Source organism: Streptomyces sp. NPDC051020 (assembly GCF_040683105.1).
Classification (GTDB): domain Bacteria; phylum Actinomycetota; class Actinomycetes; order Streptomycetales; family Streptomycetaceae; genus Streptomyces.
Map to the genome: position 1 here is coordinate 1 of NZ_JBFBCG010000038.1, position 57061 is coordinate 57061.

The 57061-nt window shown below is 69.5% G+C and carries 46 protein-coding genes, 1 tRNA gene and 2 pseudogenes (1 of these 49 cut by a window edge); 20 read left to right on the forward strand and 29 right to left on the reverse strand.

Features of this window, described 5'->3' with window-relative positions:
• Positions 1-255: 255 nt before the first annotated feature.
• Complete coding sequence (locus AB0N06_RS21260; protein WP_366136237.1) at positions 256-540, forward strand: hypothetical protein; 285 nt, start codon at positions 256-258, stop codon at positions 538-540.
• A gap of 542 nt (positions 541-1082) precedes the next feature.
• On the opposite strand, the gene AB0N06_RS21265 is transcribed toward AB0N06_RS21260, so the two are convergent.
• Positions 1083-1595: a hypothetical protein gene (locus tag AB0N06_RS21265; RefSeq protein ID WP_366136238.1), complete on the reverse strand. Its 513-nt coding sequence runs from the start codon at positions 1593-1595 to the stop codon at positions 1083-1085.
• 29 nt (positions 1596-1624) lie between these two features.
• Positions 1625-2791 (reverse strand): ImmA/IrrE family metallo-endopeptidase, encoded by a 1167-nt coding sequence (locus tag AB0N06_RS21270; protein ID WP_366136239.1) that lies wholly within the window; start codon positions 2789-2791, stop codon positions 1625-1627.
• A gap of 348 nt (positions 2792-3139) precedes the next feature.
• Here AB0N06_RS21270 and AB0N06_RS21275 point away from each other — a divergent pair, with 348 nt between their 5' ends.
• Complete coding sequence (locus AB0N06_RS21275; protein ID WP_366136241.1) at positions 3140-4600, forward strand: amino acid permease; 1461 nt, start codon at positions 3140-3142, stop codon at positions 4598-4600.
• Positions 4601-4636: 36 nt separating this feature from the next.
• Here the strand turns inward: AB0N06_RS21275 and AB0N06_RS21280 are convergent, their stop codons facing one another.
• Together AB0N06_RS21280 and AB0N06_RS21285 are read right to left on the reverse strand one after the other, a co-directional pair.
• Positions 4637-5836, reverse strand: coding sequence for a hypothetical protein (locus AB0N06_RS21280; protein WP_366136242.1), 1200 nt, complete (start codon positions 5834-5836; stop codon positions 4637-4639).
• 48 nt (positions 5837-5884) lie between these two features.
• Positions 5885-7558 carry a hypothetical protein gene (locus AB0N06_RS21285; protein WP_366136243.1) on the reverse strand — a complete coding sequence of 558 codons (1674 nt, stop codon included), beginning with the start codon at positions 7556-7558 and terminating at the stop codon, positions 5885-5887.
• A 560-nt stretch (positions 7559-8118) separates the two neighbouring features.
• On the opposite strand from AB0N06_RS21285, the gene AB0N06_RS21290 reads away from it, so the two are divergent.
• From AB0N06_RS21290 to AB0N06_RS21305, 4 genes and pseudogenes are all read left to right on the forward strand, one after another.
• Positions 8119-9060, forward strand: coding sequence for an ABC transporter ATP-binding protein (locus AB0N06_RS21290; RefSeq protein ID WP_366136244.1), 942 nt, complete (start codon positions 8119-8121; stop codon positions 9058-9060).
• A complete protein-coding gene (locus tag AB0N06_RS21295; RefSeq protein ID WP_366136245.1) occupies positions 9057-10415 on the forward strand; it encodes an ABC transporter permease in 1359 nt (452 codons plus the stop codon). The genes AB0N06_RS21290 and AB0N06_RS21295 overlap by 4 nt, the downstream gene beginning before the upstream one ends.
• A gap of 4 nt (positions 10416-10419) precedes the next feature.
• Positions 10420-13167: a bifunctional YncE family protein/alkaline phosphatase family protein gene (locus AB0N06_RS21300; protein ID WP_366136246.1), complete on the forward strand. Its 2748-nt coding sequence runs from the start codon at positions 10420-10422 to the stop codon at positions 13165-13167.
• 86 nt (positions 13168-13253) lie between these two features.
• Positions 13254-13427: pseudogene (locus AB0N06_RS21305) on the forward strand (IS701 family transposase); the annotation flags it as partial.
• A 143-nt stretch (positions 13428-13570) separates the two neighbouring features.
• Here AB0N06_RS21305 and AB0N06_RS21310 read toward each other — a convergent pair.
• Together AB0N06_RS21310 and AB0N06_RS21315 are read right to left on the reverse strand one after the other, a co-directional pair.
• Positions 13571-14110: a hypothetical protein gene (locus tag AB0N06_RS21310; RefSeq protein ID WP_366136247.1), complete on the reverse strand. Its 540-nt coding sequence runs from the start codon at positions 14108-14110 to the stop codon at positions 13571-13573.
• Positions 14111-14295: 185 nt separating this feature from the next.
• Positions 14296-14856, reverse strand: coding sequence for a MauE/DoxX family redox-associated membrane protein (locus tag AB0N06_RS21315; RefSeq protein ID WP_366136248.1), 561 nt, complete (start codon positions 14854-14856; stop codon positions 14296-14298).
• Between the two features lie 219 nt (positions 14857-15075).
• Between AB0N06_RS21315 and AB0N06_RS21320 the strand changes: the two genes are divergently transcribed.
• From AB0N06_RS21320 to AB0N06_RS21335, 4 genes are read left to right on the forward strand one after another with little or no spacing between them, the layout of a single operon-like run.
• The gene (locus tag AB0N06_RS21320; RefSeq protein ID WP_366136249.1) at positions 15076-15243 is read left to right on the forward strand and encodes a hypothetical protein; all 168 of its coding nucleotides are present in this window, start codon (positions 15076-15078) and stop codon (positions 15241-15243) included.
• 43 nt (positions 15244-15286) lie between these two features.
• Entirely contained in the window at positions 15287-15457 is a 171-nt protein-coding gene (locus tag AB0N06_RS21325) for a hypothetical protein (RefSeq protein ID WP_366136250.1), read from the forward strand.
• Positions 15457-17343, forward strand: a complete 1887-nt coding sequence (locus tag AB0N06_RS21330) for an ABC transporter ATP-binding protein (RefSeq protein WP_366136252.1) — start codon at positions 15457-15459, stop codon at positions 17341-17343. Before AB0N06_RS21325 ends, AB0N06_RS21330 begins: the two co-directional genes overlap by 1 nt.
• Positions 17344-17368: 25 nt before the next feature.
• Positions 17369-17854, forward strand: coding sequence for a S26 family signal peptidase (locus tag AB0N06_RS21335; RefSeq protein ID WP_366136253.1), 486 nt, complete (start codon positions 17369-17371; stop codon positions 17852-17854).
• Between the two features lie 228 nt (positions 17855-18082).
• Here AB0N06_RS21335 and AB0N06_RS21340 read toward each other — a convergent pair whose 3' ends face one another.
• The 3 genes from AB0N06_RS21340 to AB0N06_RS21350 form a co-directional block, all read right to left on the reverse strand.
• Positions 18083-18688 (reverse strand): methyltransferase domain-containing protein, encoded by a 606-nt coding sequence (locus tag AB0N06_RS21340; RefSeq protein WP_366136254.1) that lies wholly within the window; start codon positions 18686-18688, stop codon positions 18083-18085.
• Between the two features lie 133 nt (positions 18689-18821).
• Positions 18822-19586, reverse strand: a complete 765-nt coding sequence (locus AB0N06_RS21345; RefSeq protein ID WP_366136255.1) for an SDR family NAD(P)-dependent oxidoreductase — start codon at positions 19584-19586, stop codon at positions 18822-18824.
• 30 nt (positions 19587-19616) lie between these two features.
• Entirely contained in the window at positions 19617-20336 is a 720-nt protein-coding gene (locus AB0N06_RS21350) for a DUF4386 domain-containing protein (protein ID WP_366136256.1), read from the reverse strand.
• Between the two features lie 77 nt (positions 20337-20413).
• Between AB0N06_RS21350 and AB0N06_RS21355 the strand changes: the two genes are divergently transcribed.
• Positions 20414-20923 carry a MarR family transcriptional regulator gene (locus tag AB0N06_RS21355; protein ID WP_366136257.1) on the forward strand — a complete coding sequence of 170 codons (510 nt, stop codon included), beginning with the start codon at positions 20414-20416 and terminating at the stop codon, positions 20921-20923.
• Positions 20924-21160: 237 nt separating this feature from the next.
• On the opposite strand, the gene AB0N06_RS21360 is transcribed toward AB0N06_RS21355, so the two are convergent.
• From AB0N06_RS21360 to AB0N06_RS21370, 3 genes and pseudogenes are all read right to left on the reverse strand, one after another.
• A complete protein-coding gene (locus AB0N06_RS21360; protein WP_366136258.1) occupies positions 21161-22684 on the reverse strand; it encodes a S8 family serine peptidase in 1524 nt (507 codons plus the stop codon).
• 271 nt (positions 22685-22955) lie between these two features.
• Positions 22956-23113, reverse strand: a pseudogene (locus AB0N06_RS21365) (peptidase S8); the annotation flags it as partial.
• A 77-nt stretch (positions 23114-23190) separates the two neighbouring features.
• Complete coding sequence (locus AB0N06_RS21370; RefSeq protein WP_366136259.1) at positions 23191-24285, reverse strand: P1 family peptidase; 1095 nt, start codon at positions 24283-24285, stop codon at positions 23191-23193.
• Between the two features lie 382 nt (positions 24286-24667).
• Between AB0N06_RS21370 and AB0N06_RS21375 the strand changes: the two genes are divergently transcribed.
• Positions 24668-25189, forward strand: coding sequence for a hypothetical protein (locus tag AB0N06_RS21375; RefSeq protein WP_366136260.1), 522 nt, complete (start codon positions 24668-24670; stop codon positions 25187-25189).
• Positions 25190-25297: 108 nt separating this feature from the next.
• On the opposite strand, the gene AB0N06_RS21380 is transcribed toward AB0N06_RS21375, so the two are convergent.
• Positions 25298-28039 carry a beta-eliminating lyase-related protein gene (locus AB0N06_RS21380; RefSeq protein WP_366136261.1) on the reverse strand — a complete coding sequence of 914 codons (2742 nt, stop codon included), beginning with the start codon at positions 28037-28039 and terminating at the stop codon, positions 25298-25300.
• Positions 28040-28221: 182 nt separating this feature from the next.
• Positions 28222-29454, reverse strand: a complete 1233-nt coding sequence (hutI, locus tag AB0N06_RS21385; RefSeq protein ID WP_366136262.1) for an imidazolonepropionase — start codon at positions 29452-29454, stop codon at positions 28222-28224.
• Between the two features lie 301 nt (positions 29455-29755).
• Here hutI and AB0N06_RS21390 point away from each other — a divergent pair, with 301 nt between their 5' ends.
• The gene (locus AB0N06_RS21390; protein ID WP_366136263.1) at positions 29756-30556 is read left to right on the forward strand and encodes an IclR family transcriptional regulator; all 801 of its coding nucleotides are present in this window, start codon (positions 29756-29758) and stop codon (positions 30554-30556) included.
• 181 nt (positions 30557-30737) lie between these two features.
• Here the strand turns inward: AB0N06_RS21390 and hutH are convergent, their stop codons facing one another.
• Together hutH and AB0N06_RS21400 are read right to left on the reverse strand one after the other, a co-directional pair.
• Positions 30738-32291, reverse strand: coding sequence for a histidine ammonia-lyase (gene hutH, locus AB0N06_RS21395; RefSeq protein WP_366136264.1), 1554 nt, complete (start codon positions 32289-32291; stop codon positions 30738-30740).
• A gap of 149 nt (positions 32292-32440) precedes the next feature.
• Positions 32441-33865 carry an amino acid permease gene (locus AB0N06_RS21400; RefSeq protein WP_366136265.1) on the reverse strand — a complete coding sequence of 475 codons (1425 nt, stop codon included), beginning with the start codon at positions 33863-33865 and terminating at the stop codon, positions 32441-32443.
• Positions 33866-34015: 150 nt separating this feature from the next.
• Between AB0N06_RS21400 and AB0N06_RS21405 the strand changes: the two genes are divergently transcribed.
• Positions 34016-34882 (forward strand): IclR family transcriptional regulator, encoded by an 867-nt coding sequence (locus AB0N06_RS21405; protein WP_366136266.1) that lies wholly within the window; start codon positions 34016-34018, stop codon positions 34880-34882.
• A gap of 19 nt (positions 34883-34901) precedes the next feature.
• Here AB0N06_RS21405 and hutC read toward each other — a convergent pair whose 3' ends face one another.
• The gene (hutC, locus tag AB0N06_RS21410; RefSeq protein ID WP_366136267.1) at positions 34902-35678 is read right to left on the reverse strand and encodes a histidine utilization repressor; all 777 of its coding nucleotides are present in this window, start codon (positions 35676-35678) and stop codon (positions 34902-34904) included.
• Positions 35679-35867: 189 nt separating this feature from the next.
• Between hutC and hutU the strand changes: the two genes are divergently transcribed.
• Positions 35868-37544 (forward strand): urocanate hydratase, encoded by a 1677-nt coding sequence (gene hutU, locus AB0N06_RS21415; RefSeq protein ID WP_366136268.1) that lies wholly within the window; start codon positions 35868-35870, stop codon positions 37542-37544.
• Complete coding sequence (gene hutG / locus AB0N06_RS21420) at positions 37541-38548, forward strand: formimidoylglutamase (RefSeq protein WP_366136269.1); 1008 nt, start codon at positions 37541-37543, stop codon at positions 38546-38548. The genes hutU and hutG overlap by 4 nt, the downstream gene beginning before the upstream one ends.
• Before the next feature lie 446 nt (positions 38549-38994).
• Here the strand turns inward: hutG and AB0N06_RS21425 are convergent, their stop codons facing one another.
• A complete protein-coding gene (locus AB0N06_RS21425) occupies positions 38995-39660 on the reverse strand; it encodes a nitroreductase (protein ID WP_366136270.1) in 666 nt (221 codons plus the stop codon).
• 301 nt (positions 39661-39961) lie between these two features.
• Between AB0N06_RS21425 and AB0N06_RS21430 the strand changes: the two genes are divergently transcribed.
• Positions 39962-40159: a hypothetical protein gene (locus AB0N06_RS21430; RefSeq protein ID WP_366136271.1), complete on the forward strand. Its 198-nt coding sequence runs from the start codon at positions 39962-39964 to the stop codon at positions 40157-40159.
• Positions 40160-40360: 201 nt separating this feature from the next.
• Here AB0N06_RS21430 and AB0N06_RS21435 read toward each other — a convergent pair whose 3' ends face one another.
• Positions 40361-42730: a SpoIIE family protein phosphatase gene (locus AB0N06_RS21435; protein ID WP_366136300.1), complete on the reverse strand. Its 2370-nt coding sequence runs from the start codon at positions 42728-42730 to the stop codon at positions 40361-40363.
• A gap of 89 nt (positions 42731-42819) precedes the next feature.
• Here AB0N06_RS21435 and AB0N06_RS21440 point away from each other — a divergent pair, with 89 nt between their 5' ends.
• The 3 genes from AB0N06_RS21440 (at position 42820) to AB0N06_RS21450 (ending at position 46176) form a co-directional block, all read left to right on the forward strand.
• A complete protein-coding gene (locus AB0N06_RS21440; protein WP_366136272.1) occupies positions 42820-43347 on the forward strand; it encodes an aldehyde dehydrogenase family protein in 528 nt (175 codons plus the stop codon).
• Positions 43344-44615, forward strand: a complete 1272-nt coding sequence (locus tag AB0N06_RS21445) for a D-arabinono-1,4-lactone oxidase (RefSeq protein WP_366136273.1) — start codon at positions 43344-43346, stop codon at positions 44613-44615. The genes AB0N06_RS21440 and AB0N06_RS21445 overlap by 4 nt, the downstream gene beginning before the upstream one ends.
• 157 nt (positions 44616-44772) lie before the next feature.
• Entirely contained in the window at positions 44773-46176 is a 1404-nt protein-coding gene (locus AB0N06_RS21450) for a cytosine permease (protein WP_366136274.1), read from the forward strand.
• 435 nt (positions 46177-46611) lie between these two features.
• Here AB0N06_RS21450 and AB0N06_RS21455 read toward each other — a convergent pair.
• The 10 genes from AB0N06_RS21455 to AB0N06_RS21500 form a co-directional block, all read right to left on the reverse strand.
• Positions 46612-46699, reverse strand: a tRNA-Leu gene (locus tag AB0N06_RS21455).
• 391 nt (positions 46700-47090) lie between these two features.
• Positions 47091-48242 carry a sugar phosphate isomerase/epimerase family protein gene (locus AB0N06_RS21460; RefSeq protein WP_366136275.1) on the reverse strand — a complete coding sequence of 384 codons (1152 nt, stop codon included), beginning with the start codon at positions 48240-48242 and terminating at the stop codon, positions 47091-47093.
• A gap of 49 nt (positions 48243-48291) precedes the next feature.
• Positions 48292-49701, reverse strand: a complete 1410-nt coding sequence (locus AB0N06_RS21465; RefSeq protein WP_366136276.1) for a nucleotide pyrophosphatase/phosphodiesterase family protein — start codon at positions 49699-49701, stop codon at positions 48292-48294.
• A complete protein-coding gene (eboE, locus tag AB0N06_RS21470; protein WP_366136277.1) occupies positions 49698-50873 on the reverse strand; it encodes a metabolite traffic protein EboE in 1176 nt (391 codons plus the stop codon). The genes AB0N06_RS21465 and eboE overlap by 4 nt, the downstream gene beginning before the upstream one ends.
• 4 nt (positions 50874-50877) lie before the next feature.
• On the reverse strand, positions 50878-51726 hold the full coding sequence (locus AB0N06_RS21475; RefSeq protein ID WP_366136278.1) for a TatD family hydrolase: 849 nt from the start codon (positions 51724-51726) through the stop codon (positions 50878-50880).
• Entirely contained in the window at positions 51726-52400 is a 675-nt protein-coding gene (locus AB0N06_RS21480; RefSeq protein ID WP_366136279.1) for an EboA domain-containing protein, read from the reverse strand. Before AB0N06_RS21480 ends, AB0N06_RS21475 begins: the two co-directional genes overlap by 1 nt.
• Positions 52391-53272: a sugar phosphate isomerase/epimerase family protein gene (locus AB0N06_RS21485; RefSeq protein ID WP_366136280.1), complete on the reverse strand. Its 882-nt coding sequence runs from the start codon at positions 53270-53272 to the stop codon at positions 52391-52393. The genes AB0N06_RS21480 and AB0N06_RS21485 overlap by 10 nt, the downstream gene beginning before the upstream one ends.
• A complete protein-coding gene (locus AB0N06_RS21490) occupies positions 53269-54447 on the reverse strand; it encodes an SCO3242 family prenyltransferase (RefSeq protein ID WP_366136281.1) in 1179 nt (392 codons plus the stop codon). The genes AB0N06_RS21485 and AB0N06_RS21490 overlap by 4 nt, the downstream gene beginning before the upstream one ends.
• Positions 54444-55562: an inositol-3-phosphate synthase gene (locus AB0N06_RS21495; RefSeq protein ID WP_366136282.1), complete on the reverse strand. Its 1119-nt coding sequence runs from the start codon at positions 55560-55562 to the stop codon at positions 54444-54446. The genes AB0N06_RS21490 and AB0N06_RS21495 overlap by 4 nt, the downstream gene beginning before the upstream one ends.
• 141 nt (positions 55563-55703) lie before the next feature.
• Positions 55704-57061: the end of a ThuA domain-containing protein gene (locus tag AB0N06_RS21500; protein WP_366136283.1), read on the reverse strand. It continues 2356 nt past the right edge of the window; the window shows 1358 of its 3714 coding nt (coding positions 2357-3714); its start codon lies beyond the right edge, outside the window; the stop codon is at positions 55704-55706.

A 57061-nucleotide genomic window follows, 5' to 3' on the forward strand; every position in this document is an offset into this window, starting at 1 on the left:
CGCGTCCTGGGCGACCGCACCCCCGCCGAGGCCATGAGACGCTGGTCAAAGGAACTCGCCTACCGCTGATTCGCAACGATCAGTGGAAACCGCCCAGGAATCGCGGACGATGTCGTCGATACGATCCGCGAGCAGGCCAACGCGCCCTGGGGGCTGAGTCCCATCTCGCCGGAGAACCTGCCGGGGCGTCTCGGTGGGAGTCCTGATGAAACGTCCTTCGGTCCCATCGCGATCCAGGTACGTCGAGGGGCCGAAGTGCTCGGCTACGATCCAAACAACCTGACCGAACACCACCGGTCGGTTGTGGAGGAGTCCCTCCAGGATCCAGGACAGAACATCTTCATCGCATCCGAGTACCTCGCTCAGCTCAAAGCGGAGAGCGAGTTCGCCAACGTACCGCCGGAGGAGATGACGCCCGCCCAATATCAGGAGCTCGCGGCGCGGTACAACGGCGGACCGTACTGGGCCGGAGATGACGCCCAGGCATACGGCCGGGGTTTCAACAATGACCTCGACAACGCAAGGGACGCACTGCGCTAATGCTCGACCGCTCCGGAACTACGCGTACGGTTGAGGACCAAGGCTGCCTTCGATGGGTCATGGCCGTACCCCTGGTGATCCTTTATGCCGTCGCGGCAGGCTGCTGTTACTACGCGCTGACCATCCGCCCGTCAGGCATCTGGGACAAGGACGCGTACGGCGCGATCACCTTGTCGTGTTTCTTCACCATCGCTGTCAGTGCTGTCGCGCTGCTCATCACAGTCGTCCCTCCTTCGGTGCGCCACGCCATGGGACGCGGGTGGCTCGTTCCACCACTGGTCCTTGCTGCGGTAGCCGCTGCCCGTTGGGCGTTGGGCAGCTGACGTCAGCTGTGAAAGTGGCTCTCGGTGGCGGTGTTCGCCAACTCGACGAACTCTGCCACTGAGGCGGGCCGGGGCAGCGGCGCGCAGCGGATCTCGGCTGCCGGCAGGGCGGCTTCGGCCACCTTGTCGTGGCCCGGAGCGAAAGAGCAGCCGGCGCCCACCGTGGTTCGGCAGCCGCATCAGCAGATGCCCGTCGAGGTGAGGTCGCGCCTGGAAGCCTCACGGCAGCAGGCCTTCAGGTTTTTGCGGAACGCCTCGTACATGACGACCAGCCGCCCCCATCGCAAGCAGCAAGCGGTGCCCCTCACTGGCGGGGGTCAGGCCGCCGCCGACGGCCTCCCGCATGAGGTCGGCCGTGTTCTTGACGCAGATGCCTTTGCGGCGGGCGTAGTGGCCCGCTTCGCCGTCGTCCGTGATCCATACGGAGTCCGCTAACTCTCTGCGGTGCTCGATGATGACCAGTGTCTCCGCCTCGCCCAGGTGTTGCAGCGGCCGGGACGGTGAGCCGCCGAACACCACACGGCGCATGCGGTCCACGAGTGCGGTTTCGGCCGGGTCGTCGATCTCGATGGGATCGCCGAGCCATCCGTCCTCGGTCACCTGGCGCAGCCGCGGCCAGTACCGGGTCGATTGCTGGGCCTCCGCCGCAACCGCCTGCGTCCAGCGGCCGCGACCGTCCAGGATCTTTTCCAGCAGGCTCAGACGGTCGACCGCCGCGAAGTTGCACAGCACAGTGTTGTCGGGGAACCAACAGTGGCGTGTCATGGCTGGAAGACCAGGTCCCCTTCGTCCACGTCGGCTGTGGACGGTGCGCCGTCCTCCGGCTCGGGTTCGAGCGTCGCGCGGATCTCGTCGACGTCCAGGCCGGAGTAGGCGGCCAGCGGGCGCAGGGTCGTCTCTCCGGCGAGGTAGGCCTCGTACAGCGACCGGATGGGCCGGAAAGGCAGCCGTGCGGCTTCCGCCCAGGCAGTGCGGGATGCGAAAGCGTCGCTCTGTCCGGTCAGCAAGTGGCAGGCCTCCGTGGCGAGTTCACGCAGTCTGCTTCTCGTCTCGGCATCGATGAACCCCAGCTGGGAAAGCCGGGCGGCGAGTGCGCTCGGCGACACCTTGAAGCGCGCGACGAGCGATCTGAGCTCTTCGTCCGTGAGGTCACGCCCTTTCGCAGCAGCGCTCAGCTCGTCCCTGGGCATCAGCAGGTTGGCGGCGAACACATTGGCGCGGATCTCTGTCAGGTCCTTCTGTCGCCCCGGCGCGAGGTGAGTCTCCGTGAGGAGGTCCTGGGCGTCCCGGGCCAGGATGTGCCCGAGTTCATGGGCGAGCGTGAAGCGCTGGCGCGTCGGCACCTTCGTCCGGCCGATCATGATGAGCCGGAATCCGTCCGCCTGCCAGGCCGCACCGTCGACACCGTTGGGCAAGCCGATCTTCGCCACGTCCACGCCGAAGGCACGCTCCATGACATGGACCAGCTCGGGCGTCTCCAGATCGCTGACCGTCGGTGCCCCGGCGGCGGCCAGGGCGTCCTCGGCCAGAGCCACACCCTGGTCGACATGTCGCTCCACCTCGCTCCGGACGGATGGCAGTTCCGGCAGCTCCGGTGACCGGCCAAGAAATTCCAGTACCTCGTGGGCCGTCGTGAACCTCTCGACGAGATCCCTGAGCGTGTCGTGTCCCCGGCCATCGGCTTCCGGGGCACTTGCGCAGGCCGCGAAGGCAGGACGGAGCGGCTCGCGGCCGGTCAGGAGCCAGTCCACGGTAGTGCTGCCGAACTCGGCGATCCGGGCGAGGTCAAGAGACGTGAAACGTCGGACGCCACTGAGAGACTTCGACAGTTTGTCGGGGGTCAGTCCAATGGTCTCGGCAAACGCTGCCTGGCGGACCGAGGCCGCGTCCATGACTTGTCGTACACGTTCGCTCACAGTCTCGCCCATAAGGCCAGCGTACGAGGGGGTTGCGAAAATCGCAACGTTCACCGCTTGTGCCTCGTCTTCGGCGCCGCCGATATCGCAGTGTCCGGACCGGATGTGCACACACCATCGCCTCCGCGAAGCCCTTGACCATCGCCCGCGGCGCGTAGGGACGCGCGGAGGCGTGCACACACCCCTTGCTTACCGGCCCGTAACCTCCGATGTACCTCAGATTTGTTCCTGAGTGATGTAGGGCACTGCCAAAATCACAGGATTCCCCGATGATGGCCGTTGAGCCGTGCCACGGTGACGACCCTCTGGCCCCCACGGCCGGGACCGCCCACCTTCCCCCCACAAAGGCAAATCTCCTCCATGAGTGACCGCTCCACTGCGGCAGAATCGCTCGCCGCCGCCCCATCGGCGACGAACTCCCCCCACCGGGACGCCGGCGATGCCGGTTACAGCAAGGACCTCAAGTCCCGTCACATCAACATGATCGCCATCGGCGGCGCGATCGGCACCGGTCTGTTCCTGGGCGCGGGCGGGCGACTGGCCGCTGCCGGTCCCTCGCTCGCCATCGCCTATGCGATCTGCGGTCTCTTCGCCTTCTTCGTCGTCCGCGCGCTCGGCGAGCTGGTCCTCTACCGGCCGTCCTCCGGCGCCTTCGTCTCGTACGCCCGTGAGTTCATGGGTGAGAAGGGCGCCTTCGCGGCCGGCTGGCTGTACTTCCTGAACTGGTCGACGACCGCCGTCGCCGACATCACCGCGGCCGCCACCTACGCCCACTTCTGGGCGATGTTCAGCGACATCCCGCAGTGGATCCTCGCGCTGATCGCCCTCGCCGTCGTGCTCACCGCGAACCTGATCTCGGTGAAGTACTTCGGTGAGATGGAGTTCTGGTTCGCGATCATCAAGGTTTCCGCCCTGGTCGCGTTCATGCTCATCGGGATCTACCTGGTGGTCACCCAGCACCCGGTGGACGGTCACACGCCCGGCTTCTCCACCATCTCCGACAGCGGCGGCATCTTCCCCACCGGCACTCTCCCAATGCTGATGGTGATCCAGGGTGTCGTGTTCGCGTACGCCTCCGTCGAGCTGTGCGGCGTGGCCGCCGGTGAGACGGAGAACCCCGAGAAGATCATGCCCAAGGCGATCAACTCGATCATGTGGCGCGTCGGCCTCTTCTACGTGGGCTCGGTCGTGCTGCTCGCCCTCCTGCTGCCGTACACCTCGTACTCGGGGGACGAGAGCCCGTTCGTCACCGTCATGGAAAAGCTCGGCATCCCGGGCGCCGCCGGTGTGATGAACCTGGTCGTGCTGACCGCGGCGCTCTCCAGCCTGAACTCCGGGCTGTACTCCACCGGCCGCATCCTGCGCTCCATGGCGCTGGCAGGCTCCGCTCCCAGGTTCACCGGCCGGATGAACAAGGGGCAGGTGCCCTACGGCGGCATCCTGCTGACCGCCGGATTCGGTGTTCTGGGCGTCGTGCTCAATTACGTCATGCCGGGCCAGGCGTTCGAGATCGTTCTCAACTTCGCGTCGATCGGCATCCTCGGTACCTGGGGCATGATCATGCTCTGTTCGCTGCTGTTCTGGCACCGATCACAGGACGGCAGGGTCACCCGCCCCGCGTACCGGCTGCCCTGGGCCCCGTACACGCAGATCGTCACGCTGGTCTTCCTCGCCGGTGTCGTCTTCCTGATGTGGTGGGGCGGCGGAGTGGGCCGTACGACCGTGCTGTGTCTGCCGCTGATCGCGGCGGCGCTGGTCGGCGGATGGTTCGTGGTCCGTGGACGGGTGAACAGCCTCGCGCGGGCACGCCAGGACGCCTGACGTTTCCAGGCACCGGCGACGGCCCGCGCGGAATCATCAGCGCGCGGGTCGTTCGCGTGGATGGGGAATGCCGATCTCGTCGAAGCGACGCATGAGCGCCGGCTTGCCCCCATGGGCCTCGCGCAGGCGTCCGGCCCGCTCCTCGAAAGCGGTGATGTCACCGGTGCGGGCGTGGGCGGCGCGCAGGTCGTCCAGGAGCACGGAGGCGCGGTCGTAGGCTGAGGAGTTCTTCCGCGCGATGAGGTCCTCGACCGTGCCCCAGGTCTGCTCCGCGTTGCGGGCGAGGTGGTCCAGTCGGTCGGCGCGGGCCGCCTCGGCGGCCTCGACGCGACGGCGCTCGTCCGCTTCCCGCGCTGCGCGTTCCCGCTCAAGGCGTCCGGTGCGCTGCGCATGAGCGGCGTCCAGCAGCTGCGCGGCACTGCGCCGCACGTCCGGCGCGGTGTCCTGGTCGCCCATGGCGGCTTCCCGGTAACGGGCCAGCAGTTGTGCTCCGGGACGCGGCTCGCTGCCCATGGCTGCGTTCAGCAGCAGGGTGTCCTTCTCTGCGGCGGGGAGCTCGGCAATGAACGAGGCGAGCCGCTTCCGGTCCACTCGGGGCTCGGTGTCGGCTGCGCTCGCCTGCGCGGCTACGTTCAGCAGCTCCGGGTCGACGCGCAGGAACTCGGCCAGTGCCTGCTGCGCGCCGGTGAGCGTGCCCAGTCCGGCGGGGACTGGCGGCTCCACCTCACGCGCGTACTCCTCCTCGTCATCGTCCGCGAGCGCCCATAGGCCAAGACCGGCCAGCCACGCCAGGTACAGCGGTCGCAGATCGCCCGCGGCGAGCTCGGCCCGGAGCCCGATGAACACGGACAGCGTCCAGGACGCCATGGCCTCCCAGTCCTCCTCACCTCCGTCATCCGGCTCCGGGCAGAAGTCCAGCAGGGTGTGCCCCTTGCAGGTGCGGACGCTCAGCGACTCGTCCAGCGCGTAGACCGACGCCGTCTTCGCCGGGAGCACGGCGGCGGGCAGACGCAGCAGGAGGCGGCGGCTGCCCCAGTTGGCGAAGTACAGGTGGGCGTCGTAGAGCTCCTCGACGAGTTTCGTCGCGTCTCCACGGAAGTTGCCCCAGTGGTACTCGTTGACGAACCGGGTCGCCGTCATGTCCGCCCGGGTCGACAGGGCCCGCACCTGTGCCACCTCGGCCTTGCTCAGCGGGCGGTCCACGGCGAGGAACTCGTAGTACTGGTACTCACTCACGCTCCGGATGCTACCGAACTCTGTCGGTGTGCCGGAATGGCCTCGGCTTCACAGTCCGTGCTGGTCGAGGAGCCGCATCAGGTTCCGCTTGCGCTTCTGACCGGCGCGCAGGGCGGCGAGGTAGGCGGCGAAATCGTCCGGAGTGCCCAGGCGGCGGTGGCAGTCGCGCATGCTCAGGAGCAGGCTGGTCAGGCGCTGGTAGACCGCGTTGCCGGTCTCTTTCTCAAGGGGTTCGGCCAGGCGCTGGTAGACGCGCAGCGCGTCGGCGGGGCGGGTGGTGCGTGCCTGGTCGGCGAGGGCGAGCCACTGCCGGTCGTGAGCGCCGGAAGCCGTGGCGGCCTGCCAGGCGGCATCGGTGTCCTTGTCGTCGAGCAGAGCGTCGATCAGGACCGGGCCGCCGTACCGGACCCGCTCACGCTGTGCGGCGTCGGCACGCAGCAGCACCAGCGCCTGCCCGCGCTCGGCCTCCCAGCAGTCGGCTGCCTGTGCCGCCGTGCGCAACTGCTGGTACGCGGCAAGGGAGCGATGGGCGGTGAAGTGGGCGCGGCGCACGGCGACCGCGTCGAAGAACCGGTCCGAGCGTGTGTAGCGGTCGCAGAGGTAGTCGACCAGGCCGATGGCGGGGGTGGTGGTGTCGGAGACTTCGCCGATGCCGCGTTCCGCCCAGCGCAGCGCGTCGCCGGGGCGGCCGGCAGCGTCCAGTTCGCGGGCGATGACCAGGTGGGTACTGCCGTCGCGTGCAAGATCGGCCGCGTGCACGGCGATCACCGAGTCCACATCGCCGGCCGCCTTGGCCAACCGTTCCATCAGGTACTTCTCCGCCCAGCCTGTGCGGTTGCTACGCCAGGCTTCGAGCGCCAACTTCCTTATGCCGGCCAGTCCCCGATCGCCGAGGACGTCCTCGTAGTCGAGCGGGTCGATGCCGGTCAGGTCGTCCGAGCCGCTGAGCACATGGCCGACCAGCCACCGCGCGGTCTCCTCCGGATCGGGGCGGGCCGCGTGGCACGCGTCGAGATGGACTGCGGCAAGAGCGGCCCCGACCTCAGTGAGGAGTCCGTCGGAGTCGTCGATCGCGTCCTGCACCTCGCTCAGCATCTGCATCGCCTCCCGTGAAAGGGAGATCGCGTCCGCGGGCCGCCCGGTGGCGGTCAGAGCGGCGATGGCGGAGACCGCCTGCGAGGCCTGTTTGCCGTAGGCGCGGGCATCGGCGTACTCGACGTATCCGTACCGCGCGAAGCTGCCGATGTCGAGGAGTTCGCGAATCCGGGTGCGGACTTCGGCGAGGTCTCCGCGGGCACTCGCCGCACGCAACTCCAAGCGGCGGCGCACCTGGCGGTCCTCAGCGATCTGCTCCCGTACGAGTGCGAGCAACTCGTCCCTGGAGAGCGCGGCCAGCCACGCGTCCAGGTCCTGAACGCGGCTGCGGGCACGGGTTCGCTCCCCCGGCAGGCTCTCCGAACGGGCGAGCGCGGTCAGGCCGAGCGCGACCAGGTGCTTGCAGAAGTTGCCCTCCATTCCGTACGGGCAGTCGCACTCCCCGGTGAGCCCTTCAGGCTCGTCGAGTGACAACTCCACCTCGTAGGCGTCCGTCCCGTGGACCGTGGCGGTGATCCAGCCGTCGCCGACCTCCAGAGCGGTCACCGCGTCCAGATAGTCCTCGCCCCGCTCGAAAGACCGCCGCCCGGCCAGTACCCGCAGATCCGCCTCGGTGAACCCACCCATGATTTCCCGCCTCGGCCTTCCCATGTCGTTCCCGGAACCCACACCCGTCATCCTGCCTGCTCGGGTACACCTCTTCCGAGACTCGTCCCTGTCATCGGGTGACGACCTGAACGTACGGGCATCCGCGCCCAGCAGGCCGGGCGGGCAGCAAGCAAGGGCTCCCGCAGTGCTGAGAAGCATCGTCGTTCTGGGTCGGCTGGTACGTCCGACGAGCGTTCCCTGGCCGGCCTGCAGCCCGCGCAGTAGGCCGAGGCCGCGAACGCAGGCCCCGCGCGCCGGCACGGCATCGCCGCAGCCCTTCGCTCGCTGCGTCAGCGGCCGTACCACCTGCACGAGTTGCTCAGTTCTACGCCCACCCTGGTCACGAAAAAGAGGGTTGTGACCGCCCAGTCACCACCCTCTGGGGCAAAAGGAGCCGGTCGACATATCGACGGCGCTCGGCGGGGCATCGGAGCGGCGGGGGCCAGGTTGCCTCCCGTTCCATAAACGTTCAACCGACTGTCCCTGCCTGCCATATGTGCCGTCCCTAGGGTCCTTGAAGGTTTCGAAAGGAGGGGCTCATGGACACACTCTTCGCGATCCGGGCTCGCGGGATCACCAAGTTTTTCGGCGACGTCGTCGCACTCGACAACATCGATCTGGATGTGACGCAGGGTCAGATCCATGGCTTGGTCGGACCGAACGGTGCCGGCAAGACGACCTTGCTCGGCCTCCTGCTGGGCCTGGCCGTCGCCGACAGCGGCCGCCTCGAGATCCTGGGTACGCCGGTCGGGCGGGCGCTCGCCGCTCCCGACGGTGTCGCCGGCTTCGTGGATGGTCCCGGTCTCTACCCCTCGCTCACCGCCCGGCAGAACCTCGCCGCGTTGGCCGCTCTCCGCGGCCGCGACGCGCGGACAACGGGGATCGACGACGTGCTCGACCAGGTCGGACTCACCGATGTCGCCGACGACCGGGCCCGCGGCTTCTCCCTCGGCATGCGTCAACGGCTCGGGATCGCCGCCGCCCTGCTCACCAAGCCCCGGCTGCTCGTGCTCGACGAACCTTCCAACGGCCTCGACCCCGCCGGCAAAAGAGACGTACACGGTGTCCTCACCCGGCTCGCTTCGGACGGAACCAGCGTCGTGCTCTCGAGCCACCGCATGGACGACCTCGAGGCACTGTGCTCCGAGGTCACCATCGTCGCCACCGGACGGGTCGTCTTCTCAGGCCCGCTGAGCAAGCTGGCCGCCGAGAACCGTGAACTCGACTACCGTCTGCTGACCTCCGACCCGCAGGCCGCCCGCCGACTGGCTGTTGACACGGCCGGAATCCGCGTCGTCGACGACGCCGGGGCACGGTACGGCGCCGAAGTGCTCGTCGTGCGCGCGCTGGTGCCCGCCCTCGACGAACTGGTGGTGAGGCTCGTGCACGCGGGCGTCGCGGTGCGCGAGCTCGCACCTGTGGTGTCGCCGCTCGAGGCCGCGTTCCTCGCCCTGACCGAGCAGCAGGAGGCCGGCCGATGACCGAGACCATAGCCGACGACATCGTTGCCGGTACCCGCCGCGTCCCGGTTTCGCGCGCCTACCGCTTCGAGCTGGTCAAGTTGGTCTCGCAATGGCGGATCCGCTTGCTGGTCCTCGCCTGCTGGATCGCGCCGGCGCTCTTCGTCGCCGCGGTGAGCCAGCAGAGCACGCTCCCCTCCGATACCCTCTTCGGTCGCTGGATGCACGCCACGGGGTGGGCCGGATCGCTGGTGGTGCTCGGTTTCGCGGGCACCTGGGCGCTGCCGCTGCTGGCCTCGGTGGTCGCCGGCGATGTGTTCGCCTGCGAGGACCGGCTCGGCACCTGGCGCCACCTGCTCGTGGCGGTCCGCTCGCCTCGCCGGATCTTCGCAGCGAAGGCGCTGGCCAGCCTCACCGTCATCCTGCTGCTCGTGGCCGGGCTGGCCTGTTCCAGCGCGGCCGGCGGGGTCGTGGCGGTCGGTAATCAGCCGCTGGTCGGCCTCGACGGCCACCTGCTGACGCCGGCGGACGCCGGCGGTAGGGTCCTGCTCGCCTGGGTCTGCGTGCTCGCCCCGACCCTGGCCCTCGCCGCGATCGGACTCCTCGGGTCGGTCGCACTGGGGCGGTCCCCGATGGGGCTGCTGCTGCCCGCGCTCGTCGCGCTCGCGATGCAGCTCGCCCAGATGCTGCCGCTGCCCGTCGCCGTGCGCCTCGCCCTGCCCGGCTACGCATTCACCGCCTGGAACGGCCTGTTCACCAGCCCGGCACAGCTCGGCCCGCTCCTGATCGGCATCGTGGTCAGCCTGGTGTGGGCCGCGACAGCGACAGTGCTGGCTTACCTGCTGTTCCTGCGGCGCGACTTCACCAACCTGAGCTACGACGGCTCCGGGCGCCGCGCGATCACCACCGGACTCCTGCCGCTGGCCGGACTGACCGCCCTCACCGTCGCGGTGGTCGCCGTGGCGACCCCGTCGATGGGGTCCGGGATCGAGCAGGACAAGGTGCAGCGGTCGGTCGCCACGGCATTCGCCCACCTCTACCGCATACAGACCCAGCAGCTCAACCGCCCCGCCGTCACCGAGGCGCACCTGCGGGTCACGGCGGCGTGCAACAAGAGCGGCGGCCAGGTCGCCCCCCAGGGGGCGGGCAATGACTGGCGTTGCGTCATCACCTGGCATCTCCCCGGCGTCGAAGCCGCAGGGACGGCCATCTACCAGCTTGACGTCGCCTCAGACGGGCGGTTCGTGGCCGATGGCGACGGACCGAAGGAAGTGAACGGCTACTTCCTGGTGCGGACCCCGACCGGGGACGCACCGAACCCTCTTTGGCAGTTCGACGGCAACGTCGAACTGCTCGACACCACCCTGAAGGGATAACTCCATGCAGGTAACACGGCAGCGTCGGACGAACGAGAACAAGCAGATCAGCCTTTTCGGTAAACGCGTCGGCCGCCGGACCACTCTGGTAACGACGGGCATCGCTGTCGCCCTCGCCGTCACGGGCACCGCTGTTGCCCAGACGCACCAGTTCGGCACCCAGCAGGTCGGCCAGGTCACCGCTGACGGTCAGGTCGTCTCCGCCGACCAGTACATCGCCCCGTACGGCAGCCGCACCGTCATCAACGATGGCAAGATCATGTCGTCCTCGGCCAGCCCGGACGGCACCCACCTCGCGGCCTCGGTCACCGACGGTGGAATGGCGCTGGTCGTCATGGACCTCAAGACCGGGCAGGTGAAGCAGCGCGTCGGCAACAACGCGTCGGCGAACCTGCGCATCAGCGGCAACGACGTGGGCCAGGAAGGCCCCACGTACTCGCCCGACGGTTCGCAGCTGTGGCTGGGCCAGACCGACGGCTACACCAAGTTCACCGTGAACCCGGACGGCACCCTCTCCAACCCGACGTTCATCCGGATCCCGGCCGACGGCTCCAAGCGCGCGCTGGTGGGTGCGGCGGCGTTCTCGGCGGATGGCTCCACCGTGTACTCCGCGGTCAACGGCCAGAACCGGGTGGTCGCCATCGACGCGGCGACCGGGGCCATCAAGCAGAGCTGGACCGTGGGCAACGCCCCCCGTGGCATCGCCATGGTCGGCAACAAGCTCTACGTCAGCAACGAGGGCGGGCGTCCGGCCAAGACCGGCGACACCACGATCAACTCCTACGGCACCCAGGTGCCGGCCGACCCGGACACCGGTGCCACCACCACCGGCACGGTCAGCGTCATCAACCTGGCGGACCCGTCCGCCGCCGTCGGGAGCATCGACGTCGGTCTGCACCCGACCGCGGTGTACGCCAAGAACGGGGCGGTGTTCGTCACCAACACCGCCGACAACGACGTGTCGGTCATCAACACCGCCAACGACAAGGTCGTGCAGACCATCGCCACCCGGCCGTGGCCCAAGGCGTCGGTGGGCTACGAGCCCAACGCGGTGACGCTCACCGACGACGGTCGCCTGCTGGTGACGCTCGGCCGCGCCAACGCGGTCGCCGTCTACCGGTACACCTCGCCGCAGGAGCCGGCCAGCTACGTCGGCCTGCTTCCGACGGACTACTTCCCCGCGGAGATCACCACCATCGGCAAGAACGTGGTCGTCTCCAACACCCGCGGTATCGACGCCCGCCGCCCCACCAACAAGGCCGGGCACGGCACCCACGACACGACGTCGAGCCTGACGCAGTTCACTCTGCCGGACGACGGCGTCATCAAGTCCGAGACCGGCAAGGTCTTCACCCAGAACGGCTGGCACGGCAGCTCGGTCACCGAGGGCAGGGGCGACGCGAAGCCGGTACCGGTCCCGGTGAAGCTCGGCGACCCCTCGACGATCAAGCACGTCTTCCTGCTCGTCAAGGAGAACCGGACCTACGACCAGGTCTTCGGTGACATGCCGCAGGGCAACGGAGACCCGGCGCTGACGCAGTTCGGCGAGAACGTGACGCCCAACCAGCACGCGCTGGCTCGGCAGTTCGGGCTGTACGACAACACGTACGACATCGGCACGAACTCCGCCGAGGGTCACAACTGGCTGATGCAGGCCGACAACCCGGAGTACACCGAGTCCTCGGCCGGTGAGTACAAGCGCAGCTACGACACCCAGGACGACGCTCTCGGCCACCAGAAGTCCGGCTTCATCTGGAGCGGTGCGCAGGCGGCCGGGAAGACCGTGCGGGACTTCGGCCAGTTCCAGTCGTTCGAGAGCAAGCCGGCCGGCGCGAGCTGGCAGAACCTGTACTGCGATGCCAAGAACATGGACGCGACCGGGCAGAAGACCGCCTACCCCATACAAACGGGCTCGGCGATCCCGTCGCTCAACAAGGTGTCGGTGCCCGGCTTCCCGAAGTTCGACATGGACGTCCCGGACGTCTACAAGAGCGAGATCTGGAAGCAGGACTTCGAGAAGAACGGTCCGGCGAACCTGAACATGTTCTGGTTCTCCAACGACCACACCGGTGGTCCGACGAACTCGGCCGCCGCGGTCGCGGACAACGACCTCGCGGTCGGCAAGATGGTTGACGAGATCTCGCACAGCAAGTACTGGAAGGACTCGGCGATCTTCGTCGTCGAGGACGACTCCCAGAACGGCCTCGACCACGTCGACGGCCACCGTGCCCCGATCCAGATCATCAGCCCCTGGGCCCAGCACGGCAAGGTCGACAGCCGCTACTACTCGCAGATCACGATGATCCGGACCATCGAGCAGATCCTCGGGATCCACCCGATGAACCAGAAGGACAGCGCGGCCAGCCCGATGCGTGGGGCGTTCACCCAGAACCCGGACTTCACGCCGTTCACCGCGCTGCCCAACCGGGTCTCGCTGACCGATGGTCTGAAGACCCCGCCTGCCTGCGGTCTGGACACCCCGGCGCCGCAGAACCCCAGTGCTGCGGCCGCGCCGTCGGCGAAGGTGCCGGCGGGCAAGCAGGAGCTCGCGGCGCAGTGGGAGACCTGGAAGTCGAAGCAGCGGCTGACCGGGCCGGGCGCCACGCCCGACTTCGCGAACCCGGCTCAGATGAACCACTTCACCTGGTACGAGACGCACGGGTGGAGCAAGCCGTACCCCGGCGAGAAGAAGATCTTCACGCCGGAGGACGTGCCGGGCGCGTACATCCCGTCGCCGGAGTCCGACGGCTGACGTAGGTTGATCGCGCCAAGGGGCCCGTGGCCGGCGGCACCGCCGGCCACGGGCCCCTTCTGCGCCCTGTGTGGCCCATACAGTCCTGGCGGGAAGGCTCCCGGCCGGGCACCAGCCGAAGCGGCCTCGCGCACATGTACTCGCGCTGCGTCGCCCTGCGGATCCGTCCTGCCGGACGCGAGATCCGCCAGTCCACCTGCGGCGCGGAACTGCCCGGATGCCGGCTGCCGGCCGAACGGCCCGCCGCCGAACCCGCTCCACGAAGCCGCCGGCATCACCCTCACCTACGCACACGCAACAAGGCCCCCGACCGTTTCAGGTCCCCCTCTGCCGACACCCGGGCGCGGTGCGTGCGGGCGGTCCGGGCCGCGCCGACGCGACACCACCACGGGGCGGTGCTGTGTCAGACCGTGGCCTTCGAAGGCGCCGGCAGGCGGGCCGGGTCGAAGGCGGTGGCGGCGAGCGTGCCGTCGGCGGTGATCAGGCCGAAGACCGGGTACCCGGTGATGTCGAAGGCCTCGCCGAGCGGTCCGTCGCCCGGCTCGACCACGACGTGTGCGACCTCGGACAGGGCCGCCACCTGCTCAAGGGCCTCCTCCTCGGTGCCGTGCACGACGGCGAGGACGCTGCGACCGGTCTCGCGGGTGGTGGTGCGGGCCTGCTCCACGAAGAGCGGCAGCCGCTCCTTGCAGGCCCGGCAGTCGGGTGAGAAGAAGCCGAGCATGGTCTCGCCGAGGCTCTCGCGGGTGATCCGCTCGCCGGCGGTGGTGACGGCGGAGAAGCCGGGGACAGCGGAGCCGGCCGGGATGATCAGGCCTTCCGCCACCTTGTCGCCCTTCTCCTCGGCCTGGGCGCGGAGTTTACGTATGACGCCGAAGGTGAGCAGCAGGTTCAGCAGACAGAGCACGGCGATAAGGGCGACGGCGGTGACCAGAAAGGGCATGGGTGACTCCGAGGTCTCGTGTCATCGTAGGGCGGGGTGTCCGCCGATCGGGATCGCGGGATGCGGGATACGGCGACCGGGACGGGTGCGGCGCGCGCGGTGCAGCGGCTGCGGATTGCGCGTCGCGGTGGCCGCCGTGGTGGTCCATAGACATGAACCACATGCGCAGTCAGGGCAGTTGTCGCCTACGGGACGGATCTACGGACCCGTCCCGAGGTACGTGGGGCACCGTCGTCGAACAGCGTGCCCAGCTCGTCCGTGAAGATCACGAGGAGGGCACCGACCAGCGCGCCGAACGCCGCGATCAGCACGCCCGCCGCCTGGGTCGGCGCCGGCGTCCCCGCGAGCCCGGCGGCCAGGCCGAACGCGGCGAGGGCGAGCAGCACGGTGTTCCGGACCACGTGACGGCGGCCGATCGGCGCGGTCGAAGCACCGAAGCAGGCACAGGACGCCTTGGTCCCGCTGCGGAGCGTACGGACGATTCCCGTGGTGAACGCAGCGAGCAGCAGCAGTGTCAGGACGAAGCCGGGCGCGCCACCTGGCCCCAGGGCGAGGAGCACCACCGCGACACACTCCCCGGCGACCACGGCCACGGCCACGAGGCGGCTCAGGCGGGCCGAAACACCCATGGAGCGGGCGGAGTCCTCGAAGCCGCGGAAGGCCGCGGCGCCGCGTAGCTTTCCGGTTGCGGATGCCGCGAACACCATGCCGACGAGGAGTCGGACGGCAAGCAGGGCATATGCCACGAGCAGCCCTCACCTCTCTGGGACGACTGGACCAGAGGCAATGTAATCCCAACTCGGCATGAGCAACAGTGGCCGCTTCACGCTCAAGCCTCTGCGGGGAATCAGGAAGCAATCAGTCAACTTTCGCACCCTTGCGCTCAATTGCCATCGCCACTTAAGTTCTGCCCCGGCCGGACCTCACCCATGGTCCGGTGTTCACCCCTACGACGGAGGTCCACGATGACCCGTGTGATCGGCACGATGGGCGACAAGCTGCTGGGCATGCTGCTGAAGGAGGACCGGGCCGGTGCCTGTGTCCCGGAGCATGGCACCTTCTGCAAGTGCGTGAACCACGTCCGGTACGTCTACAGCTGCAACGGCCCCTGCGTGAAGAGCGGCAGCTGCTGACCCACGCCCCATCCCCATCCCGTCGCGTAACCAGGAGGCAGGCATGAGGCGAATGATCGGCACGATGGGCGACCGGCTGCTGCGGCTTGTGCTCAACGAGCAGCGCGCGGGGGCCTGCGTCCCCGAGGTGGGACAACTCTGCTACTGCAAGGGTGGATACCAGTACCGATTCACCTGTAACGGCGTGTGCACCAAACGCACCAACACGTGCTGATGACGCACTCCGACCCACCCGCCGGTTCCCCGGAGGCTGCTTCGCCTCCGGGGAACCGGCTGCGAGCCCGCGCCGCGTGGGCGGCGGTCGCCCTCCAATTTCGCGCCACGCCCGCCGGCGCCTCCCTGCTCTTCGGCGTGACCGTGGCAATCGGGGTGACACCGGCCGCGACCGCCTGGCTCGCCAAGCTGCTCTTCGACGAACTCGGCCGCGGTTCGCAGGCCGACGCGCGGCACGCCGTCAGCCTCGGCATCGCCACGGCCGCGCTGGGCGCACTCTCCGCCGTCCTTCTGCAACTGGCCGGATACCTCGATGAGTTGGTGCGCAGAAGGCTCGTCGTCGAAGTCGAACGGACCCTGTTTGCCAAGGTCGACGAGTTCCACGGACTGAGGCGGTTCGAGGATCCCGCGTTCCACGATCGGCTGCGGCTCGCCCAGCAGGCCTCGGAGGACGCACCGCACAACATCACCATGTTCACACAGGAGGCCGTACGTTCGGTGGCCGCGGTCAGCGGCTTCGCCGGGGCCCTGCTCGCCGTCTGGCCTCCGATGGTGGGCCTGCTGTTCCTGGTCGGCGCCGCCGCACTGCTGGCCCGGCTCTCGCTGGCCCGCCGCCAGGTGGTGGTCTGGGAGCTGACCTCGGCCCGGCTGCGCCGGCACCTCTTCTACCGCTCGCTGCTGACCGACCCCCGCGCCGCCAAGGAGATCCGGCTGTTCGGTCTCGGCGGCTTCCTGCACGGCCGGCTGGTCCGCGCGCTGAGCGACGCCACCGAGGCCGAGCTCGCGGTGGCCCGGCGTGGAGCCCTGGTGCAGTCGGGCTTCGCCGCGCTCAACGCCCTGGTCGCCGGGCTCGGTACAGTCGTCGTGGTCGCGGGCGCGGCCCGCGGCAGATTCACGGTGGGGGACGTGACTCTGTTCATCGCCGCCGCCGCGGGAGTGCAGGGGGCGTTCACCGGGATCGTGCTGCAGGCCGGAACGGCCGCGGAGGGCGTCCGGCTCTTCGGCCACTATCTCGATCTGCTCGACACCCCCGACGACCTGACCCGGGGCGAGGCCCCCGCGCCGGCGCTCGCCGGGCGAATCGAACTGCGGGATGTCTGGTTCCGCTATGACGCCTCCGGCCCCTGGGTGCTGCGCGGGGTGAACCTGACCGTCCCGGCGGGCACCGCGATGGGTCTGGTGGGCCGCAACGGCGCCGGCAAGAGCACCCTCATCAAGCTGCTCTGCCGGTTCTACGACCCCGAACGCGGCGCGATCCTCTGGGACGGCACCGACATCCGGACCATGGACGTGGCCGAGCTGCGCCGCCGGATCGGCGTCACGTTCCAGGACTACATGACGTACGACCTCTCGGCGGCCGAGAACATCGGCATCGGCGATCTGCCGCACCGCGAGGACCTGGAGCGGATCCGCGACAGCGCGGCGCTCGCCGGCATCGACACGACCCTGCGGAGCCTCCCCGGCGGGTACGAGACCCAGCTCAGCCGGGTCCACCTCGACGAGGAGGGCGGCACCTCCGGGGTCACCCTCTCCGGTGGCCAGTGGCAACGGGTCGCGCTGGCCCGCTCGCTGATGCGCGGCGACGCCGATCTGCTGATCCTGGACGAGCCCAGCTCCGGCCTTGACCCGGAGGCCGAGCACGAGGTGCACCGCACGCTCAGCCACCACCGCCGGGGACGGACTGCGCTGCTGGTCTCCCACCGGCTCGGCGCCCTGCGCGAGGCGGACTGCATCGCCGTGCTGGTGGACGGGAGGATCGCCGAACTCGGCTCCCACGGCGAGCTGATGGCCCTCGACGACGGGCACTACGCCCGGTTGTTCGGCCTGCAGGCCGCGGGATATGCCGTGAGCGGCGACCGGGCCAGGACCACGGAGGCAGCCACATGAGCCGCCCGAAACGGAAGGCGGTCACATGACGGGTGTCGGGCGGACGACGGCGGCGATGGCAGCGGGCGCCGGCATGCTGCTCCTTTCCGTACGTGTCCTGCGTTCACACATCGCGCTCATCAGGGTCACCGGGTCGAGCATGGCCCCGGCCTTCACGGACGGCGACCGGCTGCTGGTCCGCCGCACCACGCGCGTGCGGCGCGGCGACGCGGTGGTCTTCCGCAACCCCCTCCCCTTCGGCGACGGCGACGAACCCCTGGCCTGGCTGGTCAAGCGGGTCTCCGCCCTGCCCGGCGATCCCGTGCCGCCGGACGTGCGCGACATCGTCGGGGCTCCGGACGGCGGACTGGTGCCGTCAGGTTCACTGGTCGTCCGGGGCGACGCCGCCCGCACACAGGATTCCCGCCACTTCGGCTACGTCTCCGAGTCGTCCCTGCTCGGCGTGGTGCTCACCCGCCCAACTGTCCTCGGTCAGAGGCCTGTTCGAACGCTCCCGAACCCGGCCGACTGACTCCGTCCGGTCCCGGGCGGGACTCCACCCGGAGGGCAGCCGGCATCGGAGGTGCTCGGAGAGCCTGCATCCGACACGACCGTCAGCGCGCCGCCGTGTCCCGAACCCCGGACGGACCTCGGTGTCACCGATGCCCCGATGCCCGCGGACATGGAACTGCTCGCGGACTGCTCGGAGAAGCTGCCGACTGCCTGGCGGGCGCGGTTGCTCACGATGTCCCGCACATCCTCACCGGCAGTGGACGCTGACGGCATAGCCGCCGCCGTCGTAAGGGTCAGCGTCCCAGGTGGCGAAGCGGTCAACGAGGGTGAGGCCGGCATCGGCGCAGCAGTCGTCGTACTCGGCCAGCGTGATGCTGGGTGGCACGGGCAGGTGGGCTTCGTCCAGGCCGAAGCCGGCGACCATCAGACCGCCCGGACGCAGGGCTGCGGACAGGCGCTTGACCACCGTGACCTCGGTGCCGGCAGCGAGCAGCGGGAAAATGTTGCCTGCAGCGACCACGAGATCGAAGTCCGCTGCGATGCCGAGCAGGTCCGGCTCGAACGCGGCCAAATCGAGCTGGAACCACGGCAGCCCCGGCGCCTGCTTCTGCGCCACTGCCAGCATCGACGCATCAAGATCCACCCCAACACAGTCGTACCCGAGTTCCGCGAGCCGGATCATGACCCGTCCGGTACCGCACCCGGCGTCCAGCACTCGCGCTCCGACAGGCACGAGAGCTGCGCAGAACCGCGCCTCACCGTGCACATCCCTCCCGCTACGGGCCAGGGCCGCGAACCGTGCAGCGTAGTCCTCTCCGGACGTCTCCCCGGTCAACTCTTTCCAACGGCTCATGAGACCAACCATAGGTCGACCGTGTGCCACTCGAAGAAGCAACTGAACGCGCGGCGCTGAAGGCCATCGCAGAATAGGGCTCGAACTGATCCCGCAGCCGCTCGGGGTACGGGCCGCGCCCCGGCGGTCCTCTTCAGCCGGTGACGCGGCCGCCGGCGACGTCGATGGTGAGTCCGGTGAGCCAGGACGCGGCCTCGGAAGCGAGGAACAAGGCGGTGTGGGCGACGTCGTCCGGGGTTCCCATGCGGCCCAGCGGGTGCATGGCGGCGACTTTGGCCTGCACGGCGGCGGGCATGCGGGCCTCTGTCGTCTCGGTAAGGATGGCCGAGGGCGCAATGCAGTTGACGCGGATCCCGCGCGGTGCGACCTCGGTGGCCAGGTGGCGAGTGAGCATCACCACCCCGGCGTTGGCGACACCGTAGGCGAGATTGGCCTGGCTGGGTTGGCGGCCGGCGGCCGAGGACATGGTGATGATCGAGCCGCTGCCGCGTTCGAGCATGCCCGGCAGGGATGCCTGGATGGTGAGGAACACCGACGTGAGGTCGGAGTCGATGACCTCGCGCCAGCGTTGTTCGGTCAGTTCCACGGACGGGACGGGGAAACCCTGTCCTCCGGCGAAGGCGGCGAGGACGTCGACCGGGCCGAGCCGGGACTCGGCTTGTCGGCGCGCGTCGTCCACTGCGGCGGGGTCGGTGACGTCGGCGACCGCGCTGATCGCCGTGCCGCCCTCGCCGGTGATGTCGGCGACGACGGCGGCCAGGGCTTGTGGGTCCCGCCCAACGGCGCAGACCTTGGCGCCCTGGGCTGCGAAGGCTCGTGCGGTTCGGGCGCCGATGCCGCGCGATCCGCCTGTGATGAAGACGATCTTGCCGTTCAGGTCGGGGAAGTTACCGGACATCCGTAGTGGCTCCTTGGTCGGTGAGAGTGGTCAGGACGAGGCGAGGCCGGGCTCTTGCCCGTGTGGCGTGCGGCGGCGGGTGCGCGGCAGCAGCGCTGCGACGAACACCAGCCATACGGTGCCGCCGAAGCGGACGACCGGCAGGAGGTAGGCGAACCCGGAGGCCAGCAGGGTCAGCGTGGAGAGCATCCCGGCGGCGGCGAGCAGCAGTCCGGTCCAGGTCACCGCCCGCGGCAGCAGGCCGGCCAACAGGCCCGTCACCGATACCCCGGCGGTGAACAGGGCGTACATCACCGCGTAGGCGGGGCCGCCGGACAGGAACGACAGGTCCGCGAGCGCGCGGGCGAGGGGGGCGGGGGCGTCTACCGGCAGACGGCCGCCGCTCCAGGCGAACATCGCGCTTGCGGTCAGCGCGCAGCTAGCCAGTACTCCCCCGACCAGGGTGATCGCCGAGCCGGGGGCGGTGATGCCCAGGGCCCGCAGCCGCCGGTAGAGCACCGCGGCGCACAGCGCCAGCGGCACTGCGGAGGCCAGCAGCAGGAAGGAACCCAGCTTGATCGCGGTGCCGTGGCTGCGGGCGTAGTGCAGGACCGCAAGGCCGGAGGCGTCGGGGTGAGGAGTGGAGCGGTTCACGACCACGTAGGCGACGGTCAGCGCGGCGAACGCCAGGACGGGGGCCAGCAGCGGCGGCCCGGACTGTGGGCGGCGCGCGCTCGCCACGGGACGTTGAGGGGCGGGGGCAACGGTCATGACTTCTCCCGGATCAGCGATTTACGCAAGATAATGATTACAATCCAGAACGATTGTCAAGCATGTACGATGCCGTCATGAACAGCAGTCACGAGGACGGGAGCCCCGCGCTCCGCGGCGGCGCCGCTTTCCTGCTGGCACAGCTGGGAGCCCACGCGGCTCAACTGTTCGCCGAGCGGATCGCCGCCCTCGACCTGACTCCCGCACAGGCAGGGCTCCTACGCCTACTCGCCCAGACCCCCGGCCGAAGCCAGCGCGAACTCGCCGACGACCTCGGCATGCCGCCGAGCCGCTTCGTGTCCTTCGCCGACGACCTGGAGGAGCGAGGCCTGATCGAGCGCCGCAGGAACTCCAACGACCGGCGCCTGTACGCACTCCACCTGAGCGAACGCGGGCTCGAGATGCTCGCCCGGCTACGCGAGGCGGGGGCAGCGCACGAGCAACACCTGTGCCAGGCGCTGTCCCCCGACGAGCACCAGCAGCTGACCGGACTACTCAGGCGCCTGGCCGAACAGCAGGGACTCACCCCAGGCGTGCACCCCGGCTACCGGTCGCTGCGAACCGAACGCCCCGCCCGCAACCGGTGAGCGGCAGCCACCGGCGTCCCCGAGGGTGCAGGCGCCTTCATCTCCAGCACTTGTTCACTGCTGCGGCGATGAACCTCGCTCGGCTCGACGCTTGGACCAGCGGAACACCGCGAATCGGCACCCGCAGCTCCCGCTTCGAAACGCTGAGGCCCGCCGCCTGACGGCGACGGGCCTACGAAAGGGGCCGGCATTGACCAACCAGAGTCGACGGCCCGCCCCCTTGCGCGCGGAAGCCGTTTACTTCGTCACAGCGTTCAACGCGTTCACGATCCCCACACCGTAGAACCCGTTGTGGTTCTTCGACCCCTTGCACACGGCGTCGATCTTGCCGTCGGAGTCGATGTCGTACGGGTCCGTGCACGGCGTGGCATCGGCCTGGGCGTACAGCAGGGCCTTCACCTGGCCGGCGGTGGCGTGCGGGTGCGTCGACTTGATGAGGGCGGCCACCCCCGCGACGTGCGGGGACGCCATCGACGTGCCCATTGCGTAGCCCCACTCGCCGCCGGGCATCGTGCCGAGGATCCCACCATTGGCCCCCGGCGAGGCCGGGGGCTGGTAGAGGACGGAGTCGCCACCGGGCGCGGCGACGTCGATGACGCCGTGACCGTAGTTGGAGAACGACGACTTGATGACCTTCGCACCGGTCGCGGAAACGGTCACCACACCGGGCAGCTGGGGCGGTAGGTCCAAACACTTGTGCGGGTCGATCACCCGGTCGCCCGGTGTGCCGTCGTTCGGGGAGGCGGGGTCGGTGATGGAGTCCGCGTCCAGGTCGCGGCGCTCGTTGCCCGCGGCCGCGACGTTGACCGTGCCCTTGCGCTCCGCGTACCGCGAGGCCCGGGTGGCGGCGTCGACGAGCGCCCTCTGGTCCGGGTCGTCGAGGCAGCTGAAGTTCCAGGGGTCGGTGTAGTAGCTGTTGTTGGTGACGTCCACGTGGTGCTCGGCCGCCCAGACGAAGCCGCAGACCACGGCCTCGGTGTAGACGTAGCCCTCCGGGTTGGACACCTTGATGCCGGCGACCTGCACGCCGGGCGCGACGCCGGTCATGCCGAAGCCGTTCTTGGCGGCCGCGATCTCACCCGCGACATGCGTGCCGTGGGCGCTCCCCTCCGACGCGCCCGGCCGCCAGGCCCCGTTCGCGGTGTCCGGCTTGCCCGACGCGCAGTTGACGGACGCCTCGCGGTTGAAGTTCGGGGCGAGGTCGGGGTGGGTGTCGTCGACGCCGGTGTCGATGACGGCGACTGTGACCTCGCGGCTGCCGAGCGTCTTCTCGTGCGCCTTGTCCGCCTTGATGGCGGGCAGGTCCCATTGAAACGGCTCCAGCGGGTCCTGGCCGTCTGCCGCCTGGGCGCTCGCGACCTCCCTGGCGCTGAGCACCTTCGGCGTGCCGACCTCGGTCATCGACTGCGGGGCAAGGGGCGCGGTGCGGGTGGCGCCGGCCGACTGCACGCCCGGAACCTTGCGGATGGTCGGGGCGAAGTCGGGGTTCACGGAGTGGACGACGATCACGCCGATCTGGTCGTACGCGATGACGATCGTGCCGCCCGCGTCGGCGATGGCCTTCTTCACCGTCGTGGTCGGGCCGTGTCCGGTGGCGATGTTGACGACGTAGCTGAGGGAAGTCGCGTCGGCCGTCGCGGCCTTCGGGGCCGCCTCGGCCGCCGACGCCGTGACGTTGGGCAGTAAAGCGAAGGCGGTCGCCGTGACCATCCCCAGCGGAAGGGCGACAAGACGACGGGAGCGCGTGCGGGGCGCTGTCATAGAGGTCTCCAGTTGGTTGGCGGTACGGGTGGTAGGACGCTTGCCAGGGCTCAACGAGTTGATCGGCGGATTTAGACCGACCGGCAATTGGGGGGTGGGTGAAAGAGCGGGGCTGGGGTGCGTGCATCGCAAGGCGGAGGATCGAGCCATGGCGAATGGGGCCTCCCCTGCTCGAGCGAAGCCGAGAGCTTGGGGAACATGGTGAGGGACGACAACGCCGCGAAGTGTGTGCCCCAGCCCCGTGACGCCGCCCCCCAATTGCCGGTCGGTCTTACTTGACCGTCCGCAGGGCGTTGACGATGCCGAAGCCGTAGAGCCCGTTCACGCGCTTGCCGCCCGTGCGGGTCGCGTCCACGACCCGTCGCCGTTGGAGTCGTAGGGGTCTTTCGGGCAGCCCGGGTTGTCCGCCTGGGCCTTCAGGAGCGCCTGGGGACTCTGACGGCGAGCGGGGCGACGCAGGCGGGTCTGTGCGCCTCGTAGCAGAAAATCTGCCCCGTGCCGGGGAGTCAGCGCGCGGGGCCCTCGCCGTCCGGCACCAGTGGTGTCGCAGGACCCGAAAGGACTTCGAGCAGCCGGTCCGCCGACAGGGCCGGCAGGGTGCGGCCGCCGAAGCCTGTGGTCGTCGTCGCGGCGAGCAGGGAGTTGAGCACCGCCTCCTCGACCGCGTCGAGGACTGCTTCGAACAGCGGCCCCAGCTCGACGTCCTCCACAGGGGCACCGGCCTGGGGCCGAGTACCGAAGGCGACGGCGTAGTCGCCGCTGCCGTGGCTGTAGGCAGCGCCCGTGCGGGCCAGGGCGAACACCGCGCGCCGCGCGACGCGAGTGAGTTGCCGGGCGTCGAGCGGGGCGTCCGTGGCGACCACGATCATGCAGGAGCCCGCCTCCCCGACCGGCGCCGGGTCAGGGGCCAGGCCAAGGGACTGCGGGGTGACACTGCGGCCGAGCACCCGCAGCGTGCCGCCGAAGTTCGCCTGTACCAGGACACCGACCGTGTACCGCCGGCCTCCCAGGTCCGGTGTGCGCGAGGCGGTTCCGATGCCGGCCTTGAATCCCAGGGCGCCTGTGCCGGTTCCCGCGCCGACACAGCCCTCGGCCACCGGTCCGCCGGACGCTCCCTCGAGTGCGGCCCGGACGTGCACCTCGTGAATCGGCCGTGCGCGGATGTCGGACAGGAAGCCGTCGTTGCACTCACCCACGACCGGGTTGAGGCTCTGCACCTTGCCGCATCCGGGCCGTTCGAGCATCCATCCGACCAGTGCGTCGGCGACCCGAAACGCCGATAGTGTCGAGGTCAACAGCACCGGTGTCTCCAGCGTGCCGAGTTCGGTGAGCTGGGTCGTGCCGATGAGCTTGCCGTAGCCGTTGCCGGTGAACATCCCGGCGGGCAGCGGTGTGTGGGGGCCGACGGCGCCGGGCACGACGGCGGTCACTCCGCTGTGCACATCGGGGTGCCGGCGGACGGTGGCGTGCCCGACACGGACGCCCGGTACATCGGTGATCGCGTCGAAGGGCCCGGTAGCGAACTCTCCGATGACGATACCGAGGTCACGAGCCCGGGACCGGGCGCCCTGTGCTGACTGGATGTAAGCCATGGGTTCCATACGGCCGAACGCTACGCACCGCGTCAAGGGCCGCCTCCTTGGCACGGCCTTCGCCGCTGCGGACACCGGCCGCCAGGTGACCGTGGGCTTCTTGTTCACCGTCCAAGACCCCGTGCGTCTGTCTCCACGTCACGGCCACGACCCCGATCCTCCCCCGCCAGCCAGCGTCTCCCACGGCTGGTGGTGCGTCCGGACACGGTGCCGCGCTGGCACCGCGATCTGATCGCACGCCGGCACGCTGCGCGCTCCCGGCCCAGGCGCCTGGGCGGCCGCGCACTGTGCGCGTGCGACCAGAGGCGGAGAGGAGCTCCCGCTGGGGCGGGATCCATCTCCGACCGGGGGCCGACGCGGCGAGGCCCGCACTGCGGCCAGGATTGCCGCCATGCCGATGTTCTCCGCCCTTCAGACCCTGCCCGATGTCCCGCGCTGGGCGCGCAACGCAGCGCGCCTGGCGGTCCTGACGCCGCTTCCGTCCAGCCTATGGCGGCTCCCGATGGCCTGGGGCTGGATGATGGGCTTCGGGCCGGAGGCCAAAAGGACTCTCCATGTGCCCGGCTGGGGGTCGCTCTACATCGTGGGCCTGACGGTGTTCTCGGAGATCTTCGCCTTCCTGACGCTCGGCCTGGTGCAGTCCTGGGGCGAGGTCTGGCCGCGCTGGGTGCCGGGCCTGCGCGGCCGCCCGGTGTCGGTCCCGGCCGCAGTGATCCCAGCGCTGGTCGGGGCCGGACTGGTCATGGTGTACTCCGTGGGCCTGATCCACAACATGTTCGTCAATCCGGACCCCGACGCTCCCCACGGCATCTCCGTCGTGGTCCTGAACCTCTGCTACGCGCCCATCATCCTCTGGGGACCGCTGCTCCTGGCAGTCACCGTGCATTACTGGCGCCGCCGACGCCGGACGTGACCCACCGGTCGCGGCCAGGAAGGCGTCGGCGGCGACCTCCCGGGTCAGACCGCCGCCGTTCTCCAGTGCGTCACCGACCGGTCGTGCGCCCGGACACCCGTCCGCCCGTCATGCCGTGAGCTCCTTCAACGCGGACTCGGTGAAGACCCGGTAACCGGTGTCAGGCCGGTATCCGTGTATTTCGCGAGTGTCGAGAGCCCCCATGTAGCGCAGCACCGCCTCGTTGACCACCTGGCCCGGAACGAGCACGGGGAAGCCCGGCGGGTACGGCGTGACGAAGGTGGCCGAGACGACCTCCCGCCCTCCCTCCATGGCCTCGGCGACTTCCTCCGCCATCATGTACTGGCACTTACTGTCGTCATACGCCAGGAAGAACGCCTTGCGCAGGTCCCCCTCCGGCGTGTGAACGCCCGGACGGAATGCGGCATGGAACGCGCTGAAGTCCGGCAGGGCGGCGGAGCCGTCGCTGAGAGCGGCGCTTCGCCGATGGTGCAGGGCACGTTCGCGGGGGCTCATCTCCTCGATGTTCTCCTCCAGTTCCTCGACGATCTTGACGAGCACCTCGATGAGGTAGGCGACCGCGCTGCGCGTGGTTCCGATGGTGGTCATGAACAGCAGCGTGTTGCGCGTGGTCTTGTTGACCTGGACGCCGTAGCGGTCCATGAGGTGTTCGTGCTTGAAGGTGTCGCCGTCGATGCCTGTGCGGCCGATGTGCAGGGTCGCCCGGGTCGGATCGAGAACGAACTCGTCGTCCTCCCAGGCGGCCGCCATTCTCGCCAGCCCGGTCCGCAAGGGCTGGTCCACACCGGAGGAACGAAACCGGGCGGGTATGAGCTCGGGAGTGGTGAGGAAGTGCAGGTAACGGCTCAGCACCGGGTGCTGGTCGATCGCGTCCCTCAGTACACCCGCCTGCTCGAGCTGCTTCTGCACCAGTTCGAAGCCCTCCAGTTCGGCCTGCCGGCGGCCGAGGTCGAGCGAGGCGAGGATCTGGTAGTTCGGCGACGTCGACGTATGCGTCATATAGGCCTCGTGGAACGTCTCGGCCGCCTTGTGTCTGAAATCCTGGTCGAAGACGTGGATCATGGAGCCCTGACGCAGTGACGTCAGCGTCTTGTGCGTCGACTGGGTGGCGTACACCCGGATGCGGACGGTGTCCGGATCCGGCATCAGACGGTGGCTGAGCAGGGTCTCGTCGTCCGGGTCGTCCCCGAGTTGCTGCCGGTGTGCGGCGTACTGTTCGGCGTAGTCCGCGTCGCGGTAGCGGTCGGTCAGCTCGCGTGCCGCGGCCATTGCGGTGCGGCGGCGGTAGACCGGATGGAAGCGCGCGAAGGCGAACCACGCCTCGTCCCAGAGGAACGCCAGATCCGGCTTGAGCGCCAGGCACTCCTCCATCACCCGGGCGGGGTTGTAGACGATCCCGTCGAAGGTGCAGTTGGTGAGCAGGAGGAGCCGGACGCGGTCCAGCAGGCCCTCCCGCCGCAGCATCAGCAGCTTTCGCTTGATCTCCTCCACCGGCACGGCCCCGTACATGCCGTACTGATCCATCGGATATGCGTCGAGGTAGACCACATGGGCACCGGCGAGCATCAGCCCGTAGTGGTGCGACTTGTGACAGTTGCGGTCCACCAGCACGATGTCGCCCGGCCGGACCAGGGCCTGCACCACGACCTTGTTGGCGGTGGACGTGCCGTTGGTGACGAAGTACGTCTGCCGGGCACCGAACGCCCGGGCCGCGAGGTCCTGCGCCTCCCGCAGCGGCCCCGTGGGCTCCAGCAGCGAGTCCAGGCCGCCGGAGGTGGCGGATGTCTCGGCGAGGAAGATGTTGAGCCCATAGAAGCGGGCCATCTCCGGGATCCAGTGAGAGGCAACCACCGAGGTGCCGCGGGAGATGGGAAGAGCGTGGAAGACTCCCGTCGGGCGCCGGCTGTGCACTCGAAGAGCGGTGAAGAACGGTGCCGTGTAGCGTTCGCCGATACCGTGCAGGATCGACAGGTGAAGCTCCAGAAGCCCTTCCCGCGCGTGGAAGACCCGCGCGAAGCCTCGGCCGAGCGTTCCCGCGGTCCTCTCCACCGCCCCTTCCGTCATCAAGTAGAGGTCCAGCTCCGGCCGTAGTTCCAGCAACCGGGCGCCGAGCCCCTGGGCCCGCTGCTCGAACCGGTCCTCCTCCGGAAGGGCTTCGGCGACGGTCCCTTCGAAGAAACGCCGCACCACCTGCAGGTCGTGCCGGGAACGGTTGGCGAAGCGGTGGCGGATGACGACGGCCTGCAGACTGGAGTTCACCAGCGCCGCGATCACCGCGTCCTCGAAACTGGGGGCCACGACGAGGTCGTAGACGAATTCGTCCTCGTCGCGGCGGAGGCGGCGCAGTGCCTCCCGCAAAGCCTGCTCTTCTGTCTCGTCGAGATCTCCGACGACGAGCACTTCGAAGTACGGCTTGGCCGCGGAGTCGTACACCGGAGGCAGCTCCTCGGCGGCCGCGTCCTCGGGGTGCGCCGGTGTCGGCGAGACGTTCCGGTAGGTGTCCGTGCCGAGTGCCAGGTTCAGCTCGTCCGCGCGCTCCGCCAGCCGGCGCCGGTCACCGGTGCCGTGAAGCCGGCGCAGCTCGCCGAGGCCCGCCTTGCCGGGAAAGGCCCAGCAGTTCTCGATCGGTGTCAGCAGCCGGAACAGTTCCTCCAGCTGGTCGGTCGACCGCTCCGGGCAGGTGTCGGCGCTCGGGCCAAGGCTCAATCGACGCGTCAGGTCCGCCAGCGCGCTCCAGGCGTCGGCGCGCAGCTGCCGGACGCTGTTGTACACGCCTGCGGTCAGCGGATCGGTTGACCGGGTTGCCGCCTTGGCGGCGGTGTCACCCATCTGCATTCCCTTCCTACGGTGTTGGGTGGTAGCGGCCGTTCGCGGGTCCGTCTCCCCCGTCGGACTGCCGACGGGTTGAGCTCGATCGGTTCCGCGGCCCGCTCGGCGTCGCTGGGACGGACGTTTGGGACGGACGGTGATGGACGCGGAACCTGAGTCCCGCGCGTCCTTCGGGTCCCTGCTCACGCAGATCCGAGAAGGCGCCTGCCTGCCCGCCAGACGGCGGCGACGAGAGGAACGCCGGGGCGATAGGCGAGGTGGACGTGGGACGGGGCGTCGAGCAGGGCAAGGTCGGCGCGGGCGCCGGGAGCCAACCGGCCGACGTCCGCCCGGCGCAGGGCCCGCGCCCCGCCGGCCGTGGCCGACCAGAGAGCCTCGTCGGGGGTCATGCCCATCTCGCGGACGGCGAGGGCGATGCAGAAGGGCATGGAACTCGTGAAGGACGAGCCCGGATTGCAGTCGGTGGACAGGGCGACGGTGGCGCCCGCGTCGAGCAGGCGGCGCGCGTCGGGCCACGGCGCGCGCGTGGAGAACTCCGCCCCGGGCAGCAGTGTGGCCACCGTGTTCCCCTGTGCCAGGGCGTCCACGTCGGCGTCCGTGAGGTGGGTGCAGTGGTCGGCCGAGGCCGCGCCGAGCTCGACGGCGAGCTGTACGCCCGGGCCGTGGGTCAGCTGGTTGGCGTGGACCCGCGGCAGCAGGCCGCGGGCGGCGCCTGCGGTGAGGACGGCGCGGGCCTGGTCGCCGTCGAAGGCGCCCTTCTCGCAGAAGACGTCGACCCAGCGAGCGTGGGGCGCGCAGGCATCGAGCATCGGGCCGGTGACGAGGTCGACGTAGGCCGCCGGGTCGTCGGCGAACTCCGGGGCGACCACGTGCGCGCCGAGGAAGGTCACCTCGTCGGTGTGGGACGCGGCGATGGCCACCGACCGGGCCTCGTCCTCGACGGTCAGACCGTAGCCGGACTTGATCTCGATGGTGGTCGTGCCTTGGCGCAACGCCTCGTGGACGTAGCGGTCGACGTTGTCGTGAAGGACGTCGTCGGAGGCGGCGCGGGTGGCGGCGACGGTGGTGCGGATGCCGCCCGCCGAGTAGCTGCGGCCCGACATGCGGGCGCTGAACTCCTCGGTGCGGTCGCCGGTGAAGACCAGGTGGGAGTGGGAGTCGACGAAGCCCGGGATCACGGCCCGGCCTCCTGCGTCGATCCGGTTGTCGGTGGTGGGTGCTTGGCTGGAAGCGCCCGCCCAGACAATGCGGTCGCCGTCGATGACGACGGCCGCGTCCTGGATCAGCCCGAGGAGGCCTTCACCGAGGGAGGGGTCGTTGGTCACCAGAGTGCCGATGTTCGTGATGACGGTTGTCCCGGTGGACAGGACGGCGGCGCCGTCTTTTGGTCCGGTGCTGTCATGGGGCGTTGTCATACGTGGCTCTCCGTGTGTGATGCGGTGCCCCTCGGCAACCACGTCGGCCGGTGCCTGCGGTGCGTCGGGGGGATGGTCGGCTCGTCACGGGTGGATCGGCGCCCGCCACGGCGAGCGCCGTGGAGCACGCCCCGTGGTGGTGCCGGCGGGACGTCGGCCGGTCCAGCAGTTTCTGCCATGGGTTCCATGAAGCACCAGGTCAAGGCCCCTTCACTACACCCACGGGCCGCAATCCGTCTCGTATCCCAGACGCCGCGGGCGAACCGGAATCAAGGTTTCCGGACGGACGTACGCTCGCCATATGTCCACGGTCCCTGCCGCAGCACAGGTGCTCGCCGTCCTCCGCTACCTCGCAGCCCAGGCCGGTCCGGTGCCGGCCGCGGCCATCAGCCGCGATGTAGGACTGCCCCGGTCGACGACCTATCACCTGCTCGACACCCTGGCACGCGAAGGCTTCGTCGTGCACCTGCCCGAAGAGCGTCGCTACGGGCTGGGGGTCAGTGCCTTCGAGCTCGGCTCCGGATACAGCCGCCAGGCACCGTTCCAGCGCCTGGCGCGAGTCCCACTGGCACAGCTCGTCGACCGTACCGGGCACAACGCACACCTGGCTGTGCTGCACGGCCGCGAGGTCATCTACGTCATCGAGGAGCGAGCCCCGGGACGCACGCCGCTGGTCACCGAGGTCGGCGTCCGGCTGCCGGCTCACCTCACCGCCAGCGGCCGGGCCGTGCTGGCGCGCCTGGGGCAGGCTCAGGTACGAGCCCTGTTCCCCGATCCCTCGGCGTTCGTCCTGCGCAATGGGCTCGGTCCCACCTCGCTGTCCGCTCTCCGTAACCTCCTCGTGGAAGTACGGCGCCGCGGATACGCGACGGAAGAAGGAGAGGTGACGACGGGCTTCTCCTCCGTCGCCGCGCCCGTTCTCGATCACAGCGCCCACCCGATCGCGGGCGTGGCGGTCACCTTCCCGGCCGAGGAGGTGGATCCGGAGCAGCAGCAGCGGATCGCCGCGGAAGTGGCCCGCACCGCACGGGAACTGAGCCGCCGTATCGGCGGAGTGGCCGACGCACCAGTCCGCCCGGGGGACCAGGCTCCGTCGTCGTGAGGCCTGGCTCGCGGGGCCGCGCTGGGTGGCGTAGAGCCTCGCGGGTCGGGCGGCGGAGCCACCCCGGTCGGGCCGCAGAGGCTCATCGGTGGAGAACGGCCGCGGCCCCGGCGCACCGCGAGCGGTGTGCCGGGGCCGTTGCCGGTTTCCCCCGTTCAGGCGGCCTCCGGGAGGCCGGCCCTTACTGCAGCGGGCCGGCCTTGGACTCGGCGGCGGCCAGGGCGCGGCCGGAGGCCACGTACTGGACGGCCTCCTCGATCTCGGGGGCGAGCCAGCGGTCCGTGCCGGGGCCCTCGACGACCTCGCGCAGCCCGTCACGCACCGCGGCGGTGGCCGGAGCCGGCGTCAGCGGGGCGCGCAGGTCCAGGGCGCGGGCGGCGGTGTAGAGCTCCACGGCGAGGACGCGGGTGAGCCCGTCAATGGCGCGGCGCAGCTTGCGGGCGGCGGACCAGCCCATCGAGACGTGGTCCTCCTGCATGGCGCTGGAGGGGATCGAGTCGACGGAGGCCGGGGCGGCCAGGCGCTTGAGCTCCGAGACGATCGCGGCCTGGGTGTACTGGGCGATCATGTGGCCGGAGTCGACGCCCGGGTCGTCGGCGAGGAACGCGTTCAGGCCGTGGTTGCGGGCCACGTCGAGGAAGCGGTCCGTGCGGCGCTCGGCGACCGAGGCGATGTCGGCGACCGAGATGGCCAGGAAGTCCAGGACGCAGGCGACGGGCGCACCGTGGAAGTTGCCGTTGGACTCCACCCGTCCGTCGAGCGTGACCACCGGGTTGTCGACCGCGCTGGCCAGCTCTCGGGAGGCGACCAGCTCGGCGTGGGTGAGGGTGTCGCGGGCAGCGCCGTGGACCTGCGGCGAGCAGCGCAGCGAGTACGCGTCCTGGACGCGGGTGCACTCGGGGCCGCGGTGGCTGGCGACGATGCCCGAACCGGCGAGCAGCGCGGTCAGGTTGGCGGCGCTGCTGGCCTGGCCCGGGTGCGGGCGCAGCGCCTGGAGGTCGGCGGCGAAGACAGCGTCGGTGCCCAGCTGGCCCTCGACGCTCATGGCCGCGGAGATGTCGGCGGTGCGCAGCAGCAGCCGCAGGTCGTGGCAGGCCAGGACGAGCATGCCGAGCATGCCGTCGGTGCCGTTGATGAGGGCCAGGCCCTCCTTCTCCTGCAGGACGACCGGGGTGATACCGGCGGCGGCGAGCGCCTCGGCGGCCGGCTTGAGCTCACCCTGGGCGTCGCGGACCTTGCCCTCGCCCATGATCGCGAGCGCGCAGTGGGCGAGGGGGGCCAGGTCGCCGGAGCAGCCGAGGGAGCCGTACTCGTGCACGACGGGGGTGATCCCGGCGTTGAGGAGGTCGGCGTAGGCCTGGGCGGTCTCGACGCGGACGCCGGTGCGGCCGGTGGCGAGGGTGGACAGGCGCAGCAGCATCAGCGCGCGGATGACCTCGCGCTCGACCTCGGGGCCGGAGCCCGCGGCGTGCGAACGCACCAGGCTGCGCTGGAGCTGGGCACGCAGCTCGGTGGGGATGTGGCGTGTGGCCAGGGCGCCGAAGCCGGTGGAGACACCGTAGTGCGGCACCACGTCGTCGGCCAGACCCTCGATCACTTCGCGACTGCGAGCGATCTCCTTGAGGGCCTCCTCCGCGAGGACCACGGGCGCACCGTGGCGGGCGACGGAAACAACGTCATCGGCGGAAAGGGGGCCGACATTCACAACAACAGTCATAAGACGATGAAGCCCCATGTCAGAGCAGGTTCGCGAGGCGCTGACGGCACTCATTGTCTGGGATCCCAGACATTCGGCTCCGAGCCGTACGAAAACACCGATGGGGTCCGTCCGGCCGGACGGACCCCATCGGTGTTCGAGGGTGGTGTGCGGTTACCCCTCTGCAACTACCTCTGAGCGGCTGGGACGGGTTCCTCCGCCGCCTGCTCGGAGGCCTCGGCAAGGTCCGTACGGGCACCGCGCGGACGGGCCCACAGGAAGTACACGCCCGACAGGAGGGCCAGCCAGACGGCGCCGACGATCAGCGCGACACGGGTGCTGTCGGAGAAGGCGAGGAGCCCGAGCACGCCGATCATGAAGGCGATCGCGATGATCTGGCCGTAGGGCCAGAACGGAGCCGGGTACTTGAGTGCGGCCTGCTCCTGCGGGGACATCTTGCGGCGGGCGGCGACCTGCGCCATCAGGATCATCATCCAGACCCAGACCGTGGCGAAGGTCGCGATCGAGGCGATGATGACGAAGACGTTCTCCGGCATCAGGTAGTTCAGCAGGACGCCGAGCAGCAGCGCGCCCATCATGATGACCACGGTCAGCCACGGCGCCCCGTTGCGGGAGACCCGGCGCAGGGCCGCGGGAGCCTGGCCGCGCTCGGCCATGCCGTACATGATGCGTCCGGCGGCGAAGATGTCGCTGTTGATCGCGGACAGGGCCGCGGTGATGACCACCAGGTTCAGCACGGTCGCCGCGGACTTGATGCCGAGGCCGACGAAGATCTGGACGAACGGGCTGCCCGCGGCGTCGACGTTCTGCCAGGGGTTGAGCGACATGATCACCGCAATGGTCAGCACGTAGAACAGCACGATGCGCAGGGGGATCGTGTTGACCGCACTCGGGATCGTCTTCTCCGGGTCCTGGGCCTCCCCCGCGGTGACGCCGATGATCTCGGTGCCGCCGAAGGCGAACATCACCACGGCCAGGGACATGATGACGCCGTGGACTCCGTGAGGGAAGAACCCGCCGTTGTTCCACAGGTTCGACACCCCGACGTGGGAGCTGCCGGTGTGAATGCCGAGGACGAGGATCGCCACGCCTGCGATGATCATCGCGACGATGGCGACGACCTTCACGAGCGAGAGCCAGAACTCCAGTTCGCCGAAGACCTTGACGCTGAACAGGTTCATCACGCCGACGACGCCCACGACCGCCAGCACCCAGATCCAGCGCGGTACGTCGGGGAACCAGAAGCCCATGTACACGCCGAACGCGGTGACATCGGCCAGGCAGACGATGACCAGCTCGAAGGCGTAGGTCCATCCGGTCGCGAACCCGGCCAGCGGGCCGAGATACTTGGTGGCGTACTCACCGAACGATCCCGCGCACGGGTCGCTCACCGCCATCTCGCCGAGGGATCGCAGGACCAGGAAGACGGCTGCTCCGCCGATCAGATAGGCCAGGAGGACCGCGGGACCGGCAGCCTTGATGGATTCGGAGGATCCATAGAAGAGCCCGGTTCCGATCGCCGAGCCCAGCGCGAGGAAGCGGATGTGCCGGGATTTGAGTCCCCTGGTCAAGGTCGCCGTGTCAGAAGTCAACGTGCTGCCCTCCTTGAGGACGCGAATGTCCCGGACGGGTGAGAGGTGGGAGAGGGGCGGTTGCCGCTGCCGCGACGGCTGTCGACGCGCCCACAGAAGGAGTGGCCTGTATATTCCTGTCTAGACAGGCTCTCGTCAATAGGTGAACCAGTGAGTGAACACGAGACCATCGAGACGGTATCGAGCAGCACGTCGCCTGCCGTCGGACGGGCGCTGGACATCCTTCTGCACCTCGCCAGCCGTTCGGGCCCCGTGCAGGCCGGCGCGCTGGCCCGGGATCTGGGCATCCCGCGATCGTCGGCGTACCACATCCTCTCGGTGCTGGTCGATCGCGGCTTCGTCACCTATGTCCCGAAGGAGCAGGCGTACGGTCTGGGCGTCGCCTCCTTCGAGATCGGCTCCGCCTATCTGCGGCACGAACCGCTGGAGCGGCTCGCGCGCCCGATCCTGCGCAGCCTGACCCATCGACTCGGCCAGGCCGTGCACCTGGGCATCCTCGACGGCGCGGAGACGGTCTACCTGCTCAAGGAGCGCCCGCCCACAGGTCAGGGCGTCGACGTCGACGTCGCCCTCGTCACCGACATCGGCGTCCGGCTGCCGGCGCATCTGACGGCCAACGGCCGTTCGATCCTCGCCCACTCCGGCGAGGCGCAGCTGCGGGCCCTCTTCCCGCGACCGGGGAACCTCGTCACCCGCACGGGCAAAGGCCCGCGCTCACTGTCCGAGCTGCGGAGCCTGCTGGCGCGGGACCGCGAGCGCGGCTGGTCGGAGGAGATCGAGCTGGTCTCCGAGGGGCTCCGCTCGGTGGGGGTGGCGGCGTTCGACCACAACGAGCGGCCCGTGGCGGCGCTCAGCAGCACATGGAGCCGCCACTACAGCCGGCATGACGCGGACCATGTGCGGCACGTCCTGCAGCAGGGGGCGGCGCGGCTGACGGCCGCGATGTCCGGCCGCGCTCCCTCGGGGCCGGCGCAGGATCCGCCCCCGGAAGAGCGGCGCTCCAAGGCCGCGGCCTGACCGCTGCGCGGCTCGGCGGTCAGTGCGTGTCGAACGTGCCCTCGATGCGATACCGGGAACCGGGATGCAGCAGCCGCGCGATGCTGACGAGCGCGTCCTGCGACCATGTGCGGCGCTGGATCAGCAAGCACGGCTCCGAGCTCTCGATGCCCAGGATCGCGCACTCCTCCGTGGACGGAGGCACCGCCTCCACGATGTGTTCCCCCTTGCCCAGCGGCGCGACCTCGGAAAGGAACGTGAACGGCGTGCGCAGGGTGAAATCCTGCTCCAGGTAGCCGGGGGCGAAGTCCGGGTTGACGTAGCGGTCCTCCAGCTGGATGGCCACGTCGTCCTCGAAGTGCACCACTCGGGACCGGAAGACCGTGTGCCGCTCGCCGAGGCCGAACTGAGCGCTGATCTCCGGGCCTGCTTCCTCCTCGCGCAACGACAGCACCCGGGCGTGGTAGCGGTGGCCGCGGCGGCGGACCTCATCGGCGATGTTGTGCACCTCGACCAGGGCGGAACTGCCCTTGTTCGGGGCTACGAAGGTACCCACTCCCATGACTCGCCGGAGCAGGCCCTGCGCGGTCAGCTCGCGCAGCGCGCGGTTGATCGTCATGCGGGACAGGCCGAGTGACTCGACGAACTGGTTCTCCGACGGCAGGGTGTCGCCCTCGCGCCAGCGGCCGCTGGCGATCTGCTCGGTCACGAGGTCCTTCACCCGCTGGTACGCGGGAGCCGAACCCGGCGCCTGTTCCTCGTACAGACGGGCGAGGTCCGCACCCTCCACGACCACGCCGTTCACCGTCCTCGTCACCCTTGGTCTCCCCCCACGCCCGGCCAGCGGGCTCTTGTCGGAAAAATTCTAGGGGAAGCACCTTCCTCCCCGTCCGCCGAGCGGGTCTCGGATCCGAGAAATCCGGACGACGCGCCTGGCCACGGGTGCGCCCCTCACGTGTCATGGGGGCACGGAACAAGGTTCGACATCTTCACTCAGGAGGCGGCAATGGCCGGCGTTTCCCCAGAGCCCCGCAGCATCCGCGCCCCCCGCGGCACCGACCTGAACTGCCTCGGCTGGCAGCAGGAAGGCGCCCTGCGCATGCTCATGAACAACCTCGACGCCGAGGTCGCCGAGCACCCGGAGGAGCTGGTCGTCTACGGCGGTACCGGCAAGGCTGCCCGTAACTGGGCCTCCTACGACGCCATCGTGCGCACCCTCAAGACGCTCAAGAACGACGAGACGCTCCTCGTCCAGTCCGGCAAGCCGGTCGGCGTCATGCGCACCCACGAGTGGGCACCGCGCGTGCTCCTCGCCAACTCCAACCTGGTCGGCGACTGGGCCAACTGGGAGGAGTTCCGGTCCCTGGAGGCCCAGGGCCTGACCATGTACGGCCAGATGACCGCCGGTTCCTGGATCTACATCGGCAGCCAGGGCATCCTGCAGGGCACCTACGAGACGTTCGGCGCCGTCGCCCGGAAGAAGTTCAACGGGACCCTCGCCGGCACCATCACCCTCACCGCCGGCGTCGGCGGCATGGGCGGCGCCCAGCCGCTCGCCGTGACGATGAACGACGGCGTCGCCATCTGCGTCGACGTCGACCCGACCCGCATCGAGCGCCGCATCGCCCACCGCTACCTCGACGTCGCCGCGAACGACCTCGACCACGCGCTCCAGCTCGCCATCGAGGCCCGGGACGCCCGCAAGCCGCTGTCCATCGGTCTCACCGGCAACGCCGCCGAGGTGTTCCCGAAGCTGCTGGAGATGGGCGCGCCCATCGACATCGTGACCGACCAGACCTCGGCGCACGACCCGCTGTCCTACCTCCCCATCGGCGTGAGCATGGAGGAGTGGCACGAGCAGGCCCGCAAGGACCCGGCCGACTTCACCGAGCGCTCCCGCGCGTCGATGGCGAAGCACGTCGAGGCGATGGTCGGCTTCCTCGACAAGGGCGCCGAGGTCTTCGACTACGGCAACTCCATCCGCGACGAGGCCCGCAAGGCCGGCTACCAGCGCGCGTTCGACTTCCCCGGCTTCGTCCCGGCGCACATCCGCCCGCTGTTCGAGGAGGGTCTCGGCCCGTTCCGCTGGGCCGCCCTGTCCGGCGACCCCAAGGACATCGAGGCCACGGACAAGGCCATCATGGAGCTGTTCCCGGAAAACGAGCACCTGCACCGCTGGATCAAGATGGCCGGCGAGCGCGTGGCCTTCGAGGGTCTGCCCGCCCGCATCTGCTGGCTCGGCTACGGCGAGCGCCACCGCGCCGGTCTCAAGTTCAACGAGATGGTCGCCTCCGGCGAGCTGTCCGCCCCGATCGCCATCGGCCGTGACCACCTGGACTCCGGCTCCGTCGCCTCGCCGTACCGCGAGACCGAGTCGATGCTCGACGGATCCGACGCCATCGCCGACTGGCCGCTGCTCAACGCCCTGGTGAACACCTCCTCCGGCGCGTCCTGGGTCTCCATCCACCACGGCGGCGGCGTCGGCATGGGCCGCTCCATCCACGCCGGCCAGGTCTGCATCGCCGACGGCACCGAGCTCGCGGCCCAGAAGCTCTCCCGCGTGCTGACCAACGACCCCGGCATGGGCGTCATCCGCCACGTGGACGCCGGCTACGAGTACGCCACCTCCGTGGCGCAGCAGCGCGGAGTGCGCATCCCGATGGCCGAGGACGACGCGGAATGAGCACGGACACCACCGTGACGCCGGCTGCCGACACGGCGACGGTGACCGCGGATGCGGCCCCCGAGCCCTGGACGGGCCGGGACGACGGGCCCGGGGCCGACAACCTGCGCTGGCACCACGTGGTCGGCCTCCGCCCCGAGGACACCGAACCGGGAGACATCGCGTTCGTCGGCTTCCGCAGCGACGAGGGAGTCCGGCGGAACAAGGGCCGTCAGGGTGCGGCGGACGGCCCGCGCGCGCTGCGCGGCGCCCTCGCGTCCATGGCGCTGCCCGCGCCGGTGCGGGCGCTGGACGTCGGCGACATCGAGGTGGCCGACGGCGACCTGGAGAACGGGCAGCACCGCCTGGGCCGGGTGCTCACCTCGCTCGTCGACCGCGGCCACCCCGTGGTGGTACTCGGCGGCGGCCACGAGGTGGCCTACGGCAGCTACCTGGGGCTGGCCGGCACCCGCGCCCTGCGCGAGGGCGCCCGTCTCGGGGTGCTGAACCTCGACGCGCACTTCGACCTGCGCGACGACGTCCGGCCCAGCTCCGGCACACCGTTCCTCCAGATGGCACAGGGCGAGGAGCGGCGCGGGCAGCAGCTGAACTACTGGGTGCTCGGAGTGAGCCAGCCGAGCAACACCACCCGTCTGTTCGACACTGCGGACAGGCTCGGGGTGCGGTACCTGCCCGACACCGAGTGCGGTGTGCTCGACCTGCAGCGCGTCGACGCGTTCATCGACGAGTTCCTCGCGAGCTGTGACGTCGTGCACCTCAGCATCGACCTCGACGTGCTCCCCGCCGGTGCGGCTCCGGGTGTCAGTGCCCCCGCCGCCTACGGGGTGCGGATGGAGATCGTCGAGCACGTCTGCGCCACGGTGGCGGCGAGCGGGAAGCTGGCCGTCTGCGACGTCGCCGAGCTGAACCCGGACCTCGACGTCGACAGCCGCACGGCGCGGGCCGGCGCCCGGCTGATCCACCGCATCCTCACCACCGGAAGCGCGACGGCCCGCCGGGCGTGACCGGGAACGGGAGGCAAGCGACGGGCCGGGGACGGGACAGCACACCCGATTCCCGCGCCCGTCGCCACCGAGCTGGTCGCCAGGCTGTGAGAGCAAGGACAGCCGCAGCCTGGCGACCTCCCTTCGACGCACAGGCGACAAACTCCTCGCAGCAGGTCCTCTCGACGGCGATCCACTCCGCCCGTTCGATGTCCGGCAGTCCGGCGGCCGCGAACGAATCGGCGGTCATGTCCTCGCCGAAGACGACTGCTGCGCGCAGCGTCTCCTCGCACCCCCTGCCTTTCCTGGCCGTACAGGTGGATCGCCCGGCCTGTGAGGTGCATCCACCTCATGACGACTCGTGCTCCACCGTCCGCTCACGCCATCGCTCACGCAGAAGGGTCTGCTGACCAGTTGGACGTCAGGGGTATGAGCGGAAAGCCTGTGATCGTCACGCAGGAGCGAAGCTACCCCTCGACGAACGTGACCGTCTCGTCAAGCGGGGCACGGCCCGTACGGGTGTAACCCACCGTGACGTCCTCGAACCCGATCGACATGCCGCAGAAGAGGATGAGCTCGTCCGGGGGTGACAGGATGTCCGCGACGGTCTTGCGATACACCGACCACGCCATCTGCGGGCAACTGTGCAGCCCTTCGGCACGCAGCAGCAGCATGACGGTCTGCAGATACATGCCGACGTCGGACCATTGAGGCCGGCCCATGTCGCGGTCGATATAGCAGAACAGGGCTGCGGGCGCTCCGAAACAGTCCCAGTTCGCGGCAGCGGCCCTCTGACGCGCCTCCCAGTCCTCGCGCTCAATACCAAGTGCGCTGTAGCGCTCATGGCCGAAGGCGGATCGCCGCTCGTGGTATGGGGACTTCAGTGCGGGCGGGTACATCTCGTACTCTCGCTCATCCCAGGGGTCACCTGAGGCCACGCGCTCGCCGGCACGCTTCTTGAGCTCGGTCAGCGGTTCACCGGTCACCACGTAGGCACGCCATGGCTGGAGGTTCGATCCGGACGGCGCCCAGGCCGCGGCGGTCAGTACCCGCTCCAGCACCTGCCTCGGGACGGGCCGGTCGGTGAACCCGCGCACCGCCCGTCGGCTCGTGACCGCCTCATAGACATCCAAGATCATCTACCTTCGCCATCTCTGCTCCATCCTGCTCATTGACAATCCGGGACCGTGAGGTGCGACAAGGCCCCCAACGACGAGGGCCGTGGCCCGTCCGTCCCGGCGGGGCCGAATGGGTGCACGCGAGCCAGCTCCGCCTGACCGGGGATCGGGGGACCGGGCGGGATCCCCCGGTCACGTTCGAGGAGGAGCCCGGCACCTCCAGCCCGTAGCGGTCCAGAACTGCTTCACCACAGCTGACCTCGGGCGATGTGCCCGGATCAGTGGTCCGACATGATCGACCGTCGCGCTCGTACGGATGATCTACCTGTTCGTTACGCGGATCTTCGCGTGGCTCGTCCTGCTGTGCCGATCTACCGCGGCGAAGAACGCCGAGATACTGATCCTGCGACACGAGGTCGCGGTGCTGCGCCGACAGGTCACCGCAGCGCGACGCCGCGGTGGGGTCGCCGACTCCGAGGTACTACGGCTTGCGCAGCAGCAGCGCGACGGTTGACTGGTCACCGATCGACTACGAACAGCAGTCAGCTACTCCGACACTCGCCGCACAACAACACGAACAGGTGTCCCTTTTCTGGGCTCAAGGCCTGGACAAGGCCCCATGGCCGACTCAGTTTCTCGTTGCTTGCCGATCAGCTGCCAAGAGTGGATCACCTGCGAGGTCTGAGCACACGCAGGGGCGAGCGCGGTCGCTGGCTTACTTCACGGCTGCGGAGGTCGGGAATTCGCCCGGCACAAGCGGCACTTCGGCCCAGATCGTCTTGCCGTGAGGTGTGTAGCGGGTGCCCCAGCGTTCCGTAAGCTGGGCGACGAGGAACAGTCCGCGGCCGCCCTCGTCCTCCTGCGCAGCCCGCCGCAGATGCGGGGAGGTGTGGCCCCCGTCCGAGACCTCGCATATCAGGCCGCGGTCCCGAATGAGCCGCAGCCGCACAGGAGCGCCGCCGTACCGGATCGCGTTGGTGACCAGCTCGCTCACCACCAGCTCGATGACGAACGCCGCCTCGCTGTGCCCCCACTCGGCCAGCTTCTGGACCGCCAGGGCGCGGAACCTGGCGACCTCTGCGGGATCGGCGGGAAGGTCCCAGCTCGCCACCTGGTCGTCGCTGAACGCGTGGACCCTGACCAGGAGCAGGGCCGCATCGTCTTCTGAAGGCTTGGGCAGGACAGCGCTCATCACACTGTCACAGGTCTCCTCCAGCTGCCGGCCTGGTACGGACAGTGCGTCGCGCAGCTCGTTCAGGCCGATGTCGATGTCCCGGTCGCGGGCCTCCACCAGGCCGTCGGTGAACAGGGCCAGGAGGCTGTCCTCGGGAAGGTCGAATTCGACGCTTTCGAACGGCAGGCCTCCCAGGCCGAGCGGTGGGCCAGCGGGCAGGTCGAGGATTTCCACGCGGCCGTCAGGAGCCAGCACTGCGGGGGGCAGATGGCCGGCCCGGGCCATGACGCAGTGCCGCTCGACCGGGTCGTAGATGGCGTAGAGGCAGGTCACGCCAACGGCCCGGTCATCCTCGCTCCCGGGGGGCTGCGCGACAAGGTCGTCGAGCCGGGCGAGCAGCTCATCCGGTGCAAGGTCCATTGCCGCGAGCGCCGCCACGGTGGTCCGCATCCGACCCATGGTGGCGGCGGCGCGCATGCCATGACCGGCAACGTCCCCGACGACCAGGCCGACCCGTGCCCCGGAGAGCGGGATGACGTCGTACCAGTCCCCGCCCACTCCCACGGGTCCGGCCGCGGGAAGGTAGCGGTGAGCGACCTCCACGGCCGCGGGCTGCGCCAGGCGATGTGGGAGCAGGTCGTGCTGCAGCATCAGCGCGGTCGCGCGCTCGCGAGCGTAGCGGCGTCCGTTGTCCACACACACCGCGGTACGGGAGACCAGTTCCTCCGCGAGGGTGATCTCTTCGGGGTCGAAAGGGTCCCGCGGCGGGAACCTTTCAAACGTCGCCAGGCCCAGCGCGGTTCCCCGGGCCCGCAGCGGGACGACCACGACCTGGTCACTGGCGACCGAATGCCCATGGGCAAGGCAGCGCAGCTGCGGCGAATCGGGGGGATATCCGATGGGACGCGGCGATGCCGCTGCCGCCGGACGGTCGCGGTCCGCCACCCGTTCCGCCACCCGCAGCAGGTCGCGTGTGCTCTTATTCGTCCATGGACCGGGTTCTTCACCGCGGAGCACAGGTTCGAGGAAGTCCACCTGGACGAGGTCCGCGAACTCCGGAACGGCCAGATCAGCCAGGTTACCGGCGGTACGTTCGACGTCGAGAGTCCCGCCGATTTTACCGCCGGCTCCGCTCAGCAGTGCTAGGCGTTGCCGGGCCACGTAACGGTCCGTGATGTCGAGCCCCGCTTCACACACGCCCAGCGTCCGTCCCTCGTCGTCCTGCAGCCGGAAGTAGCAGAAGGACCAGACGTGATCGTGACGCGGGTCGGCAGGGATCGGGGTGCGGTAACGGACGTCGGTGATGGATTCTCCAGTGCGCACGACTCGCTCGATGAGCCTCTGCAGCCCCGGTGCCGGGCCTCCGTCACCGTCCTCGATCAGGACCTCGCCATGAGGCTCCACATCCGCTACGTACCGACCGACGCAGTCTTCCATCGTCAAGCCGAACTGCTTCTCGACGGCATTATTGATCCACTGGAACCGGCTTTGCGTATCGTAGAGAGTGATGACGAAGGACGACTGATCGCTCAGCCCCCTCAGTACTGCCTGATCTCTGGCCCACTGCTCGAGACGGGCTACGCTGACGGCCGACAGCAGCCAGGCAGCAGCGCCCTCGTCCTGCTCCAGCGGGCTGATCAGCAGTGCGACCCGTACGGCACGACCGTCCCGATGAAGCACCGAGCGAACTGCATACACGTTTCCAGGTTCCTGAGGTGGAGCCACCCTCGCAGCGTCCCCCAGAAGGTCGCCGACAGGGCTGCCGAGCGCCTCCTTCGACGCGTAACCGAACAGCTCCGTGGCCGCCGGGCTCCACCCGATGACCGTCCCCCGGGCGTCTAGTACCACAGTCGCTGACGGGGCGGCACAGAAAGGCCTGCAGCCCCCCAACTTTGTGCTCTCGGAACTCATGGAGACCTGCCGAGTGTCCTTGGGCGGGGCGATATGGCCACGCATGGACACCAATTTACTTCACAATATAAGCGGAGTGTGTCTGAAAGATGGCCGAGGTATCTTCGCTGAAGGTCGGAGGCCCTGCGGCGGGTGACGAGGTCGAGACGGGACCTCTCGTCTCGCGAGCGCATCGTGACAGCGTGGTCGGGTTCATCGATCGTGCATGTGTGGAGGGGGGCGCGCGTCGCCATCGGCGGTCGCCGTCCGAGGGCGACGGCTGCGTAGTTCTTCCCACCAGCCCGGTCGACGTACCGCAGGGCACGGAGTGCACGAGGGAGGAGATCTTCGGGCCGGTAATGAGAGTGGGGACGTTCCGGGATGAGGAGGACGCCGTCTCCTTGGTCTGGACGGAGGGCGCTCGACGCGCAGCAGACGTGCCAGGACGGCTCGACTTCGGCACAGCCTCGGTCAACGACCACCTCATGCTCGCCACGCAGATGTCCTGGGGCGGTTTCAAAGCCTCGGGTTGCGGCCGCGACCTGTCGGCATACGCTCTCGACGACTACTCGCACACCAATCACGTCATGGTCAACAAGACTCGTGCAGGAGCCCGATCCACAGGACAGCAGTCATGATGGGGCCGGTCGGCGCCTCCGCCGCCGGGGCGGAGCCGAAGCGTGGGATGGTGTGGCGCAACTGGGGGGAGAACCACGTCTTCAGCCCTGCGGCTTTCGCCGCCCCCAGGAGCGAGGAACAGCTTGTCTGCGTGGTCAGGAAGGCGCTCGCGGACGGGCTCAACATCCGGGTGGCCGGAACCGGACACTCCAGCACGCCGTTGGTGCAGACCGGTGGCCTGCTCCTCAGCCTTGAGAATCTGAGCGGTATCACCGGCACAGATCTGGCCAGACGACGCGCGCGGGCCTGGGGGGCCACCCCGATCGGCAGCTTCGGTGATCCACTGTGGCGGGATGGGCTGGCGTTGTCGAACCAGGGGGACATCGACAAGCAGACCATCGCAGGTGCCATAGCCACCGGCACGCACGGCTCAGGCACCAAGCTGACGAGCTTCTCCGCGGCTGTTCGGTACGTCCGGATTATCAACGGGACAGGTGATGTCGTCGAGATCGGTGAGCGAGACATCGAGAAGCTCCGAGCGGCACAGGTCTCCCTGGGCGCGCTTGGTGTCGTGGTCGAGGTGGAACTCGACGTCTCGCCCTCTTATCACCTCCGCGAGACCATCACCTTCCCGCGCGTCGATGAGCTACTCGACAGATGGGATGTGAACCCTGACGCTCACCGGCATTTCTCATTCCTGTGGTGCCCCACCGACAACGCCGCTGAGCTCTTTGAGTTGCCAACGCCCAAAGGTGTGCGGATGGCGGACCGCGCTTACACCAAGGTCTACGACGCCGTACAGATCGAGGAGCCTGGTGGTATCGACACGACTGAAGGGCGACGGGTCGACCGCTCCTACCGCATCTACCCTGGGGGATTCGGACTAGTTTTCAACGAACTGGAGTACTTCGTGCCGACCAAGCGGGGACGTGAGGCCTTCACGGAGATCAGGCAGCTCATCAGGACGAAGTATGCCGAGCAGGTCTTCCCTGTCGAGGTGAGATGGGTCGCCGCAGACGGGGCCTACCTGTCGCCCCAGTATCACCGCGACAATGTGGCCATCACCATCACGGTGGCGGTCGGCACGGACTACTGGCCGTACCTCCGCGACGTGGACGCCGTCTTGGACGACTTCGACGCTCGCCCGCACTGGGGCAAGCTGCACTTCACTACCCGCAGACGCATGGAGCGCATGTTTCCCGAGCTCGACCGCTTCCGCACCATCCGCAGGCAGTTCGATCCCAACGACGTCTTCCTCAACGACCACCTACGCCCACTGCTCCGGTGAAGCACGCACCGCCTGACTTATTGCGACGAGCCCCGTTGTCTCGGATCCTCTCCTCCGGCTACGGACGTGACCTGTCGGCGTACGCGCTCGATGACTACTCGCGTACCGAGCACGTCATGTTCAACCGGGCTCGATGCGCTGACGAGAGGGGGCAGGCATGAGTGAGCAACTGGCTGGGCGGCGCGAGTCCGCCTCCAGCATCGAGTCGGCAACGATCCAGCCGATCCCGCTCGATCAGCGGCATGGCACGAACCGGGACATGTTCACCATCTGGTTCGGCACGAACATCATGATCCTGGCCATTGTCACCGGAGGACTTGCCACCACCCTGTTCGGCCAACCGGCCTGGTCGGCCGCGCTGGGGATCGTCGTCGGGAACCTCTTCGGAGCGATCTTCATGGCGCTGCACTCCGCCCAGGGGCCGCGGCTCGGGGTCCCACAGATGGTCCAAACCAAGGGGCAGTTCGGCTCCTGGGGTGCGCTGCTGATCGTCCTGATCGTGGTGGTCATGTACCTCGGGTTCTTCATCTCGATCCTGGTCTTCGGAGGGCAGTCGTTGGCGTCGGTGATTCCGCACTTGAGCAGCAAGGCCGGCATCGTGCTGCTCGCGGCGGCCAGCATCGCGGCCACGATCTGGGGCTACAGTCTGATCCACGCCTATGCGCGGATCATGACCTACGCCTCGGGTGCCGTCCTGCTACTGGCGTTCGTCTGGGCGTTCGTCGTCCACCCAGTGCCGCACACCTTCTTCGGCACCGGTGAGGCCACACTGTCCGGGTTCATGAGCACCGTGTCGGTGGCCGCGGTCTGGCAGATCGCCTACGCGCCGTACGTCTCGGACTACTCCCGTTACATGCCGGCCAAGACCGGCTCCAGGCCAGCGTTCTGGATGAGCTACTGGGGCACCAGCATCGGCTCGATCCTGCCCATGTTCCTGGGCGCGGGCATCGGGCTGCTCCTGCCCGGCGCGGACCCCATCACTGCCTTGACCAAGGCAACCGCCGGGATCAGCCTGCTGGTCGTGGTCGTGTTCAGCATCGGGGTCGCCGCGACGAACGCGATGAACCTGTACTGCGGCACCCTGTGCACGATCACGATCGCACAGACCTTCCTGCCGCGCTTCACGCCTCGCAGCCGCCAGCGTGCGGTGGTGGCGACCGGACTGTGCACGATCGCGCTCGCCGTAGCCCTCACCGCCGGGAGCGGCTTCGTCGCCACTTACAAGAACTTCCTCACCCTGCTGCTCGGCTCCCTGGTCCCGTGGACCGCCGTCAACCTGGTCGACTTCTACCTGGTACGCCATGGTGACTACACCGTCGAGGACTTCTTCAAGCGCGACGGCGGTCGCTACGGCCGGGTGAACTGGCCCGCGGTGCTCTGCTACCTGATCGGTGTCGCGGTGCAGATCCCATTCATGATCATCGGGACTGCCTACACCGGCCCGATCGCCAAGGCGCTCGGCCACACCGACATCTCCTTCATCGCCGGCCTGCTCGTCGTCTCGCCGTTGTACTACTTCACGGCGAAGGCTGTAGCCCGGGCGCGGACGGCCGTGGTGTGATGGTCACGCGATGTGACCGGATCAGTGGTCCGGCATGATCGGCCCCACGACGACGCGAACGTCATACCCCTCCCCGCAGCCCGGATCGAACGCCGGCAAACCGTCGCCGGCCTCATCAACGAGTACCACAAGACAAGCTGATCACTCGTCGAAGCACCAGGTCAGTGGGTGTGCAGCCATTTTGAAGCATTACGGTCGGCGCAGAAGGAACTCGACGCACTCCCCACCGTCACACGGAAGAAGGAATCCCCACTCCACGCGCAACAGATCTGAGAGATCACCGAGAGTCTTGGAGTCATCGCACAGCGCATCCACGCATCCGATGCCGATAAGAAAGGCCCACTGCACGAAGCCCTAGGCGTCACCATCAGCTACGAACACGCAAAGAGGACCGCGACCGTCAGGTCGAGGCCCTCGCTTGCGTATCGCTATAGCTGGTGTCCGAGGGGGGACTTGAACCCCCACGCCCGATAAAGGGCACTAGCACCTCAAGCTAGCGCGTCTGCCATTCCGCCACCCGGACCAGGTGATCGGCCCCGGTCTCCCGCGGCGACAAAGAAAACAATACCAGGGGTTTGGGGTGCCTCTCACCTGCATATTCGGTGGTCAGTGGGGGGATGGCGGGCATACGGAAGCGACAGGCTTGGCGTGCGTACGGTCTGTCGTCGCTCGTGCACGTGCAGTACGTCAGGCGGGGAGCCTGCGGCTGTCACGGGGGATGCCGGCCGGGATCGATGACCTGCTGGTACCGGCGCCGGAGGAGCGGACAGGCGCACTGGTCGGGCACCGTACGCTCCTGGTGACGGCCGTGGAGCGCACGGTGCCTGACGTCACCGGGCGGGCGTGTGCGCTGTTCCCCGGTGTCAGGAATTCGGGGTGAGGCGCGGACCGCCCGTCCGGTACCGCCGATGGACCTACTTACGCAGCGCCGCCATGTTGTCGTAGCCGATCCGCGCATGGTTCAGGGACTGCGCGGGGACGGTCGAGCTCGGTGCGTTGTCCTGCTCGACCATCGGGTTGTGGTAGTTCTTCGCCCCGACGCGGCGGAAGAACGTCCGGTAGTCGATGGCCCCGGTACCGAAGGGGACCATGTCGTACCCGTTGCCGCTGTTTGTGTTGACGATGCCGTCCTTGGCGTGGAACAGCGGGTAGCGCTTGGTGTTGCCGCGGACCAGTGCCGCCGGGTCGAAGATGTTCTCCTGCTGCGATCCGTCGTGCGCGGTGTAGGTGTGGAACTTGTACTGGGCGACGTGCGCCCAGAAGATGTCCATCTCCAGCCATACGGACTTCGGGTCGGTGACCTGAAGGAAGTATTCGAGCTTGCGGATGCCGGAGCTGCGGGTGGGGCGTCCCTGTGCGTCCAGCGGACCGCCGTCGAGCAGGAAGCCGTAGGCCGCGTCGTGGTTGTGGGTGTACAGCTTGATGCCGGCACCCTGAGCGATCTGTCCGAGCGTGTTCCACTTGTCGGCGGCCACGTCCCAGTCGGCACGGTAGGCGCTGCCGGTGGGGTCGCCACCGGTGCCCATGTGTTCCATGCCGAGGATGTTCGCTATCTCGAGGTGGAGCTTGAACCGGTCCAAGTCGCTCTGGTTCAGCGGCCAGGACGACGGGATGAAGCCGTGGTTGCCCTGGGCGCGCAGACCGTACTCGTCCAGCCACGAGCGCAGCAGCTTCGCGCCTTCCACCGATTCGAGGTTGTTTCCGCCGGGTGCGTTGGCGTGCTGGCCGTACCCTGCGAACTCGACCTGCTGGTAGCCGTAGCGGGCCAGCTCCCCGAAGACCTCACGGAAGCCCGAGGGAAGGTCGGTGGTGAGCGGATCCCGGCCCGTGGCGTCGCGCACGGTGTACAGGATGATTCCTCGCTTGTCCGCCGGAACCAGAGACAGGCCGACGCCCTGCCCCTGGTCGGGGGCGGGCTGGGCGAGGGCCGGCGACGCGCCGAAGGCGGGCGCGGCGATCGCCGCTGCCGCAGCGGCCGTGCAGGTGCTCAGGAAGCGGCGGCGGCTGACGCCGAGGCTGCGGCGCAGGGCGCCGTCGGTTCCGGATTCGTCGTTGTACGCGGTCACGGTCTCTCTCTTTCTCGAAGATGCTCGAAACGCTGTGCACGGACCGATCTCATGCGAGGCCGGCAAGCTTGAGGAGCAGGGACTTCACTTCGGTGGCCCGGACGGGGCCGGTGAACGCGTGGGGGGTGGAGCAGAGGATGAGCGGACCTTCTTCGTCGCTCATGGGGAGGCGGCCGTGGCTGCCGCGAACGGGCGACGGGTCGAGGGGCACGACCGCCATGCGGTAGCGCATGCCGAGCTTCTTGCGGGCCACGGCGGTGGCCGCCTTGACCCGGACGTACGGGTCCTGGGGGTCCAGAAAGAGTTCGACCGGGTCGTAACCGGGTTTGCGATGGATCTCGACGAGCTGCGCGAAGTCGGGGGCGCGCGCGTCGTCGAGCCAGTAGTAGTACGTGAACCAGGCATCCGGGTCGGCAACGGCGACGAGCTCGCCGGAGCGCGGGTGGTCGAGGCCGTGAGCCTTCTTGCCCTCGTCGTCGAGGAGCTGTTCGATGCCTTGGACGTCCTGGAGAGCTTCACGGGTCGCATCGAGATCCTCGGGACGGCGTACGTAGACGTGGGCGAGCTGGTGGTCGGCGACGGCGAAGGCTCGGGAGGCCATCGGGTCCAGGTACTCCATGCCGTCCTGGGTGTGGACCTCCAGCAGGCCGGCGCGGCGCAGTGCCCGGTTGATGTCGACCGGGCGGTCGACACGGGTGATGCCGTACTCGGAGAGCGCGACGGCGGTGCGCCCCTCGCGACGGGCGTCGTCGAGCAGCGGGGCCACGGCCCGGTCGAGCTCGGCCGCCGCCTGGTACGCGCGGGGGTCGTCGGGCCCGTAGCGCTGCAGGTCGTAGTCGAGGTGCGGCAGGTAGCACAGGGCCAGGTCGGGGTGGCGGGTGTCCAGGATGTGCCGGGTCGCGTCGATGATCCATTGCGAGGAGACGAGGTCGGCGCCGGGTCCCCAGAAGTGGAAGAGGGGGAAGGTGCCGAGCTTTTCGGTGAGCTCGTCGTGGAGGGCGGGCGGGCGGGTGTAGCAGTCGGGTTCCTTGCGGCCGTCGGCGTAGTAGACGGGACGCGGGGTGACGGTGATGTCGGTGTCGGCGCCCATCGCGTACCACCAGCAGATGTTGGCGACGGTGTAGCCGGGGTGGGAGCGGCGGGCGGCGTCCCAGAGCTTGTCCCCGGCGACGAGTCCGTTGTGCTGGCGCCACAGGAGGACGTCGCCGAGCTCGCGGAAGTACCAGCCGTTGGCGACGATGCCGTGTTCGGCGGGGGTGGTGCCGGTGAGGAAGGTGGACTGGGCGGCGCAGGTGACGGCGGGCAGCACGGTGCCGAGGGGGGCGTGGGTGCCGGACCGGGCGAGGGATGCGAGGTGCGGCATGTGGTCGAGGAGCCGGGGGGTGAGGCCGACGACGTCGAGGACGAGGAGGGGGGTGGGGGCGCCGGTGGGGGACGTGCCCGTTTCGACCGTTGTCACGGGAGCTCCTTGAGGCCGAGGTCGACCAGGAGGTCGCGGGCGAGGGTGAGTTCGGCGGCGATGCCGTCGGCGAGCTGAGGCCGGCTGTGGGGGCGCAGCTCGGCGGGGAGCGCCTGCCAGGTGTACGTCTCGACCTCCAGGTGACGGGTCAACGGCTGGGCTCCGCCGACCAGTCGGGTCAGCGTGGACTGGAGCACCGGGAGGGTCGAGGTGAGCGGTGGGGCGGGGGGTGCGTGCAACGGGACGTGGAAGTGGGCGCGCCACGGGGTGCCGTCCGGCAGTGCCTGGCCGGTGACCGCCTCGTCGAGGTCGTCGGTGCCGCGCAGTCCGTGCGTGGTCCGGGTGCGGGTCTGGTGGAGGAAGCGGGGTTCGGCGAAGGCGGCGAGCGCGGTGCGCACCTCCGGGAGGTGCGGGTGTTCGGCGTGGAGTGCCGCGGAGAGCTGGCACTTGGTGACCTGGATGCCGGCTGCGGAGAGTGCGTCGAGGGCGGTGTCCGGGTCTTCGAAGGAGGTGGCGAGATGGCAGGTGTCGATGCAGATGCCGATGCGGTCGTGTCCGACGGCGGTGAGCGGTGCGACGGCGTCGGCGGTGGTCTCGACCGTGCAGCCCGGTTCGGGTTCGAGACCGATCCGGATGGACTTGCCGGTCAGCTCGGCGAGAGCGTCGAGCCGTTCGGCGAGGGTGCTGAGGGCGGTGTGTGCGGTGCGGGCGGCTTCCGGGTCGCCGGTGTACGGGGTGCGCCAGGCGATCGGGAGGGTGGAGATGGTGCCTTCGGTGACGTCGTCGGGGAGCAGGGTGGCGAGCAGCCGGGCGAGATCGGTGGTGTGGGCGAGGCGTTCGGGGTCCGTCCAGTCCGGCTTGTACACGCGGTACTTGACCTGTTCGGCGCCGAACCCTTCGTACGGGAAGCCGTTCAGGGTGACGACTTCGAGGCCGCGGCGGTCGAGTTCGGCGCGCAGGGAGCGCTGCTGGGCGGGGTCGTTGATCAGGGTGCTCGCGGCGTCCCTGGCGAGCCAGAGGCCGATGCCGAGGCGGTCGCGGCCGAGGCGTCTGCGGACGGGTTCGCAGTGGTCGCGCAGTTGGGCGCGAACACCGTCCAGGGTCTCGGCAGGGTGGACGTTGGTGCAGTAGGCGAGGTGGACGGTGGATCCGTCGGGGTGGCGGAAGCGCATCGGGTCACTCCCCGCCACGGAGGATGGAATTCCCCTCGTGGAGTGGATCGGGGGTGGCGAGATCGAGTTGCAGGCGGCCGCTCTGGCCGTAGAAAGCGACGGGGTTGCGCCAGAGCACCTGGTCGACGTCGTCGTCGCTGAACCCTGCGGCGAGCATGGCGTCGCCGACCTTCCGGGTCTTGAGGGGGTCGCTCCTGCCCCAGTCGGCGGCCGAGTTGACCAGGATCTTCTCGGTGCCGTGGGTCTTGAGGATCGCGACCATGCGGTCCTCGTCCATCTTGGTGTCGGGGTAGACGGAGAAGCCCGCCCAGCAGCCACTGTCCGCGGCGTCCTGCACGGTCGTCTCGTTGAGGTGATCGAGCAGGACCCGCTCCGGGGGGAGGTGGGATTCGCGGATCACGTCGATGGTGCGGTGCAGACCGGCGAGCTTGTCCCGGTGCGGGGTATGGACGAGGGCGGGCAGCCCATGGTCGGCGGCGAGCTGCAACTGGGCGGCGAGGGCGGTGTCCTCGGCCGGAGTCATGGAGTCGTAGCCAATCTCGCCGACGGCGACGACGGAGTCCTTGACGAGGTAGCGGGGCAGGGCGTCCAGGACGGGGGTGCAGCGGGGGTCGTTCGCCTCTTTGGGGTTGAGGGCGAGCGTGCAGTGGTGGGCGATGCCGTACTGGGCGGCGCGGAAGGGTTCCCAGCCGAGCAGGGCGTCGAAGTAGTCGAAGAAGCTCGCGGGCGAGGTGCGGGGCTGGCCGAGCCAGAAGGCGGGTTCGACGAGGGCGCGGACACCTGCGTCGTACATCGCCTGGTAGTCGTCCGTGGTGCGGGAGGTCATATGGATGTGGGGGTCGAAGATGCGCATCAGGACTCCTCCGTGGGGACGGCAGGGCCGGGGGTGGCGATATCGAGCACCCGGGTGAGATCGGCGGGGACGCTGCGCCCGGCGGCGGTGCGTTCGGCTGCGAAGTCGCCCAGCATGCGGGAGAGTTCGGCGTCGCCGCGGGCACGGTGGGCCAGTGCGTCGACGGCCTCGACGGGGACTCCGGTGAAAAGGCACTTGAGGACGGCGTGGCGCCAGTGGTGCGTGTCGAGATGAGCGGCGGCGTACGGACCGACGGCGGCGGCGACCAGCCGGGTGTCGTTGGTGCGCAGGGCGTCCTCGACGAGGTGGAGGGCGGTGGGGCCGAGGTCCAGCCGATGGAGGGTGAGGAGGACGGCGCGCCGCTCGGCGGCGGTGCCCTGTTCGTAGAGCCTGGTCACGGCGGGGAGGGCGGCTCGGGCTTCGAGGAGCAGCAGGGCGCGTACGGAGTCGGCATGCTCAAGTCCGCAGTGCCGGCCTGCGGCGGCGAACCGCAGCTCCCACGGGGGCACGGCGTACGGGCCGCCGGGCGCGGTGTCCTCGTGGGCGGCGGCGTGCGCGGCCTCGGCGAGGGCCTCGTCGAGCCAGGCGCGTGCGGCGCCGGCGAGGTGGGTGTCGAGTTGCCCACGGGTCAGCAGCGGGGGCGTCTGCGGCGAGGCCGGCGGGGTCAGCGGCATGACGTCGCTCCCTTCGGGAGTCTCGACGGGATGCGGGAGCGGAGGAAGTCGATGGAGGTGCGGGCGAGTTCGGGGCCGGCGTGGGAGTGGCGGGGCAGTTCGACCACGGTGAGGCCGCGGTATCCGGTGTCGCCGAGCGTGTCGAGCGCTTCGAGTACGGGCGGGAAGTCGATCTCGCCGTCGCCGAACGGCAGATGCTCATGGATGCCCCGGCGCATGTCCTCGATCTGGACGTGGCGGATCCAGGGTGCGGCGTCCCGGACGCAGTCCGCGGGTGAGGACGGCTCCAGGCACTGGCAGTGGCCGATGTCGAGGGTGAGCCCGAGTGGTTCGGGGTCGCCGCTGAGGATGCGCAGGTGGTGGAAGTCGGAGAGATTGGCGAGGAGATGTCCGGGTTCGGGCTCGATGGCGAGCGGGATGCCGGTGCGGTCGGCGGCTACGAGCACCGGGGCCAGGGCGCCGGTCAGCCGCTGCCAGGCCGTGTCGGGCGTGGTGTGGGGTGGGGTGATGCCGCTGAAGCAGTGCACGGCGTGGGCGCCCAGGTCGGCGGCGACATCGACGGCCCGGACCAGGAGCCGGGTGCGGGCGGCGCGGGCCTCCGGGTCCGCGTCGAGGAGGGACGGGCCGTGCTTGCGGCGCGGGTCGAGGACATAGCGGGCACCCGTCTCGACGGTGACACCCAGCCCGAGCTGTTCGAGTCTGTGCGCCACGCGGCGGGTGCGGGTGGCGAGGTCCGGGGCGAGGGGGTCGAGGTGCATGTGGTCGAGGGTGAGGCCGACGCCGTCGTACCCGACGCCCGCGAGGAGCGCGAGGGCGTCGTCGAGGCGGAGGTCGGTGAGCCCGTTGGTTCCGTAGCCGAGGCGGATGGTCATGTGGGGCTCACCTTCCGGGCGAGTGTGCGGGCGAGAGGGACGAGCCCCATGACGGCGAGCCCGGTGCCGGCCGCTCCGGCACGGGCGGCGAGCGCGGCCTGGAGCGGGATCATCGCCCGGATGCCGCTGCCCACAGCGCGCTGGGTCAGCGGCGGGGACGGGTTCAGGGTGGCGTGGAGGAGCGGCTCGGCGGCGGTCCGGAGGTAGGCGCCTGTGAGTGCGGTGACGAGGAGGCGGGGCGAGGTGCCGGTACGGGTGTTCGGGGGTGCGGGAGCTCCTGGTACGAGGCGGTGGTTGTCCCCCGCCGCGCCGCATCCCGGGGCCGGGGACACCTCCCCGTGCCCCCGCTGCTCGCGTACCGCGGTCGCGCCGAGCGCGATGACCGCCGCGAGCGCGGAGAGGGGCGCGACGGTGGAACCGCCGTGCGCCTCGTGGCGCGAGACGGCGGTGACGGCGTAGGTGTGCGCTCCGAGCAGGGCGGCGGCGGAGAGTGCCGCACGCAACGGGAGGGCTGCTTGCCGGGACGGCTCCCCGTGGCGCGGCTGGGCATCCCTGACTGCTGTCGCCAGGGCGCGGCCGCCCCTGCCGACGAGCCGGGCGATCGGTCCGCGGCGCGGCTTCCCCGCGGGTCCCGGGGTGGGCGCGGGTGCCTGGACGAGGCCTGTGGCCGGGCCGGGCACGGTGACCGTGCGCGTGTCGGGGTGCTCCGGCTTCGCGCCCGCCCCCCATGTCGCGGTGGCGCCCAGCAGCAGGTCGAGGGCGCGCGCCGTGGCCATCGCGGCCGGGCCCGCCTGGGTGTGTTTGAGGTGGAGGTCGTAGGCCCAGACCGTTGCGGCCAGGCCGGTGGCCACCGTCAGGGCCGGGCGGCCGGCGCGGGCGGCGAGGGACAGGCCCGCGGCCGTCAACGCGCCTGCTGCCGTGAGGGCCGCGCCCGGGGTGATCCGGCCCGAGGGGATCGGGCGGTGCGGACGGTCGACGGCGTCCTCGTCGCGGTCGGCCCAGTCGTTGAGGGCCATGCCCGCCTCGTAGAGGCAGAGGGAGGCGCCGACGGCCAGCACGGTGCCACGGCCGGGACGCCGTCCGATGGCTGCCGCCCCGGCGAGTGCGTCCCCGGGGACGGTGAACAGCGCCGAGATCCGCAGCAGCTCGGCCCAGGCCCGTACGGTGGCTGTCACTTCTCCCCCCGCAGTTGTTCGGCGAAGGCCAGCAGCGCGATGTACTGCTCGGACAGTGCGGCGGGGCCGCCGTCCGGGTCCTTGAAGTAGAAGCCGAGTTCGGGACGCGGGCCGGTCAGGCCCACCTCCTGGGCGCGGGCGAGCAGCCGCGCCAGGTCGAGGACGAGGGGGGCGGCCAGCGCCGAGTCGCAGCCCTGCCAGGTCGTCTGGAGGACCATGCGGGCGCCGAGGAACCCGTCGAACGCGATGTGGTCCCAGGCCGTCTTCCAGTCGCCGAGCGCGGGCACGTCGTCGATGTGCACCTCACCCTCGGGCGCGGCGCCGAGCGTGTCGGCGAGGACGCGCTCCTTGCCCGCGTTCTTGGCCGCTGCCGCGCCGGGGTCGGCCAGCACCGCTCCGTCCCCGCCGCCCAGCAGGTTTGTGCCGGACCAGGCCCGTACGGGCAGGGCGCGTTGCACGAACATCGGGGCGAGCACGGAGCGGAGCAGCGTCTGGCCCGTCTTGCCGTCGCGGCCTGCGTGAGGAAGTCCGCAGTCCGCGACGGCGTCCTGGAGCGCGGGGGCGCGCAGTCCGGTGGAGGGGGTGAAGTTGATGTAGGGGCAGCCGGCCCGGAGCGCGGCCGCTGCGTAGAGCGAGCTGGTGGGCAGCCGCTTCTCGCCGGGATGCGGGACGGGTTCCGTCGACGCGACGTTGACGACGACCGTGCGGGTCAGGTTGCCGCGGCGGCCGAAGTCGGTGAGGTCCGCGGCGAACGCGGCGATGAGTTCCTCGTCGGTGCGGGTGTCGCCGGGCAGCGGGCCACCCGGGCGCATCTCGGCGTCGGCGGCCGCGAGTTCGTTCCGTACGGCGGAGGGCAGCCCGTGCGGGAGCACTCCCCCGGCGGCCAGCGCCTCCGCCCGTTTGGGGAGCGGACAGCCGACGGTGTCGTGTCCGCCGAAGACCAGGGAGGTCAGTGCCGGCAGCCCGCTGCCGGCGAACGGCGCGGTCTCAGTGACCATGCCTGCTGCCGGGTGGAGCCCCGCCGCGACGGCCGCGCAGCCCGCCATGGCGGTGGTGGCGACGGAGCCGCGTGCTCCGATGAACCAGACTCCGGTACGAACGGCATGTGCTGACACGGGCTGCCTCCCTGGCTGGGGATCCTGGCTGGGCAGTGCAAAGAGTGGGGGCGCTGATCGAATCGAGGCGGACAGGGGTGGGGGGTGACGGCGGGCGAGGTAGGGCCGTTGCCCCGCCCGCCGTCGGACTGAGGCTGTCGCCTACGCGGCGGGCAGCTCCTTCAACTCGATGTTGCGGAAGGACACATGGTCGTCGGCTCCGTGGTTCTGGAGGCCGATGTAGCCGCTCTTCAGGCTGCGGACGGGATCGGTGTTGGTGAAGTCGTTGATCTTGACTCCGTTGAGGAAGACCTGGAGCCGTTCGCCCTGGAGCTTGATCTCGTAGCTGTTCCACTGGCCGGGCGGCCGCAGGACCTGGTCACGGGCCTTGATGTCGGCTGCCTTGAAGCCGTAGATGGCGCCCGTGGTGCGGTCGGGGGCGTCGGTGGCGTCGATCTGGACCTCGTAACCGTTGTTCACCGCGGACCAGGGGTCGTCGGACTCGGGGAACCCGACGAAGACACCGGAGTTGTCGTCGCCCGCCAGCTTCCAGTCGAGCTTCAGCGAGTACGACCCCAGCTCCTTGGCCTGGTAGGTGAGCAGGCCCATGCCGCCCTCGGAGCGGAGCTCACCGTCGACGACGTTGAACTTCCCGGGGCCCGCCTGCTTCCAGCCTTCGAGTGTCTTGCCGTTGAAGATCGACCGGTAGCCGGTGTCCGGCTTGCAGTCGGCCTTCACCTGTCCGGCCGCGTAGCGGACGCCGCCGAGGAGGAGCTGCCGGAAGGCAGGTTCGGCGTACGACGCCTTGGTGTGGCCGAGGCCGGTGTAGAAGGAGCGGCCGCCCTGGTAGGTCTGGCACCAGGTGATCGGGTGATCGCCCTTCATCGTGCCACCGGTGTAGGTCGTCTCGTCGAGCGTGGCGAGGACCTTCACCTTGTCGCGCGGGTTGGTGCGGTAGTTGTACAGCTCGTCGGTTCGGTTCCAGGCGTCGTCGAGGTGGGCGGTCGCCGGGTGCTTGTGGTCCTCGACGCGGACGGTGACCGGCTGGATCGCGGGGTGTCCGGCGAAGTAGGCGCCGACGAGCCCGCCGTAGAACGACCAGTCGTACTCAGTGTCCGCGGCGGCGTGCACGCCCATGTAGCCGCCGCCGGTGGCGATGTAGTTCTCGAACGCCTTCTGCTGATCGGCATTGAGGACGTCACCGGTCGTGGAGAGGAAGACGACGGCGTCGTAGCGGGCCAGGTTGCTGGTGGTGAACTGGCCTGCTTCCTCGGTGGCGTCGACGGTGATGTTGCTGGTCGCGCCGAGTTCCTTCAGTGCCGCGATGCCCTCGGGGATCGCGTCGTGGCGGAAGCCGGCCGTCTTCGAGAAGACCAGGACCCGCTTGGCGGTCCGGTCGGGGGCACTGTTGGAGAGCTCGAAGTCGTCGACGTCGTAGAGCGCCCCGGCGCCGCCCTTGAAGACCAGGAAGAGTTCGGTGGCCTTCCCCGGGACGCCGCGCAGCGGTACGTCGATGTCCT

What these genes read in the sequence shown, in the direction of transcription:
- eboE (WP_366136277.1), bottom strand. Translation starts at nt 50,873, where the DNA reads ATGCGCTTCCGCCACCCCGACGGATCCACCGTCCACCTCGCCTACTGC.
- AB0N06_RS21270 (WP_366136239.1), bottom strand. Translation starts at nt 2,791, where the DNA reads ATGGGCGAGACTGTGAGCGAACGTGTACGACAAGTCATGGACGCGGCC.
- AB0N06_RS21310 (WP_366136247.1), bottom strand. Translation starts at nt 14,110, where the DNA reads ATGCCCTTTCTGGTCACCGCCGTCGCCCTTATCGCCGTGCTCTGTCTG.
- hutI (WP_366136262.1), bottom strand. Translation starts at nt 29,454, where the DNA reads ATGACAACGCCCCATGACAGCACCGGACCAAAAGACGGCGCCGCCGTC.
- AB0N06_RS21440 (WP_366136272.1), top strand. Translation starts at nt 42,820, where the DNA reads ATGGCCGAGGTATCTTCGCTGAAGGTCGGAGGCCCTGCGGCGGGTGAC.
- AB0N06_RS21375 (WP_366136260.1), top strand. Translation starts at nt 24,668, where the DNA reads ATGCCGATGTTCTCCGCCCTTCAGACCCTGCCCGATGTCCCGCGCTGG.
- AB0N06_RS21335 (WP_366136253.1), top strand. Translation starts at nt 17,369, where the DNA reads ATGACGGGTGTCGGGCGGACGACGGCGGCGATGGCAGCGGGCGCCGGC.
- AB0N06_RS21350 (WP_366136256.1), bottom strand. Translation starts at nt 20,336, where the DNA reads ATGACCGTTGCCCCCGCCCCTCAACGTCCCGTGGCGAGCGCGCGCCGC.
- AB0N06_RS21345 (WP_366136255.1), bottom strand. Translation starts at nt 19,586, where the DNA reads ATGTCCGGTAACTTCCCCGACCTGAACGGCAAGATCGTCTTCATCACA.
- hutG (WP_366136269.1), top strand. Translation starts at nt 37,541, where the DNA reads ATGAGCACGGACACCACCGTGACGCCGGCTGCCGACACGGCGACGGTG.
- AB0N06_RS21275 (WP_366136241.1), top strand. Translation starts at nt 3,140, where the DNA reads ATGAGTGACCGCTCCACTGCGGCAGAATCGCTCGCCGCCGCCCCATCG.
- AB0N06_RS21300 (WP_366136246.1), top strand. Translation starts at nt 10,420, where the DNA reads ATGCAGGTAACACGGCAGCGTCGGACGAACGAGAACAAGCAGATCAGC.
- AB0N06_RS21285 (WP_366136243.1), bottom strand. Translation starts at nt 7,558, where the DNA reads ATGGGTGGGTTCACCGAGGCGGATCTGCGGGTACTGGCCGGGCGGCGG.
- AB0N06_RS21475 (WP_366136278.1), bottom strand. Translation starts at nt 51,726, where the DNA reads ATGCGCATCTTCGACCCCCACATCCATATGACCTCCCGCACCACGGAC.
- AB0N06_RS21445 (WP_366136273.1), top strand. Translation starts at nt 43,344, where the DNA reads ATGATGGGGCCGGTCGGCGCCTCCGCCGCCGGGGCGGAGCCGAAGCGT.
- AB0N06_RS21330 (WP_366136252.1), top strand. Translation starts at nt 15,457, where the DNA reads ATGACGCACTCCGACCCACCCGCCGGTTCCCCGGAGGCTGCTTCGCCT.
- AB0N06_RS21485 (WP_366136280.1), bottom strand. Translation starts at nt 53,272, where the DNA reads ATGACCATCCGCCTCGGCTACGGAACCAACGGGCTCACCGACCTCCGC.
- AB0N06_RS21430 (WP_366136271.1), top strand. Translation starts at nt 39,962, where the DNA reads ATGATCTACCTGTTCGTTACGCGGATCTTCGCGTGGCTCGTCCTGCTG.
- AB0N06_RS21450 (WP_366136274.1), top strand. Translation starts at nt 44,773, where the DNA reads ATGAGTGAGCAACTGGCTGGGCGGCGCGAGTCCGCCTCCAGCATCGAG.
- AB0N06_RS21390 (WP_366136263.1), top strand. Translation starts at nt 29,756, where the DNA reads ATGTCCACGGTCCCTGCCGCAGCACAGGTGCTCGCCGTCCTCCGCTAC.
- AB0N06_RS21360 (WP_366136258.1), bottom strand. Translation starts at nt 22,684, where the DNA reads ATGACAGCGCCCCGCACGCGCTCCCGTCGTCTTGTCGCCCTTCCGCTG.
- AB0N06_RS21380 (WP_366136261.1), bottom strand. Translation starts at nt 28,039, where the DNA reads ATGGGTGACACCGCCGCCAAGGCGGCAACCCGGTCAACCGATCCGCTG.
- AB0N06_RS21435 (WP_366136300.1), bottom strand. Translation starts at nt 42,730, where the DNA reads ATGAGTTCCGAGAGCACAAAGTTGGGGGGCTGCAGGCCTTTCTGTGCC.
- AB0N06_RS21320 (WP_366136249.1), top strand. Translation starts at nt 15,076, where the DNA reads ATGACCCGTGTGATCGGCACGATGGGCGACAAGCTGCTGGGCATGCTG.
- hutH (WP_366136264.1), bottom strand. Translation starts at nt 32,291, where the DNA reads ATGGGGCTTCATCGTCTTATGACTGTTGTTGTGAATGTCGGCCCCCTT.
- hutU (WP_366136268.1), top strand. Translation starts at nt 35,868, where the DNA reads ATGGCCGGCGTTTCCCCAGAGCCCCGCAGCATCCGCGCCCCCCGCGGC.
- AB0N06_RS21370 (WP_366136259.1), bottom strand. Translation starts at nt 24,285, where the DNA reads ATGGAACCCATGGCTTACATCCAGTCAGCACAGGGCGCCCGGTCCCGG.
- AB0N06_RS21290 (WP_366136244.1), top strand. Translation starts at nt 8,119, where the DNA reads ATGGACACACTCTTCGCGATCCGGGCTCGCGGGATCACCAAGTTTTTC.
- AB0N06_RS21480 (WP_366136279.1), bottom strand. Translation starts at nt 52,400, where the DNA reads ATGCCGCTGACCCCGCCGGCCTCGCCGCAGACGCCCCCGCTGCTGACC.
- AB0N06_RS21325 (WP_366136250.1), top strand. Translation starts at nt 15,287, where the DNA reads ATGAGGCGAATGATCGGCACGATGGGCGACCGGCTGCTGCGGCTTGTG.
- AB0N06_RS21340 (WP_366136254.1), bottom strand. Translation starts at nt 18,688, where the DNA reads ATGAGCCGTTGGAAAGAGTTGACCGGGGAGACGTCCGGAGAGGACTAC.
- AB0N06_RS21355 (WP_366136257.1), top strand. Translation starts at nt 20,414, where the DNA reads ATGAACAGCAGTCACGAGGACGGGAGCCCCGCGCTCCGCGGCGGCGCC.
- AB0N06_RS21295 (WP_366136245.1), top strand. Translation starts at nt 9,057, where the DNA reads ATGACCGAGACCATAGCCGACGACATCGTTGCCGGTACCCGCCGCGTC.